The sequence below is a fragment of the Streptomyces sp. NPDC041968 genome, assembly GCF_055589025.1.
Genome location: NZ_JBVJCB010000001.1, coordinates 1 through 55028 on the forward strand (window position 1 = coordinate 1; position 55028 = coordinate 55028).

The 55028-nt window shown below is 72.4% G+C and carries 56 protein-coding genes and 1 rRNA gene (1 of these 57 running past the window's edge); 26 read left to right on the top strand and 31 right to left on the bottom strand.

Features of this window, described 5'->3' with window-relative positions; genetic code table 11:
- Both ACZ6EG_RS00005 and ACZ6EG_RS00010 read right to left on the bottom strand, forming a co-directional pair.
- Window positions 1–273, bottom strand: a 16S ribosomal RNA gene (locus ACZ6EG_RS00005); the annotation flags it as partial.
- Window positions 274–792: 519 nt separating this feature from the next.
- Window positions 793–1434, bottom strand: a complete 642-nt coding sequence (locus tag ACZ6EG_RS00010; protein WP_356607595.1) for a DNA-3-methyladenine glycosylase — start codon at window positions 1432–1434, stop codon at window positions 793–795.
- A gap of 102 nt (window positions 1435–1536) precedes the next feature.
- Between ACZ6EG_RS00010 and ACZ6EG_RS00015 the strand changes: the two genes are divergently transcribed.
- The 3 genes from ACZ6EG_RS00015 to ACZ6EG_RS00025 all read left to right on the top strand — a co-directional run bounded on the left by ACZ6EG_RS00015 (window position 1537) and on the right by ACZ6EG_RS00025 (window position 3615).
- Complete coding sequence (locus ACZ6EG_RS00015; RefSeq protein WP_391972482.1) at window positions 1537–2319, top strand: sporulation protein; 783 nt, start codon at window positions 1537–1539, stop codon at window positions 2317–2319.
- A 49-nt stretch (window positions 2320–2368) separates the two neighbouring features.
- Window positions 2369–2908: a YbhB/YbcL family Raf kinase inhibitor-like protein gene (locus tag ACZ6EG_RS00020; protein WP_356607599.1), complete on the top strand. Its 540-nt coding sequence runs from the start codon at window positions 2369–2371 to the stop codon at window positions 2906–2908.
- 200 nt (window positions 2909–3108) lie between these two features.
- Window positions 3109–3615: an HNH endonuclease gene (locus tag ACZ6EG_RS00025; protein WP_356607601.1), complete on the top strand. Its 507-nt coding sequence runs from the start codon at window positions 3109–3111 to the stop codon at window positions 3613–3615.
- A 117-nt stretch (window positions 3616–3732) separates the two neighbouring features.
- Here ACZ6EG_RS00025 and ACZ6EG_RS00030 read toward each other — a convergent pair whose 3' ends face one another.
- From ACZ6EG_RS00030 to ACZ6EG_RS00040, 3 genes are all read right to left on the bottom strand, one after another.
- Window positions 3733–4689, bottom strand: coding sequence for an SPFH domain-containing protein (locus ACZ6EG_RS00030; protein ID WP_383647364.1), 957 nt, complete (start codon window positions 4687–4689; stop codon window positions 3733–3735).
- 168 nt (window positions 4690–4857) lie between these two features.
- Window positions 4858–5289: an NfeD family protein gene (locus ACZ6EG_RS00035; protein WP_391972483.1), complete on the bottom strand. Its 432-nt coding sequence runs from the start codon at window positions 5287–5289 to the stop codon at window positions 4858–4860.
- 54 nt (window positions 5290–5343) lie between these two features.
- Complete coding sequence (locus tag ACZ6EG_RS00040) at window positions 5344–6141, bottom strand: ABC transporter ATP-binding protein (RefSeq protein ID WP_391972484.1); 798 nt, start codon at window positions 6139–6141, stop codon at window positions 5344–5346.
- Window positions 6142–6295: 154 nt separating this feature from the next.
- Here ACZ6EG_RS00040 and ACZ6EG_RS00045 point away from each other — a divergent pair, with 154 nt between their 5' ends.
- Complete coding sequence (locus ACZ6EG_RS00045) at window positions 6296–7084, top strand: hypothetical protein (protein WP_469600306.1); 789 nt, start codon at window positions 6296–6298, stop codon at window positions 7082–7084.
- A 269-nt stretch (window positions 7085–7353) separates the two neighbouring features.
- On the opposite strand, the gene chpE is transcribed toward ACZ6EG_RS00045, so the two are convergent.
- From chpE to ACZ6EG_RS00060, 3 genes are all read right to left on the bottom strand, one after another.
- Window positions 7354–7599, bottom strand: coding sequence for a chaplin ChpE (gene chpE / locus ACZ6EG_RS00050; RefSeq protein ID WP_356607611.1), 246 nt, complete (start codon window positions 7597–7599; stop codon window positions 7354–7356).
- A gap of 161 nt (window positions 7600–7760) precedes the next feature.
- A complete protein-coding gene (locus tag ACZ6EG_RS00055; RefSeq protein ID WP_356607613.1) occupies window positions 7761–8402 on the bottom strand; it encodes a response regulator transcription factor in 642 nt (213 codons plus the stop codon).
- Window positions 8395–9540, bottom strand: a complete 1146-nt coding sequence (locus ACZ6EG_RS00060) for a GAF domain-containing sensor histidine kinase (RefSeq protein ID WP_356607615.1) — start codon at window positions 9538–9540, stop codon at window positions 8395–8397. Before ACZ6EG_RS00060 ends, ACZ6EG_RS00055 begins: the two co-directional genes overlap by 8 nt.
- Window positions 9541–9758: 218 nt before the next feature.
- On the opposite strand from ACZ6EG_RS00060, the gene ACZ6EG_RS00065 reads away from it, so the two are divergent.
- The 3 genes from ACZ6EG_RS00065 (at window position 9759) to ACZ6EG_RS00075 (ending at window position 12625) form a co-directional block, all read left to right on the top strand.
- Window positions 9759–10457: an SDR family NAD(P)-dependent oxidoreductase gene (locus ACZ6EG_RS00065; RefSeq protein WP_469601619.1), complete on the top strand. Its 699-nt coding sequence runs from the start codon at window positions 9759–9761 to the stop codon at window positions 10455–10457.
- Complete coding sequence (locus ACZ6EG_RS00070) at window positions 10454–11560, top strand: S-adenosylmethionine:tRNA ribosyltransferase-isomerase (RefSeq protein WP_469600311.1); 1107 nt, start codon at window positions 10454–10456, stop codon at window positions 11558–11560. The genes ACZ6EG_RS00065 and ACZ6EG_RS00070 overlap by 4 nt, the downstream gene beginning before the upstream one ends.
- A 354-nt stretch (window positions 11561–11914) precedes the next feature.
- Window positions 11915–12625, top strand: coding sequence for a transglycosylase SLT domain-containing protein (locus tag ACZ6EG_RS00075; RefSeq protein ID WP_391972487.1), 711 nt, complete (start codon window positions 11915–11917; stop codon window positions 12623–12625).
- A 118-nt stretch (window positions 12626–12743) separates the two neighbouring features.
- Here the strand turns inward: ACZ6EG_RS00075 and ACZ6EG_RS00080 are convergent, their stop codons facing one another.
- Complete coding sequence (locus tag ACZ6EG_RS00080; RefSeq protein ID WP_469600314.1) at window positions 12744–15335, bottom strand: ABC transporter ATP-binding protein/permease; 2592 nt, start codon at window positions 15333–15335, stop codon at window positions 12744–12746.
- Between the two features lie 253 nt (window positions 15336–15588).
- On the opposite strand from ACZ6EG_RS00080, the gene ACZ6EG_RS00085 reads away from it, so the two are divergent.
- Window positions 15589–17439, top strand: coding sequence for a streptophobe family protein (locus ACZ6EG_RS00085; protein ID WP_469600317.1), 1851 nt, complete (start codon window positions 15589–15591; stop codon window positions 17437–17439).
- 314 nt (window positions 17440–17753) lie between these two features.
- Window positions 17754–18998, top strand: a complete 1245-nt coding sequence (serB, locus tag ACZ6EG_RS00090; RefSeq protein ID WP_391972490.1) for a phosphoserine phosphatase SerB — start codon at window positions 17754–17756, stop codon at window positions 18996–18998.
- 172 nt (window positions 18999–19170) lie between these two features.
- Here serB and ACZ6EG_RS00095 read toward each other — a convergent pair whose 3' ends face one another.
- From ACZ6EG_RS00095 to ACZ6EG_RS00110, 4 genes are all read right to left on the bottom strand, one after another.
- Entirely contained in the window at window positions 19171–19689 is a 519-nt protein-coding gene (locus ACZ6EG_RS00095; protein ID WP_391972491.1) for a SixA phosphatase family protein, read from the bottom strand.
- Between the two features lie 100 nt (window positions 19690–19789).
- Window positions 19790–19999 carry a hypothetical protein gene (locus tag ACZ6EG_RS00100; RefSeq protein ID WP_356607629.1) on the bottom strand — a complete coding sequence of 70 codons (210 nt, stop codon included), beginning with the start codon at window positions 19997–19999 and terminating at the stop codon, window positions 19790–19792.
- A 188-nt stretch (window positions 20000–20187) separates the two neighbouring features.
- Window positions 20188–20304, bottom strand: a complete 117-nt coding sequence (locus tag ACZ6EG_RS00105) for an SGM_5486 family transporter-associated protein (RefSeq protein ID WP_037922852.1) — start codon at window positions 20302–20304, stop codon at window positions 20188–20190.
- 178 nt (window positions 20305–20482) lie between these two features.
- Window positions 20483–21862 carry a CynX/NimT family MFS transporter gene (locus tag ACZ6EG_RS00110; RefSeq protein ID WP_469600322.1) on the bottom strand — a complete coding sequence of 460 codons (1380 nt, stop codon included), beginning with the start codon at window positions 21860–21862 and terminating at the stop codon, window positions 20483–20485.
- A 58-nt stretch (window positions 21863–21920) separates the two neighbouring features.
- Between ACZ6EG_RS00110 and ACZ6EG_RS00115 the strand changes: the two genes are divergently transcribed.
- Complete coding sequence (locus tag ACZ6EG_RS00115) at window positions 21921–22613, top strand: FadR/GntR family transcriptional regulator (protein ID WP_391972493.1); 693 nt, start codon at window positions 21921–21923, stop codon at window positions 22611–22613.
- Here ACZ6EG_RS00115 and ACZ6EG_RS00120 read toward each other — a convergent pair.
- The 3 genes from ACZ6EG_RS00120 to fabG form a co-directional block, all read right to left on the bottom strand.
- Window positions 22591–22956 (bottom strand): hypothetical protein, encoded by a 366-nt coding sequence (locus ACZ6EG_RS00120; protein ID WP_391972494.1) that lies wholly within the window; start codon window positions 22954–22956, stop codon window positions 22591–22593. The genes ACZ6EG_RS00115 and ACZ6EG_RS00120 overlap by 23 nt on opposite strands.
- A gap of 175 nt (window positions 22957–23131) precedes the next feature.
- A complete protein-coding gene (fabI, locus tag ACZ6EG_RS00125) occupies window positions 23132–23899 on the bottom strand; it encodes an enoyl-ACP reductase FabI (protein WP_356607637.1) in 768 nt (255 codons plus the stop codon).
- A 5-nt stretch (window positions 23900–23904) separates the two neighbouring features.
- On the bottom strand, window positions 23905–24624 hold the full coding sequence (fabG, locus tag ACZ6EG_RS00130) for a 3-oxoacyl-[acyl-carrier-protein] reductase (RefSeq protein WP_384693396.1): 720 nt from the start codon (window positions 24622–24624) through the stop codon (window positions 23905–23907).
- A 290-nt stretch (window positions 24625–24914) separates the two neighbouring features.
- Here fabG and ACZ6EG_RS00135 point away from each other — a divergent pair, with 290 nt between their 5' ends.
- Genes ACZ6EG_RS00135 through tyrS form a run of 3 tightly spaced genes read left to right on the top strand, consistent with a single transcriptional unit; the run spans window position 24915 to window position 29141 of the window.
- A complete protein-coding gene (locus ACZ6EG_RS00135) occupies window positions 24915–26438 on the top strand; it encodes a TldD/PmbA family protein (protein ID WP_391972495.1) in 1524 nt (507 codons plus the stop codon).
- Window positions 26435–27829 (top strand): metallopeptidase TldD-related protein, encoded by a 1395-nt coding sequence (locus ACZ6EG_RS00140; protein WP_469600328.1) that lies wholly within the window; start codon window positions 26435–26437, stop codon window positions 27827–27829. The genes ACZ6EG_RS00135 and ACZ6EG_RS00140 overlap by 4 nt, the downstream gene beginning before the upstream one ends.
- Window positions 27830–27872: 43 nt before the next feature.
- On the top strand, window positions 27873–29141 hold the full coding sequence (gene tyrS, locus ACZ6EG_RS00145) for a tyrosine--tRNA ligase (protein WP_391972497.1): 1269 nt from the start codon (window positions 27873–27875) through the stop codon (window positions 29139–29141).
- Window positions 29142–29233: 92 nt separating this feature from the next.
- Here the strand turns inward: tyrS and ACZ6EG_RS00150 are convergent, their stop codons facing one another.
- Entirely contained in the window at window positions 29234–29515 is a 282-nt protein-coding gene (locus ACZ6EG_RS00150) for a GlsB/YeaQ/YmgE family stress response membrane protein (RefSeq protein WP_356607647.1), read from the bottom strand.
- Window positions 29516–29776: 261 nt separating this feature from the next.
- On the opposite strand from ACZ6EG_RS00150, the gene ACZ6EG_RS00155 reads away from it, so the two are divergent.
- Both ACZ6EG_RS00155 and ACZ6EG_RS00160 read left to right on the top strand, forming a co-directional pair.
- Complete coding sequence (locus ACZ6EG_RS00155; RefSeq protein ID WP_391972498.1) at window positions 29777–30175, top strand: DUF3099 domain-containing protein; 399 nt, start codon at window positions 29777–29779, stop codon at window positions 30173–30175.
- Between the two features lie 212 nt (window positions 30176–30387).
- The gene (locus tag ACZ6EG_RS00160; RefSeq protein WP_391972499.1) at window positions 30388–30615 is read left to right on the top strand and encodes a hypothetical protein; all 228 of its coding nucleotides are present in this window, start codon (window positions 30388–30390) and stop codon (window positions 30613–30615) included.
- Window positions 30616–30660: 45 nt separating this feature from the next.
- Here the strand turns inward: ACZ6EG_RS00160 and moaA are convergent, their stop codons facing one another.
- From moaA to ACZ6EG_RS00175, 3 genes are all read right to left on the bottom strand, one after another.
- Window positions 30661–31650 (bottom strand): GTP 3',8-cyclase MoaA, encoded by a 990-nt coding sequence (moaA, locus tag ACZ6EG_RS00165; protein WP_469600333.1) that lies wholly within the window; start codon window positions 31648–31650, stop codon window positions 30661–30663.
- Window positions 31651–31828: 178 nt separating this feature from the next.
- Entirely contained in the window at window positions 31829–33463 is a 1635-nt protein-coding gene (locus ACZ6EG_RS00170; protein ID WP_391972501.1) for a solute symporter family protein, read from the bottom strand.
- The gene (locus ACZ6EG_RS00175) at window positions 33460–33816 is read right to left on the bottom strand and encodes a DUF485 domain-containing protein (RefSeq protein ID WP_391972502.1); all 357 of its coding nucleotides are present in this window, start codon (window positions 33814–33816) and stop codon (window positions 33460–33462) included. Before ACZ6EG_RS00175 ends, ACZ6EG_RS00170 begins: the two co-directional genes overlap by 4 nt.
- A gap of 263 nt (window positions 33817–34079) precedes the next feature.
- Between ACZ6EG_RS00175 and ACZ6EG_RS00180 the strand changes: the two genes are divergently transcribed.
- From ACZ6EG_RS00180 to ACZ6EG_RS00220, 9 genes are all read left to right on the top strand, one after another.
- Window positions 34080–35654: a S8 family peptidase gene (locus ACZ6EG_RS00180; protein ID WP_469600337.1), complete on the top strand. Its 1575-nt coding sequence runs from the start codon at window positions 34080–34082 to the stop codon at window positions 35652–35654.
- Window positions 35655–35706: 52 nt separating this feature from the next.
- A complete protein-coding gene (locus ACZ6EG_RS00185) occupies window positions 35707–37227 on the top strand; it encodes a S8 family peptidase (protein ID WP_469600340.1) in 1521 nt (506 codons plus the stop codon).
- Window positions 37228–37364: 137 nt separating this feature from the next.
- On the top strand, window positions 37365–38855 hold the full coding sequence (locus ACZ6EG_RS00190) for a CoA transferase (RefSeq protein WP_469600343.1): 1491 nt from the start codon (window positions 37365–37367) through the stop codon (window positions 38853–38855).
- Window positions 38856–38985: 130 nt separating this feature from the next.
- Window positions 38986–39993, top strand: coding sequence for a CopD family protein (locus ACZ6EG_RS00195; RefSeq protein WP_391972506.1), 1008 nt, complete (start codon window positions 38986–38988; stop codon window positions 39991–39993).
- Between the two features lie 181 nt (window positions 39994–40174).
- A complete protein-coding gene (locus ACZ6EG_RS00200; RefSeq protein WP_469600346.1) occupies window positions 40175–41161 on the top strand; it encodes a DEDDh family exonuclease in 987 nt (328 codons plus the stop codon).
- 95 nt (window positions 41162–41256) lie between these two features.
- Complete coding sequence (locus ACZ6EG_RS00205; RefSeq protein WP_071528763.1) at window positions 41257–41490, top strand: hypothetical protein; 234 nt, start codon at window positions 41257–41259, stop codon at window positions 41488–41490.
- A gap of 68 nt (window positions 41491–41558) precedes the next feature.
- Window positions 41559–42350, top strand: coding sequence for an SURF1 family cytochrome oxidase biogenesis protein (locus ACZ6EG_RS00210; RefSeq protein WP_391972508.1), 792 nt, complete (start codon window positions 41559–41561; stop codon window positions 42348–42350).
- Window positions 42351–42413: 63 nt separating this feature from the next.
- Window positions 42414–44201, top strand: coding sequence for a glycoside hydrolase family 15 protein (locus ACZ6EG_RS00215; RefSeq protein ID WP_391972509.1), 1788 nt, complete (start codon window positions 42414–42416; stop codon window positions 44199–44201).
- 4 nt (window positions 44202–44205) lie between these two features.
- Window positions 44206–44961, top strand: a complete 756-nt coding sequence (locus ACZ6EG_RS00220; RefSeq protein ID WP_391972510.1) for an SDR family oxidoreductase — start codon at window positions 44206–44208, stop codon at window positions 44959–44961.
- Between the two features lie 37 nt (window positions 44962–44998).
- On the opposite strand, the gene amaP is transcribed toward ACZ6EG_RS00220, so the two are convergent.
- From amaP to ACZ6EG_RS00245, 5 genes are read right to left on the bottom strand one after another with little or no spacing between them, the layout of a single operon-like run.
- Complete coding sequence (amaP, locus tag ACZ6EG_RS00225) at window positions 44999–45586, bottom strand: alkaline shock response membrane anchor protein AmaP (protein ID WP_391972511.1); 588 nt, start codon at window positions 45584–45586, stop codon at window positions 44999–45001.
- A complete protein-coding gene (locus ACZ6EG_RS00230) occupies window positions 45583–46248 on the bottom strand; it encodes a DUF6286 domain-containing protein (RefSeq protein ID WP_391972512.1) in 666 nt (221 codons plus the stop codon). Before ACZ6EG_RS00230 ends, amaP begins: the two co-directional genes overlap by 4 nt.
- Window positions 46248–46628, bottom strand: coding sequence for a hypothetical protein (locus ACZ6EG_RS00235; RefSeq protein ID WP_391972513.1), 381 nt, complete (start codon window positions 46626–46628; stop codon window positions 46248–46250). The genes ACZ6EG_RS00230 and ACZ6EG_RS00235 overlap by 1 nt, the downstream gene beginning before the upstream one ends.
- Entirely contained in the window at window positions 46625–46810 is a 186-nt protein-coding gene (locus tag ACZ6EG_RS00240; protein WP_383647457.1) for a hypothetical protein, read from the bottom strand. Before ACZ6EG_RS00240 ends, ACZ6EG_RS00235 begins: the two co-directional genes overlap by 4 nt.
- Window positions 46811–46841: 31 nt before the next feature.
- Window positions 46842–47324, bottom strand: coding sequence for an Asp23/Gls24 family envelope stress response protein (locus ACZ6EG_RS00245; RefSeq protein WP_383647459.1), 483 nt, complete (start codon window positions 47322–47324; stop codon window positions 46842–46844).
- Window positions 47325–47411: 87 nt separating this feature from the next.
- On the opposite strand from ACZ6EG_RS00245, the gene ACZ6EG_RS00250 reads away from it, so the two are divergent.
- Window positions 47412–48140 (top strand): nucleopolyhedrovirus P10 family protein, encoded by a 729-nt coding sequence (locus tag ACZ6EG_RS00250; RefSeq protein WP_469600355.1) that lies wholly within the window; start codon window positions 47412–47414, stop codon window positions 48138–48140.
- A gap of 17 nt (window positions 48141–48157) precedes the next feature.
- Here ACZ6EG_RS00250 and ACZ6EG_RS00255 read toward each other — a convergent pair whose 3' ends face one another.
- The 3 genes from ACZ6EG_RS00255 to ACZ6EG_RS00265 all read right to left on the bottom strand — a co-directional run bounded on the left by ACZ6EG_RS00255 (window position 48158) and on the right by ACZ6EG_RS00265 (window position 51275).
- Window positions 48158–48961 (bottom strand): enoyl-CoA hydratase/isomerase family protein, encoded by an 804-nt coding sequence (locus ACZ6EG_RS00255; protein ID WP_391972515.1) that lies wholly within the window; start codon window positions 48959–48961, stop codon window positions 48158–48160.
- A 159-nt stretch (window positions 48962–49120) separates the two neighbouring features.
- The gene (locus tag ACZ6EG_RS00260; RefSeq protein ID WP_053128672.1) at window positions 49121–49342 is read right to left on the bottom strand and encodes a helix-turn-helix domain-containing protein; all 222 of its coding nucleotides are present in this window, start codon (window positions 49340–49342) and stop codon (window positions 49121–49123) included.
- A gap of 334 nt (window positions 49343–49676) precedes the next feature.
- Window positions 49677–51275: an ABC-F family ATP-binding cassette domain-containing protein gene (locus ACZ6EG_RS00265; RefSeq protein ID WP_469600358.1), complete on the bottom strand. Its 1599-nt coding sequence runs from the start codon at window positions 51273–51275 to the stop codon at window positions 49677–49679.
- Between the two features lie 246 nt (window positions 51276–51521).
- Here ACZ6EG_RS00265 and ACZ6EG_RS00270 point away from each other — a divergent pair, with 246 nt between their 5' ends.
- Window positions 51522–51935 (top strand): VOC family protein, encoded by a 414-nt coding sequence (locus ACZ6EG_RS00270; protein ID WP_391972516.1) that lies wholly within the window; start codon window positions 51522–51524, stop codon window positions 51933–51935.
- Window positions 51936–51953: 18 nt separating this feature from the next.
- On the opposite strand, the gene ACZ6EG_RS00275 is transcribed toward ACZ6EG_RS00270, so the two are convergent.
- The 3 genes from ACZ6EG_RS00275 to ACZ6EG_RS00285 form a co-directional block, all read right to left on the bottom strand.
- The gene (locus tag ACZ6EG_RS00275; RefSeq protein ID WP_391972517.1) at window positions 51954–53381 is read right to left on the bottom strand and encodes a hypothetical protein; all 1428 of its coding nucleotides are present in this window, start codon (window positions 53379–53381) and stop codon (window positions 51954–51956) included.
- A 166-nt stretch (window positions 53382–53547) separates the two neighbouring features.
- A complete protein-coding gene (locus ACZ6EG_RS00280; RefSeq protein ID WP_469600362.1) occupies window positions 53548–54675 on the bottom strand; it encodes an alpha/beta hydrolase family protein in 1128 nt (375 codons plus the stop codon).
- Window positions 54676–54915: 240 nt separating this feature from the next.
- Window positions 54916–55028, bottom strand: the 3' portion of a protein-coding gene (locus ACZ6EG_RS00285) for a class II aldolase/adducin family protein (RefSeq protein ID WP_469600365.1). Its footprint extends 565 nt past the window's final position; 113 of the gene's 678 nt are visible here — the last part of the coding sequence; the start codon falls outside the window, past its right edge; the stop codon is at window positions 54916–54918.

Here is a 55028-nt window from a genome sequence, read left to right on the forward strand (position 1 = left end):
GTCGCCTTGGTGAGCCACTACCTCACCAACAAGCTGATAGGCCGCGGGCTCATCCTGCACCGCCGGAGCTTTCGAACCGCCTGGATGCCCAGGCGGATCAGTATCCGGTATTAGACCCCGTTTCCAGGGCTTGTCCCAGAGTGCAGGGCAGATTGCCCACGTGTTACTCACCCGTTCGCCACTAATCCCCACCGAAGTGGTTCATCGTTCGACTTGCATGTGTTAAGCACGCCGCCAGCGTTCGTCCTGAGCCAGGATCAAACTCTCCGTGAATGCTTTACCATCACGGGAGCGGAACAGTCGGAGGAATAATCCGACCGTTCACAGCGTCCTCGCTGTATTTTTTCAAAGGAACCTCAACCTCATCGGAGATCCGATCAGGTCGGGGTATCAACATATCTGGCGTTGACTTTTGGCACGCTGTTGAGTTCTCAAGGAACGGACGCTTCCTTTGTACTCACCCGAGAGACTCTCTCAGGCTTTCCTCCGGGCGCTTCCCTTCGGTCTTGCGTTTCCGACTCTATCAGATCCTTTTCGGTCCGATTCCCTGTCGGCGGGATTTGCCGTGGCTTCTCGGCTTTCGCCTGTCGGCCTTTCGACATTCACTACGCTAGCTGATTTCTCCGCGGTCTCATAATCGAGTCCTGCAAGTCGAATTCAGGCATGCAGGCACGCCGAAATCGCCCCCGCTGAGGGGAAATCGTAGGTAGTGGGTGGCCGCTTCCGGCTGCAGGCGATTGCCGTACCCGGGTCAAGCGGCTCGGGCTACATTACGTGGGGGTCCAAGGAGAGTCAACTTCGGCGTCGCCGGGGTACGTGCGCCCGGTACGGGCTCACCGTCGGGTCGTCCGCGACCCAGAACCGCCAGGGATGGACGCCGCCCTCGCCGGACACTCCGGTGCGCGGGCCGTTGCGTACCTGGTCGCGGGGTACGGGGCTGCCGGTCAGGACGCGCAGGGGGGTGTCCTCGGGCGTGCAGGCGTCCGTGCCGTTCAGCTCGCGGCCGACGTCCAGCGCGGTGGCCAGTCTGGCGGGGCCTTTGGCCAGTTCCTTGTCATTGCGGGCCGAGAGTCGGCGGGTACGGGCCAGCTCGGCGCCCTCGATGATCTCGCCGGCGCGGAGCAGGACCGCACTCGACCGGCCCTCGGGACCGCACACGAGGTTCATGCAGAACCACATGCCGTAGGTGAAGTAGACGTACACGTGTCCGGGGGGGCCGAACATCACGTCGTTGCGGGGTGTGCGACCGCGGTAGGCGTGGGAGCCGGGGTCGTTCTGACCGTCGTAGGCCTCGACCTCCGTGAGGCGGAGGGCGATCGGGCCGTCCGGGGTGTCGCGGACGAGGATGCGGCCCAGGAGGTCGGGGGCCACGTCGAGGACGGGCCGGTCGAAGAAGTCCCTGGGCAGGGGCGTACGGTCGGGGCTCGCGATCATGCCCTCCGAGCGTAACGCAGGTGAGTGGCGCGGAACCGGCCACGGGCGAATCGCGTTGGTAGGGGTCAAGGGTTCACACGCACAGCCTGGAGAGGGAGAGACATGGCGTTCAAGAAGCTGCTCGCGAGCCTGGGGGCCGGCGGGGCTTCGGTCGAGACCGTGCTCAGCGAGGTCAACGTCGTTCCGGGCGGTGTCGTCCAGGGCGAGGTGCGGATCCAGGGCGGTTCGGTCGACCAGCAGATCGAGGCCCTGTCGGTCGGTCTCCAGGCCAAGGTCGAGGTGGAGAGCGGCGACCAGGAGTACAAGCAGGACATCGAGTTCACGAAGAGCCGGCTCGGCGGCGCCTTCGAGCTGAAGGCTAACGCGGTGCACGCGGTGCAGTTCGGGCTCGAGATCCCGTGGGAGACGCCGATCACGATGATCGACGGGCAGGCCCTGCGCGGGATGAACATCGGGGTCACCACGGAGCTGGAGATCGCCCGCGCGGTGGACTCCGGCGACCTGGACGCGATCAACGTGCACCCGCTGCCCGCGCAGAAGGCGATCCTGGACGCGTTCATCGGGCTGGGCTTCCGCTTCAAGAACGCGGACATGGAGCGCGGCCACATCCGGGGTACCCGGCAGCAGCTGCCGTTCTACCAGGAGATCGAGTTCTTCCCGCCGCAGCAGTACCGGGGGCTCAACCAGGTCGAGCTGAGCTTCGTCGCCGACGCGCAGGCGATGGACGTCGTGCTGGAGATGGACAAGAAGCCGGGGCTGTTCAGCGAGGGCAGCGACACGTTCCGCTCCTTCAAGGTGGGGCTGAACGACTGGCAGGGCACCGACTGGACGGCGTACATCAACCAGTGGCTGTCCGAGGTCGGCAGCAAGCGGAACTGGTTCTGAGGGTTCTAGGCTCGGACACCACTGCACCGAACGATCAGGAGGTACCGAGGTGACCGAGCTCGAGCGGCGTCCGCTCCCCCATGACTTCCACCCGCCCGTGCCGTCCTTCACCGTCACGAGTGAGGACGTCCAGGAGGGAGCGACGCTCAAGGACGCTCAGGTCCACGCGGCCGGCAACACCTCGCCGCAGCTGCGGTGGGAGGGCTTCCCGGCCGAGACCAAGAGCTTCGCCGTGACCTGCTACGACCCGGACGCCCCGACGGGGAGCGGGTTCTGGCACTGGGTGGTGTTCGACATCCCGGCCTCGGTGACCGAGTTGCCGGTGGGCGCGGGCAGCGGCACGTTCGAGGGGCTGCCGGCAGGCGCCGTACAGGCGCGCAACGACTACGGCAGCAAGGACTTCGGCGGCGCCGCGCCGCCGGCCGGTGACGGGCCGCACCGTTACGTGTTCACGGTGTACGCCGTGGACCAGGAGAAGCTCGGTCCGGACGCGGAGGCCACTCCCGCGTTCGTCGGCTTCAACCTGCGGTTCCACACGATCGCGCGCGCCCAGCTCGTCGGTGAGTACGAGGTGCCCGCCGAGGACTGAGTGTCCCGAGCGTTCATGGAACGTTTGCCCGCTCCTGGTCTTGGAATGGATCAGGGGCGGGCATTTTTGTTGCCGGGGGTGGTGGGGAAAGCGTCCCCCACCGGAGCGGCAGATATTGCGTTGTCCCATGCGGCGTGCCCGGCCAGAGTTGATCCCAGCCCGCCAGGGGGTGGGCCGGTGCACACGGGAGGTGGACTGGTATGCGGGACACGCTGGTGCTGAACGCGAGCTTCGAGCCGTTGTCGACGGTGACGTTGAACCGAGCCGTCGTTCTGGTGCTCCAGGACAAGGCCGTCGTCGAGCAGGCCCACCCCTCGCTGCGGATGCGCGGAGCCGCGCTCGACATACCGGCGCCGCGGGTGATCAGGCTCTGCCAGTACGTACGGGTGCCCTTCCGAAGACGTGCGCCGTGGTCCCGGCGGGGTGTCCTGGTCCGGGACCGGCACCGGTGTGCGTACTGCGGCCGGCGAGCGACGACCGTCGACCACGTGGTGCCGCGGTCGCACGGCGGGCAGGACTCGTGGCTGAACACGGTCGCCTCGTGCGCGGAGGACAATCACCGCAAGGCGAACCGGACGCCCGAGCAGGCGGGGATGCCGTTGCTGAGGGAACCGTTCGAGCCGACGCCGGCCGACGCGATGCTGCTGGCGTTGGCCCGGGACGACTTCGAGGCGCTGCCGGACTGGTTGGTGCTGGACGCGGCGTGACGGACGGCCGCCGTAGGGGCACGGGTTCGGTGCCGGGTGCGGGCCGTCCTCGGCTGGTCGCACAGTCCCCGCGCCCCTGAGGGCGCGGGGAACCGCCCGAACGTCGACGGGCCAGCGTCAGTCGATCGTCGGCTTCTCGCGGCGTTCCTGCGCGGGGACGCTCGCGCCGCCGTTGCCACCGGAGCCGGAACCGCCGCCCATGCCGCCGAAGTTGCCCATGGCGCCCGAGAGGCCCTTGAGAGCGTCGCCGATCTCGCTGGGGACGATCCAGAGCTTGTTGGCGTCGCCCTCGGCGATCTTCGGGAGCATCTGGAGGTACTGGTAGGAGAGCAGCTTCTGGTCCGGGTCGCCGGCGTGGATGGCCTCGAAGACCGTACGCACGGCCTGTGCCTCGCCCTCGGCGCGCAGGGCGGCGGCCTTGGCCTCGCCTTCGGCGCGCAGGATCTGGGACTGCTTCTCACCCTCGGCGCGCAGGATCTCGGACTGCCGGACACCCTCGGCCTGGAGGATCGCGGCGCGCTTGTCGCGGTCGGCGCGCATCTGCTTCTCCATCGAGTCCTGGATGGAGGTGGGCGGTTCGATGGCCTTGAGTTCCACGCGGTTGACGCGGATGCCCCACTTGCCGGTCGCCTCGTCGAGTACGCCGCGCAGGGCCGCGTTGATCTCCTCGCGGGAGGTCAGGGTCCGCTCCAGGTCCATACCGCCGATGATGTTGCGCAGCGTGGTGACGGTGAGCTGCTCGATGGCCTGGATGTAGCTGGCCACCTCGTAGGTCGCGGCGCGGGCGTCGGTCACCTGGTAGTAGATGACGGTGTCGATGTTGACGACCAGGTTGTCCTGGGTGATGACCGGCTGCGGCGGGAAGGGGACGACCTGTTCGCGCAGGTCGATGCGGTTGCGGATGGTGTCGATGAACGGGACCACGATGTTGAGGCCCGCGTTCAGCGTCCGCGTGTACCGGCCGAAGCGCTCGACGATGGCGGCGCTGGCCTGCGGGATGACCTGGATGGTCTTGATCAGGGCGATGAAGACCAACACCACCAGGATGATCAAGACGATGATGACCGGTTCCATCGTGGTTGCCCGTCCCCTTCTCCGCCGCGGCGCTGTGGCAGATCCTGTTGACCCTGACTACGGGCCCTGACTACGGCTGATCTTACGGCTGTTGAGGATCTTGCTGGTCGAGTCTGACAGACCGTCGCGTGCCTCGGGGGGTGTTCGGTCCAGTTGTGTCCGGTGAGGTCACATGATGATCGCCGTTGCCCCTTCGATGTCCACGACGTCCACTTCCTCACCCGTCTCGTAGGCGCGGCCGGTGTCGAGTGCGCGGGCCGACCAGACCTCTCCGGCGAGCTTGATCCGTCCGCCGGAGCCGTCGACCCGTTCCAGGACGACGGCCTGTCTGCCCTTCAGGGCGTCGACCCCGGAGACGAGTTGGGGCCGTTGGGAGCGGTGCCGGGCGGCGATGGGCCGCACGACGGCGATGAGGGCGACCGAGACGACGACGAAGACCAGTACCTGGACGACGAGGCCGGCGCCGAACCCGGAGGCGATGGCGGCGGCGACCGCGCCCACGGCGAGCATCCCGAACTCCGGCATCGCGGTCACGACGAGCGGGATTCCGAGCGCTGCCGCGGCGACGAGCCACCACACCCATGCGTCGATGTCGTTCACACGGTCATGTTAGGTCCGCGGAAGGTGCCGGGGACAGGGCGCACGGGGGGCGGCTCAGGACAGGGGGAGCCCCTGCGCGGTCCAGCGGTCGCCGAACTGCTCGACGACGAGCGGGAGCCCGAAGCAGAGGGAGAGGTTGCGCGAGGTGAGTTCGAGCTCCAGCGGACCGGCGGCCAGGACCTTGCCCTGACGGATCATCAGGACGTGGGTGAAACCGGGGGCGATCTCCTCGACGTGGTGGGTGACCATGATCATCGAGGGGGCGATCGGGTCGCGGGCGAGGCGGCCGAGGCGGCGGACGAGGTCCTCGCGACCGCCGAGGTCGAGACCGGCGGCCGGCTCGTCCAGGAGCAGCAGCTCGGGGTCGGTCATCAGGGCGCGGGCGATCAGGGTGCGCTTGCGCTCGCCCTCGGAGAGGGTGCCGAACCTGCGGTCCAGGTACTCGGTCATGCCGAGGCGGTCGAGGAAGGCGCGGGCGCGCTGCTCGTCGATGTCCTCGTACTCCTCCTGCCAGCCGGCGGTCATGCCGTAGGCGGCGGTCAGCACGGTCTGCAGGACGGTCTGGCGCTTGGGCAGCTTGTCGGCCATGGCGATGCCGGCCATGCCGATGCGGGGGCGCAGTTCGAAGACGTCGGTGCCGGGCTTGCCGAGGGTCTCGCCGAGGATGGAGGCGGTGCCGCTGCTGGGGTACAGGTAGCTGGACGCGACGTTGAGGAGGGTGGTCTTGCCGGCGCCGTTCGGGCCCAGGATGACCCAGCGCTCGCCCTCCTTGACCGACCAGGAGACCTGGTCCACCAGAGCCCGGCCCTCGCGGACCACGGATACGTCCTGAAGCTCCAGAACATCGCTCATGAGCGCGTTGTCTCCCCTTGCAGTGTGGCCGGTTCCGGCTGTCGCGTACGCCTGTGGGCTCGGGCCGCCGCGCCGGTGGGCGCAGGCCCCTCCAGGAAATCTACGCCACCGGTCGGCCGCACCGTTCCATCGGTCCGGTCCTTAGGGTGGGGGGATGCTCTCGGAACCACGCGCAGGGCGCCTTGCCGCCTGGGGAAATGCCCTTATTGCCGGAATGGTCTCGCCGGACGACGCCGCGGTCGCGATCGTCGGCGACGACGCGGTGCATCGGGTGGAGGATCTGCCGGGTGAATCGGCGCCGGTGGGTCTCACGCTGGCGCTGGGGCGGTTGCGGTCGCTCGGGGCGACCGGGCTGCGGGTCGCGCTGCCCGCGCCGGGGCATCCGCTGGGACTGAGCGGGCCGCCGGACTTCAACGCGCGGGCGCTGGAGGCGGAGGAGGCGGTCATCTGCCACGGCGCCGCGCTCGGGCTGGTGCCGGAGGTGTACGAGGCCGGGCCCGAGGGCGATGTGCATGTCGAGGTCGTCTGGCACTGCTTGCCGGTGCGGGAGGCGCCGCCTGCCGACGTGCCGTCGCTCGGGGAGGCGGAGCGGGAACTGGCGGAGGCGCTGCGGGACGCGACGGAGATGCTGACGCAGTTGGACGTGGCCGGGTCGGGGCCGGTGGCCGAGGCGACCGTGGCGGCGTACCGAGCGCGGGCCGAGCGGGGGCGGGAGGTGCTGGCGCCGGGGTATCCGCCGCGGGCGGTGCGGGTGCTGGAGTTGGCGCAGCGGGTGGGGGCGTTGGTGTCGCTGGCGTGTGAGAACGGCCACGGGGGCGCGGTGAGTGCCTCCGAGATGGCGGCGCGGTGGGAGGCGTTGCGGCCGGTGGAGCGGACGGCTCGGCGGGCGCAGGTCGCGGCGTACAACTCCGTTGTGGAGGAACGGGAGCGGGGGGTGCGGTGACGTCCCTTGGAAGGTGGGACGGAGGCGAGGGGGTCGCTCGGTGGGGGTGAGCCGGGAGGCGCTGGGCGGGGGCGGGTGTCGCGGCCGGGCGTTCGCCGGGTGCCGCTGCGCCCATCCGTGCCGCCCCAGCGGCATGACTGTCCGCGGCTGCGGCGGGGCTGCCGTCTGCGGCTGTGGGAGTGAAGGGGGCGGCCGGTGTGGTGGGAAGGCGACCGGCCTCCCGGGTGGGGCCGGGAGGCCGGGGGTCTGGGGCGGCGTGCCGCGTGGGGTCAGTGGTTGAGACCCAGGTTGCCGAAGGCCGGGTTCAGGACACCGATGACGTTGACGCTGTTGCCGACGGCGTTGACCGGGATGTGGATCGGCGCCTGGACGACGTTGCCGGAGGCGACGCCCGGGGAGCCGATGGCCTCGCCGTGGGCGGCGGCGCCCTCGGTGGCGGAGGCCATGCCCGCACCGGCGGCGATCAGCCCGCCGGCCATCATCGTCACGGCCGCTGCCTTCTTCAGGTTCTTCACTACAAGCCCTCCTTGCGATCGCCGCGGCAGTCGCCGCGGCACGCACTGGAGAACGGCCGGGGCGCACGGAGGATGCGCCATGTGGGGGACATTCCCACGACGGTATGAATCTCGGACCGGAGGGGAACCCTCCGGGTTGCCGTCGCGTACGCGCGTACGGATCAGCCGGTCACACCGTGGCGTACGGCCCACAGCGCGGCCTGGGTGCGGTCCGCGAGGTCGAGCTTCATCAGGATGTTCGACACGTGGGTCTTGACGGTCTTCTCGGAGAGCACGAGCGCGCGGGCGATCTCCCGGTTGGAGCGGCCGTCCGCTATCAGGCTCAGCACCTCCCGCTCCCGCTCGGTGAGGGAGCCCGCCCTGCCCTGGCCCGAGCCGCCCTCCTCCTGGGACAGCAGGGCGCCCGCGACCTCGGGCTGGAGCAGGATGTGACCGGCGTGCACGGAGCGGATGGCGCCCGCCAGGGCGTCGGGGTCGACGTCCTTGTAGACGTAGCCCGCCGCTCCGGCCCGCAGGGCGGGGACCACGGTGCGCTGTTCGGTGAAGCTGGTGACGATCAGCACGCGCGCGTGGTTGTCCAGCTCGCGGAGCCTGCGCAGCGCCTCGACGCCGTCCATGCCCGGCATCTTGACGTCCATGAGGATCACGTCGGGCTTCAGCTCCTCGGCGCGGTCGACTCCTTCGGCGCCGTCGGCGGCCTCGCCGACCACCTCGATGTCGTCCTGCACCTCCAGGAAGGTGCGCAGGCCCCGGCGGACCACCTGGTGGTCGTCGACGAGCAGCACCTTGATTGCGTCAGCCACCTGGGACCTCCATCTCGATCGTGGTGCCCTTGCCGGGCGCCGATTCCACGGTCAGCGTGCCCCCGGCGCCGCTCGCCCGGTCCCGCATCGAGACCAGGCCCAGGTGGCGTCCGGCGCGGCGGACCGTGCGCGGGTCGAAGCCGCTGCCGTCGTCGGTGACGCGCAGCACGGTCGCGGCGCCCCGGCGGTGCAGGGTCACGGCGACGTGTTCCGGCGAGGAGTGCCGCAGGGCGTTGTGCAGCGCCTCCTGGGCGACGCGCAGCAGTGCCTCCTCCTGGGCGGCGGGCAGGGCCTTGACCCCGTGGCCGGCGAAGGTGACGCGTGCGGTGTGGGCGCGGTCGAGGACCTGTATCTGGGTGCGGAGGGTGGCGACGAGGCCGTCCTCGTCCAGGGCGGCGGGTCGCAGCTCGACGACGGCGGCGCGCAGCTCCTCGGCGGCTTCCGCGGCGAGCGCGGCGACCTGCTGCAGTTCGCCCTTGGCGCGCGCGGGGTCGCGGTCGACGAGGGTGGCGGCCGCCTGGGCGGTCAGGCGCAGGGAGAACAGTTTCTGGCTGACGGCGTCGTGCAGTTCGTGGGCGAGGCGGGAGCGTTCCTCGGCGATGGTCAGCTCGCGGCTGCGTTCGTACAGGCGGGCGTTGGTGAGGGCGATGGCGGCGTGCTGGGCGAGGATGCCCAGGAGTTCCTCGTCGTCCGCGGTGAAGCCGCAGCCGCCCTCGGGCTTGGGGCAGTTCTTGTTGGCGAGGAAGAGGGCTCCCATGACCTCCTCGCCGTCGCGGATCGGCAGGCCCAGGAAGTCGACCAGGTCGGGGTGGGCGGCGGGCCAGCCCTCGAAGCGGGGGTCCTTGCGGACGTCGCCGAGGCGCTCGGGCCGGGCCTCGCGCAGCATCGAGGCGAGGATGCCGTGCTGGCGGGGCAGGGGGCCGATGGCCTTCCACTGCTCGTCGCTGACGCCGTCGACGACGAACTGGGCGAAGCCTCCGTGGTCGTCGGGGACACCGAGGGCCGCGTACTGCGCGTCGAGCAGCTCGCGGGCCGAGGCGACGATCGTCTTGAGGACGTCGCGCACCTCGAGGTGCCTGCTCATGGCCAGCAGCGCGGAACTCACCGCGGCGAGGCCGGACCGGGGGCCGTGACTCATGTCCTCACGGTACCGGCGGGGGGTGACACCGGGATCGGCCCTGTGGCCGCCGTCGCCTAGGGCGGTGGGCCTAGGCCGGAGGTCCCGCCCGCCGGTCCTAGGGCGAAGGGCCCCGCACGGTTGCGGCCGGTGCCCGAGGCGGCCGGTGCGGCCCGGTTCCTACGTTGAGGATCACGCCGGACCAACCGGGAGGCGTGGACGACGAGGGGACGTGGATCATGCCGGTCGCGATCATCACGGGGGCTTCGAAGGGGCTGGGCCGGGCGCTCGCCGAGGCCCTGGCGGCCCGGGGCTGGGACCTGGTGCTGGACGCCAGGACGCCGGAGGTGCTCAGGGGGACCGCGGTCGCGCTGGAGGCGTACGGCACGCGCGTGTCGGCGCTGCCGGGGGATGTCACCGACGCCGGGCACCGGGCCGCTCTGGTGGCGGCGGCCCGGCGGCTCGGCGGGGTGGACCTGCTGGTCAGCAACGCGAGCGCGCTGGGCGCGGAGCCGCTGGTACGGCTGGAGGCGCTGCCGCTGGAGGGGCTGCGGCGGGCCCTGGAGGTGAACGTGGTGGCCGCGCTGGGCCTGGTCCAGGAGGCGCTGCCGTCGCTGCGGGAGGCTCCGGCGGGCGCGGTGCTGACGGTCAGCTCGGACGCGGCGGCGGAGGCGTACGAGACGTGGGGCGGCTACGGGGCGTCCAAGGCGGCCCTGGACCAGTTGGCGGCCGTGCTGGGCGCCGAGGAGCCGGGGCTGCGGGTCTGGGCGGTCGACCCCGGGGACATGGCCACCGACCTGTACGCGTCGGCCGTACCGGACGACGACGATCCGCGGCCCGAGCCGGCGCGGGTCGTGCCGGCGCTCCTGCGGCTGCTGGACGAGCGGCCGGCCGGCGGACGGTACGCGGCTCCGGCGCTGCTGGAGGGACGGCGATGACCCTCGCGCTGCGGGTGCCGGAGGAACTGTCGGCCCGGGTGCCCGTGGAACAGCGGGGGCCGGGGCTGGACCGGGACGCCGTACGGCTGCTGGTGTCGCGCGGCACCGAGGTGTCGCATCACGGCTTCCGGGAGCTGCCCGGGCTGCTGCGGGCCGGGGACCTGCTCGTCGTCAACACGTCCGTGACGCTCGCCGCCGCCGTGGACGGGCACCTCGGGCGCGCGCCCGTGGTGGTGCACTTCTCGACGCGGGGGGACGACGGCCGGTGGGCGGTGGAGCTGCGGGACCCCGACGGAAGGGGAACCACGCGCGCGCGTGCGGGAGCGCGTGCGGGGAAGGGACGTCGAGCGTCTCCTGCGGCGGGCGGTGCGGGGGGCCGTGCCGGCTCCCCGCGCGGGGCGGAGGTGCGGCTGGCGGGGGGTGCGCGTCTGGTGCTGGAGGAGCCGTTGAGCGCGCGCGGGGAGCGGCTGTGGTGGGCGCGGGTCTCCGGGGCCGAGGTGCCCGAGGTGCTGCGGGAGCACGGGCGGCCCATCCGCTACTCCTACACGGAGCGGGACCAGCCGCTGTCCGTGTACCGGACGGTCTTCGCGCTGCCGTCCGAGGACGGGGCGGGCAGCGCGGAGATGCCGAGCGCGGCGCGGCCCTTCACGGCGCGGCTGGTGGCGGAGCTGGTGAGCCGCGGGGTGCAGTTCGCGCCGGTGACGCTGCACACGGGGGTCGCCTCCGCCGAGGCGCACGAGCCGCCGTACCCGGAGCGGTTCGTGGTGCCGGAGGCGTCGGCGCGGCTGGTCAACGCGGCGAGGGCGGGCGGCGGGCGGGTCGTCGCCGTGGGGACGACGGCCGTACGGGCGGTGGAGTCGGCGGCCGACGCCGACGGGGTCGTACGGGCTCGGGCCGGGTGGACCGATCTGGTCGTGACCCCGGAGCGCGGGGTGCGGGCGGTGGACGGCCTGCTGACGGGGCTGCACGACCCCGAGGCCTCGCATCTCCTGATGCTGGAGGCGGTGGCGGGGCGGGCGGCGATCGACCGGGGGTACGAGGCCGCGATGGAGGGGCGCTACCTGTGGCACGAGTTCGGCGACGTCCATCTCCTCCTGCCGTAGGAGGGGGCCGCCGAGGCCCTCACGCAACGGATTGCTTCAGCAACAAATCGTGAGAACGGCGGGGGGTGGATGTGAGCCCTCGCATAGGGCGCACGTCACGTACGAAGGGGAGTAGGAGAACGACTCGTCCGTTTTGAGCGGGGCAGACAGTCCAATCTGCCCCGTTTCGCCCTTCCCTGATCCACTACCCGGGATCGTACGTCACACCTTTGCCTCCGGATTTTGCGGCCGCTAAGAATTGCTCTCGTCGCTCAGCGCCGCGGGTTGTCGCCCCGCGGTGCTTGTGCCGGAAGCATCCCTGTCCCCCGCCGGACGAGAGCGACCTCCGCGCTATTCGAAGAGGTCTATCCCGCCATGCCCAAGAACATCTTCACCCGTGGTCATAGTCGTCCCCTGAACCGCACCCACAAGCTCGCGATCGCCGGTGTCGGCACGCTCGGCGCCGCCGCCGTCGCGCTCACCGCGGTCCCGGCCAGCGGCCAGACGACCACGAGCGAGGCCGCTCCGACGGCCAAGGTGGCGTACAGCACCAAGCAGATCCAGGACGTGCACGCCGGCGTCACCGGCCAGCTCGCCGGTGCCAGCCAGAAGGTCGCCTCCATCGAGGCGAAGAAGGAGGCCGCCGCGGCCGCCGCGAAGGCCACCGCGGCGAAGAAGGCGGCCGCCGAGAAGGCCGCGGCCAAGCGTGCGGCGAAGGAGACCGCCAGCCGGTCCACCCAGCGCACCGAGGTCAAGAAGTCCTACCCGGACAACCTGGACGGCTGGATCCGCGAGGCCCGGGACATCATGAAGAAGCACGGCATCCCCGGCTCCTACGAGGGCATCCACCGGAACATCATCCGGGAGTCCTCCGGCAACCCGAGGGCCATCAACGACTGGGACATCAACGCCATCAACGGCATCCCGTCGAAGGGCCTGCTCCAGGTCATCCCGCCGACCTTCGAGGCCTACCACGTGGCCGGCACCCCGAAGAACATCTGGGACCCGGTCGCCAACATCGTCGCCGCGTGCAACTACGCCGCGGACAAGTACGGCACCATGGACAACGTCGACAGCGCGTACTGAGGTCAGCGCGGACCTCTTCACGACGTCGCCGACGCCGCACCGTACGCCGAAGGGCGGCACCCTCCTGACGGGGTGCCGCCCTTCGGGGCGTTCACGGGGCCGGCGGCCGGCCCCGCGGTCACTTCCGCATGACCTCGGGCTCGTGACGGCGCAGGAAGCGCGCCACGAAGAAGCCGCAGATCACGCCGAGGGCGATCAGCGCGGTCATGTCCATGACCCAGGCGCCGACGGTGTGCTCCCACAGGGGGTCGGTCTCGGCGCCCTGCTCGGGCGGGCTGATCCTGTTGAAGTCCAGCGTGGCGCCGGCCGCGGCCACCGCCCAGCGCGAGGGCATCAGGTACGAGAACTGGTTGACGCCGACCGCGCCGTTCAGGGCGAAGAGGCAGCCGGTGAAGACGACCTGGATGATCGCGAACATGACCAGCAGCGGCATGGTCTTCTCCGCGGTCTTCACCAGCGCCGAGATGATCAGGCCGAACATCATCGAGGTGAAGCCCAGCGCCATGATCGGCAGTGACAGCTCGACCAGGGTCAGGCCGCCGAGGACGAGTCCTTCCTCGGGGATCTCCCGGGTGGCGAAGCCGATGACGCCGACCAGCAGGCCCTGGAGCACGGTGATCATGCCGAGCACGAACACCTTGGACATCAGGTACGCCGAGCGGGACAGGCCGGTCGCGCGCTCCCGCTCGTAGATCACCCGTTCCTTGATCAGCTCGCGGACCGAGTTCGCGGCGCCGGCGAAACAGGCGCCGACGGCGAGGATCAGGAGCACCGTGGTCGCGGTGCCGTTCGGGATGATCCGGCCCGTCTGCGGGTTGGCCGGGTTGGGCAGCAGGCCCTTGTCGGCGTCGATGAGCAGGCTCACCGCGCCCAGCACCGCCGGCAGGATCACCATCAGGGCGAGGAAGCCCTTGTCGGAGACGATCACCGACACGTAGCGGCGCACCAGCGTGACGAACTGCGACATCCAGCCCTGCGGTTTCGGCGGCTTCATCGCCTGCATGGCCGGCATCTGTACGGCCTGCGGCGCGACGGCGTCGATGTCGGCGGCGTACATCTGGTAGTGCTGCGAGCCCTTCCAGCGGCCCGCCCAGTCGTAGTCGCGGTAGTTCTCGAAGGCGGAGAAGACGTCGGCCCAGGTGTCGTAACCGAAGAAGTTCAGCGCCTCCTCGGGCGGGCCGAAGTAGGCCACCGAGCCGCCCGGCGCCATGACCAGCAGCTTGTCGCAGATCGCCAGCTCGGCCACGGAATGGGTGACGACGAGGACGGTGCGGCCGTCGTCGGCCAGGCCGCGCAGCAGCTGCATGACATCGCGGTCCATGCCCGGGTCGAGGCCGGAGGTCGGCTCGTCCAGGAAGATCAGGGACGGCTTGGTGAGCAGCTCCAGGGCGACGGAGACGCGCTTGCGCTGGCCGCCGGACAGGGAGGTGACCTTCTTGTCCCGGTGGATGTCCAGCTTCAGCTCGCGCAGCACCTCGTCTATGCGGGCGTCGCGCTCGGCGGCCGTGGTGTCGGCCGGGAAGCGGAGCTTCGCCGCGTACTTGAGGGCCTTCTTGACGGTCAGCTCCTTGTGCAGGATGTCGTCCTGCGGGACCAGACCGATGCGCTGGCGCAGCTCGGCGAACTGCTTGTAGAGGTTCCTGTTGTCGTACAGGACCTCGCCCTGGTTTGCGGGCCGGTAGCCGGTGAGCGCCTTGAGCAGGGTCGACTTGCCGGAGCCCGAGGGGCCGATGACCGCGATCAGCGACTTCTCGGGCACCCCGAAGGAGACGTCCTTGAGGATCTGCTTGCCGCCGTCGACCGTGACGGTCAGGTGACGGGCGGAGAAGGAGACCTCACCGGTGTCGACGAACTCCTCGAGCCGGTCCCCGACGATCCGGAACGTCGAGTGACCGACGCCCACGATGTCGGTCGGGCCGAGCAGCTGGGAGCCGCCCTTGGCGATGGGCTGACCGTTGACGTACGTGCCGTTGTGCGAGCCCAGGTCGCGGATCTCCATGCGCCCGTCGGGCGTCGAGTGGAACTCCGCGTGGTTGCGGGAAACCTGCAGGTCGGAGACGACCAGCTCGTTCTCCAGGGCACGGCCGATGCGCATCACGCGGCCGAGCGAGAACTGGTGGAACGTGGTCGGGCTGCGGTCGCCGTGGATCGGCGGCGCCCCCGCCGCGCCACCGGGTCCCTGCTGCTGGGGGAAGTGCGGCGCACCCTGCTGCGGCTGCTGCTGCCAGCCGGCCTGCTGCTGCGCCTGCGGCGCGGGCTGGTGGTGCTGCGCCTGATGCTGCGGGGCCTGATGCTGCGGCGTCTGGTGCTGCGGCTGCTGCGCGGGGGCCTGCTGGGCCCAGCCGGCGCCCGCGCCCTGCGCGGCGTACGGCTGCTGCTGCGGCGGCTGCTGGGCGTGCGGCGTGCCGGCCGCGGCCTGGGCGCCGGACAGGCTGACGCGCGGTCCGTCGGTCGCGTTGCCGAGGTTCAGCACCGAGCCGGCGCCGAGCTCCGTCCGCTGGATCCGCTGACCGTGCACGAAGGTGCCGTTGGTGCTGCCGTGATCCTCGACGACCCAGCCGCGGCCGTCGAAGCTGATGGTGGCGTGCCGCCAGGAGACCCTGGCGTCGTCGAAGACAAGTTCCCCCTGCGGATCGCGCCCGAGCGCGTATGACCGGGACGGATCGAGCGTCCAGGTCCGTCCATTTGATTCCAGTACGAGTTCCGGCACTCCATGCCCCACTGAGTTGTCCCCCGATGTACCCCCGTCGCGGGGAGTCTAGGGATGTCGAACATCGGGGGGAACTATTTCAGGCTCGGCCCCCTGACCGAAAGTCGGGCCTCGTGAAGACTCCGTAGGTGCCCGGCGCCCGTTTCCGCCGAGGGGGTTGAAACCTGCCCGGAGAGTGGTAATCCACGCGAGAGGGACATGCGCGGCGGCTCCGCCGCGTCGCGGATCGGGGGGTCTGCCCATGAGCGCGTCCATGAACGTCGCAGCCGGTGGGTACGGGGCGAGGGTGCCCTGGGGTGACGTCCTGATGTCGGCGATCGCCTCTGTGAGCTGGGCGTTGATCGGGATGGCGGGAACGGCGGCCCTCGGGCTGCGGCTGCTGGGGGCGGACACCGCGGGCTCGCCGGGGCCGATGACCGCGGCGGTCGTGGCCCTGGGGGCGGGGGGTTCGGTGACACCGTCCGGGGATGTGTCCGCCTTCGGGCCGAAAGGGGTGGAGGCGCACACGGCCATCGAGATCACGCCACTGGGCGTCGGCCTGGTCGGTGCGCTGTTCCTGTCCCTCTTCTTCCTACGGTCCCTGCGCGCGGCCGGAGTTGTGGTCGCGCCGGGCGAACTCCTCGCGCGTGCGGGTGCGGTGGTCGCCCTGTTCGTGGCGATGACGGGCGGACTGGCCTGGGTGGGGCACGGCGTCGTGACGATCGACGGCGGCTCGCTGGGGTTCGACGACCTGTCCGACGGGGGCGGTGGCGGTGGCGGTGGCGTCGAGATCCCCGGGCTCGGGGACGTCGGTGACATCGGGGACGTCGAGGGGTGGCTGCCCGATCGGATCGGTGACCTCGTGGACGCCGAGGCCACGGTCGGCTTCACCGTCGACACGGTGCCGACGCTGCTGGGCGGGTTGCTCTGGTCCACCGGGGTCCTGCTGATCGCGCTGCTGGCCTCGCGCCGCACCCCTCTGCCGCGTGGGTTCGAGGCGGTGCACCGTGTGGTGCGGCCGGCCGTGTCGGCCCTGGTCACGGTCGCGCTGACGGCGGTGGCGGCCGGCTTCGCGGCGGCCGCCTACGCGGCGATCGGCGACGACCATCCGCGGCGGATCGCCGGGGCCGCGCTGCTGGGCGCGCCGAACGGAGTCTGGCTGGGCGTTCCGATCGGCCTGTCCGTGCCGTGGGAGGGGCGGGCCACGGGTGAGCTGGTCCACGTCCTGCCCGACCCGCTGGACGAACTGCTGTCCAGCGACTCCGGCGAGCCGGTCACGCTCGGGCGGCTGGCGGAGCTGGACGGACGAGTGTGGCTGCTGGGTGTGGCGGCGGTACTGATGATGCTGCTGGCCGGGGTGCTGACGGCGGTACGGACTCCGGTGGCGCCGGACGACGCACGCTCCCCCCGTTTCGTCGCGCGGTGCGCGCTGCGGCTGGGTGTCGCGACCGCGTCGGCCCTGCCGCTGCTGGCCTGGCTGACGGAGGTGACCGTGGACGCCTCGCTGTCGGTGCTCGGCGTCGACGCGTTCGGCGCGGGCGTCGACCTGCGCGGTCACCTCGGCACGGCACTGCTGCTGGGTGCCCTGTGGGGTGCGGCGGCGGGGGCCTCGGGGGCGCTGCTGGCCGTGGCGACCGGGGTGAGCGGGGCGCACGCGACAGCGTTGGCACGGGGTGCCGGGGTGTTCGGCGTGGCAGGTCTGTCAGGTGTGTCCAGTGTGGCGGGCGCGGTGGGCGGGGCGGGTGGATGTGCGGGCGCCGTGCCTCACGCGGGACCGGCCCCGGAGCCGTACCGGCCGGGTGCTCCGTACCGTCCGCCCGCTCCCGCCGCAGGACAGGGCCCCGGTGCCACAGCGCAAGGCTACGGTGGCAGTGCGCAAGGGCACGGTGGCACAACGCGAGTCCCCGGTGGCGAGGAGCCGCGCGACAGTGGTGAGCGGCCGCCGGGCCATGGCCTCTACGACGCCCCCACCGTGGCCGGGGCACCGCCGCCGGAAGCGTCCCGGCGTCCTCCGCGGCCCGGAGCGCGTCCGGGGGACCGTGCACAGGCACGTTGGGGCGAGGGCCCGCCTCCCCCACCTCCCCCGCCTCCGGCTCCACCGCGGCGCCCCGGGGGCGGAGGGTGAGGGCGACGGCCGAGCCGACCGGCGCGGCCGGTCCAGCGGGGCCGGCCCGGCTCAGCGCGGCCCACGTCGGCGGCGCTCGGCTCAGCCAGGCGCATCCCAGCCGCCGGCGCGGTCCGCCCCGGCGACCCAGCCAGCCAAGCCCGGCACACCCCGCCCCGGCGCGGCCCACCACGACGGCGTGCGGCCCAGTCCGCCCCCGCCGAAGCCCGACCCCGCCGGAAGCCGCCCCGGTGCCGCCCCACACCGCTCCGCTCTGTCCGTCAGGCGGACCTCGGCGGCGGGAGGCACCGGGTGCCGGATACGGTGGGAGCACCATGAGCGCTTCGCAGACCTCTGACGTTCCCACGCTTCTCGTCAAGATCTTCGGCAAGGACCGACCGGGCATCACGGCCGGCCTGTTCGACACCCTGGCCGCCTACTCCGTCGACGTGGTCGACATCGAGCAGGTCGTCACCCGTGGCCGGATCGTGCTGTGCGCGCTCGTGACCGAGCCGCCCAAGGGCCTGGAGGGTGATCTCCGGGCGACCGTCCACAGCTGGGCGGAGTCGCTGAAGATGCAGGCGGAGATCATCTCCGGCATCGGCGACAACCGGCCGCGCGGCCTCGGCCGGTCCCTGGTCACCGTGCTCGGCCACCCGCTGACCGCGGAGGCGACGGCCGCCATAGCGGCCCGGATCACCGGGACCGGCAGCAACATCGACCGTATCTTCCGGCTGGCGAAGTATCCGGTGACCGCCGTCGAGTTCGCGGTGTCCGGCGTGGAGACCGAACCGCTGCGCACCGCGCTGGCCACCGAGGCCGCGGCGCTGGGGGTGGATGTCGCCGTCGTCTCGGCGGGGCTGCACCGGCGGGCGCAGCGTCTGGTCGTGATGGACGTGGACTCGACCCTGATCCAGGACGAGGTCATCGAGCTGTTCGCCGCGCACGCCGGCTGTGAGGACGAGGTCGCCGAGGTGACGGCGGCCGCGATGCGCGGTGAGCTGGACTTCGAGCAGTCCCTGCACGCGAGGGTGGCTCTGCTGGCGGGGCTGGACGCCTCGGTGGTGGAGAAGGTGCGCGGCGAGGTGCGCCTGACGCCGGGTGCCCGCACCCTGATCCGTACGCTGAAGCGGCTCGGTTATCAGGTGGGGGTCGTCTCCGGCGGGTTCACCCAGGTCACCGACGCGCTGCAGGACCGGTTGGGACTGGACTTCGCCCAGGCCAACACCCTGGAGATCGTCGACGGCAGGCTGACCGGCCGGGTCACCGGCGAGATCGTGGACCGGGCGGGCAAGGCCCGGCTGCTGCGCAGGTTCGCCGCCGAGGCGGGCGTGCCGCTGTCGCAGACCGTGGCGATCGGTGACGGTGCCAACGATCTGGACATGCTCAACGCGGCCGGACTCGGGGTCGCCTTCAACGCCAAGCCGGTGGTGCGCGAGGCGGCGCACACCGCGGTGAACGTGCCCTTCCTGGACACGGTCCTGTATCTGCTGGGCATCACCCGTGAGGAGGTCGAGGCGGCGGACACGCTGGACGAGGACCTCGACGAGAGCGTCGGACTGCCGCTCGACCGGATCTGACCCGGCGGAGCACGCTCGCCCGGGCCGGCCGAGCCACCCGAATCCGCACCCGTACCCGTACCCGTGCCCGGGCGCGTACTGGGCGACCGACGGCCCCGGCACGCCGTACGCGAGGGACCGCGGGCCCCGGTCTGCCCCAGTGGCCGACCGGGTTCCGTCGGGCGGGGGCGGATCAGTCGGTGGGTGCCCAGTAGTCGGCCAGGGAGGCGATCCCCGGCTCCACGTCCTTCCAGGAGCCCGTGAAGGTGAGGACGGCGAAGGCCGCGGTCGGGAAGCCCCGGTGGCCCATCCGCTCACGGACGTCGCCCTCGGCCGAGCCGGCCAGGATCTCGGCCAGTCCCTCCATGCCCGGGTTGTGCCCGATCACCAGTACGTTCCTCAGGTCGTCGGGGGTCTCGTTGAGCACGGCGATCAGTTCGCCGGGTGAGGCCTCGTAGACCCGCTCCTCGTAGACGGTTTTCGGCCGGTGCGGGAACTCCTGGACGGCGAGCTTCCAGGTCTCGCGGGTCCGCGTGGAGGTCGAGCACAGGGCCTGGTCGAAGGCGATGCCGGTGTCCGCCAGCCGGCGTCCGGCCTCTGCGGCGTCCTTGCGGCCCCGATCGGCGAGCGGCCGCTCGTGGTCGGTCACCTGTGGCCAGTCGGCTTTCGCATGCCGGAAAAGGACGATCCTGCGGGGTTCTGCGACGCTCATGCCATCCAGCTTCGCATGAAACAGGCCACGGGGCGCTGGGAGTTGACATGCGGATTCACCACCGGCCTGACCCGCGGCGCGCGACCGGCCCCGATCCGCGTCAGCGCGCGGTCAGCTCCCGCAACCGCTCCAGGAGCTGCGCGGTGGCGGGCTCACCGGTGGCCGCCGCGTGGGCGTCCACGGGATTGAGTATGAGCAGGAGCAGCACGACGAAGGCCAGTACGGGCAGGGCCAGGGCCCACCAGGGCAGCCGGATCTCGACGCCGCCCCGGGTCGCCTGGGGAGGCCGGGTCTGGGTAGGGGCCGACATGAGTGCCTCCGCTGGTTCGAGCGTCCCTGGTCCGGGGTCCGCGCCCGCCTGTCCGGGCACATCTCGAAACTACGGAATCCGCGGTCACCAACCCATCCGGAAGTCCACCCACTTGACCCTGACCCTCACCCCCTAAGGGATACGGGGGTTAACCCCACCCTTGGGGGCGACGGGGCCGCTGGCCGGGGTCACGGCGAGGCGATCGTCGCGATGACGCCGATGATCACGAAGATCGCGAGGAAGGCTCCGAAGACGATCAGCATCTTCTTCTGGCCGTGCTGGGGGTTCGGGTCGAGGACTGGCATACGGCAAGTCTCCCATCCGCCGCGGCGGCGGGGGCGGGCGGCCCGGTGGAGCGGCGTGCACGGCCGGCGCACGGAGCCTGCGGGCCGGTGCACCGTGTCACCGGCCGGTACGCCGTGTCACCGGGCGGTACGCCGTGTCACCGGCCGGTGGGTGGGGGCGGCGGTGCGGCGGGCGGGGTCAGCGCGCCGCCTCCTCCTCGACCGTACGGTTCCGGCCCGCCAGGACGCCCACCACGATCTGCGGCACCATCAGGGCGCTCATCAGCGCGATCGGCAGCCCCCAACCGCCGCTGTGCTGGTAGAGCACGCCCACCAGCAGCGGACCCGGGATGGAGATCAGGTAGCCGGTGCTCTGCGCGAAGGCGGACAGCTGGGCGACGCCCGCGCCGGTCCTGGCCCGCATCCCGACCATGGTCAGCGCGAGCGGGAAGGCGCAGTTGGAGATGCCGAGGAGCAGGGCCCAGATCCAGGCGCCGCCGGCCGGGGCGAAGTAGAGCCCCGCGTACCCGGCGAGTCCGCACACGCCCAGCACGACCACGATGGGTCCCTGCTGGGGCAGGCGCGTGGCCACGCGGGGGATGACGAAGGCGAGCGGCACGCCCATCATCATGATGACGGCGAGCAGCAGCCCGGCGGTGCCCGCGGAGACGCCCGCGTCCCGGAAGATCTGCGCCATCCAGCCCATGGTGATGTAGGCGGCCGTGGCCTGGAGGCCGAAGAAGACGGCGAGCGCCCAGGCCGTCCGGCTGCGGGTGATGCGCAGCGGGGGCTGCTCGGCGGACTGCCGCGCCGGCCCGTCCGCGCGCGCGGCCCCGGGCTCCCCCGCGCCCTGTCCGGCCGCGCCGGGGGCGCCGGGCGCGGTCGGCGCCGTCCGCTGCCGCACGAACGGGAGCCACGGCAGGACGGCCGCCGCCCCCAGTACGGCCCACACCGCGAGGCCGGGCTGCCAGTCGCCGCCCAGCGCGCTCGTCACGGGCACGGTCGCCGCGGCCGCGATCGAGGTGCCGAAGGCGAGGGCCATCGAGTACAGGCCGGTCATGGAGCCGACCCGGTCCGGGAAGAAGCGCTTGACGATGACCGGCATCAGGACGTTGCTGACCGCGATGCCCATCAGTGCGAGGGCGGTGCCCGCCAGGAAGCCCGCGGTGCCGCCGGCGTACGGACGTATCAGCAGGCCGGCGGTGATGGCGACCATGCCCGCGCAGACCACCGCGCCGGGGCCGAAGCGGCGGGCCAGCCGCGGGGCGGTGACGCCGAAGACGGCGAAGCACAGCGGGGGCACGGAGGTGAGCAGTCCCGCCACGCTGCCGCTCATGCCGAGCCCGTCGCGGACCTCCTCCAGGAGTGCGCCCAGGCTCGTGATGGCGGGGCGCAGGTTGAGCGCGGCCAGCACGATGCCCAGGAGGAGCAGACGGGTCGTCCACGTCGTCCACGGGCGCGTACCGGGCGCTTCGGGCGTCTCGCCGGGCGCCTGGGGGCCCCGTGTCGGCGACTCGCCGAAGGGCGTGGAGCTGCGGGGTTCCGTCCGTGTCTCCGTCCGGGTTTCGTCACTAGCCATGAGGCCCATCATAGAATCATGGGATGATTGGTTGTCCACTCGTGTGCGAAGGTGAGCCATGCCCCTGAGCCATCCCCGCCGTTCGGCGCTGTCCGAGCAGGTCATCGCGGCGCTGCGCCAGCAGATCGCCTCGGGCGAGTGGCCGGTGGGTTCCCGCATCCCGACCGAGCCCGAGCTGGTCGAGCAGCTCGGCGTGGCCCGCAACACGGTCCGTGAGGCGGTCCGAGCGCTGGCCCACAACGGCCTGCTGGACATCCGTCAGGGCTCCGGAACGTACGTCGTGGCGACCAGCGAGCTGGCGGGCGTGATGCAGCGCCGCTTCGCCGACGCCGATCCGCGGCACATCGCCGAGCTGCGTTCCACCCTGGAGTCCGCCGCCGCCCGGCTCGCCGCCGAACGGCGCACGGAGAAGGACCTCAAGCAGCTCGACGCGCTGCTGGTACGGCGCGAGGAGGCGTGGGAGTCGGGCGACACGGAGGCCTTCGTGACGGCGGACGCGACCTTCCACCTGGCCGTCGTGGCCGCCTCGCACAACGACGTGATGACCGCGATGTACGCGGACCTGGGCGAGGTGATGCGGGACTGGCTGCGGGTGGACGTCGGCAGCGAGCTGACGCCGGAGACGCACATGGACCACACGCGGCTGGTCGACGCGATCCGCGCGGGGGACGCCGGGACCGCCGGGACGGAGGCGGCCGGTTACCCGTTCGTGTGCCGCCCGGGCCGGGTCAGCTCCCGCGCGCGTGGCTGACCCAGGCCGTCCGGACTTCCTTCCAGCACCGTCCGTCCAGGCGTACGGTCTGCGCGGGCCCGGCGCGGACCGCCGAACCGTCGCTGTCCAGGTCCCACCAGTCGGCGCACTCTACGTGCAGGCGCACGTGGTCGGCCTGCGGGTAGGGGTTGTGGCAGTGGGCGGTGACGTCGGAGTCGTCGACGCGGACCCGGCACTCGGCACCGAACGGCTCCGCCGCCGCGTCCGAGGGGCCATCCGCGTCCCCGGTGGGCACGCGCGCGTAGGAGACCGCTTCGTACGGCAGGAACAACACCCAGGCGAGGGCGACGGTCGCTGAGGCCAGGCGGTGGAGTGGACGCACGGGGGACCTCCTCGGCCGTACGGGGGAGGGACAGCGCGTGGTGAACCCGTACCCCAGCGTGCGCCGCCGCCCGCCCCACCGCCCCACCGGCTGAGCCGAACGGGTGACAATCCACGCCCCGGTGACGTGCCGAGGGCCCGCACCCCGGTGAGGTGCGGGCCCGGCGGGCGAGCGGTCAGGCGCCGATGGCGTGCAGGCCGCCGTCGACGTGGACGATCTCGCCCGTGGTCTTCGGGAACCAGTCGCTCAGCAGCGCGACGACACCGCGGCCGGCCGGCTCCGGGTCCTTGAGGTCCCACTCCAGCGGGGAGCGGTTGTCCCACACCGAGGCCAGCTCGCTGAAGCCCGGGATGGACTTCGCGGCCATGGAGCCGAGCGGGCCGGCCGAGACCAGGTTGCAGCGGATGTTCTGCTTGCCGAGGTCACGGGCCATGTAGCGGCTGGTGGCCTCCAGGGCGGCCTTGGCCGGGCCCATCCAGTCGTACTGCGGCCAGGCGAACTGCGCGTCGAAGGTGAGGCCGACGACCGAGCCGCCGTTCTGCATCAGCGGCAGGCAGGCCATGGTCAGCGACTTCAGGGAGTACGCCGAGACGTGCATGGCGGTGGCGACCGACTCGAACGGCGTGTTGAGGAAGTTGCCGCCGAGGGCGTCCTGCGGGGCGAAGCCGATGGAGTGGACCACGCCGTCCAGGCCGCCGAGCTCCTCGCCGACGATGTCGGCCAGGCGGCCGAGGTGCTCGTCGTTGGTGACGTCGAGCTCGATGACCTTGGTGGGCTTGGGCAGCTTCTTGGCGATGCGCTCGGTCAGCGTCGGCCGCGGGAACGCGGTGAGGATGACCTCGGCCCCCTGCTCCTGGGCCAGCTTGGCGGTGTGGAAGGCGATGGAGGCCTCCGTCAGCACACCGGTGATCAGGACGCGCTTGCCCTCGAGAATTCCGCTCATGGTGATCAGTGACCCATTCCCAGTCCGCCGTCAACGGGAATGACGGCTCCAGTGATGTACGAGGCGTCGTCCGAGGTGAGGAACCGCACCGTCGCGGCGATCTCCTCCGGCTGCGCGTACCGGCCGAGCGGCACCTGCGACACGATGCCGGCCCGCTGCTCGTCGGTGAGCACCTTGGTCATGTCGGTGTCGACGAAGCCCGGCGCGACGACGTTGAAGGTGATGTTGCGGGACCCCAGCTCGCGGGCGAGGGAGCGGGCGAAGCCGACGAGGGCCGCCTTGGACGCGGCGTAGTTCGCCTGGCCCGCGGAACCGAGGAGGGCGACCACCGAGGAGACCAGGACGACGCGGCCCTTCTTGGCGCGCAGCATGCCGCGGTTGGCGCGCTTGACGACCCGGAAGGTGCCGGTGAGGTTGGTGTCGACGACGGAGGTGAAGTCCTCCTCGGACATGCGCATGAGGAGCTGGTCCTTGGTGACGCCGGCGTTGGCGACCAGCACCTCGACGGGACCGTGCGCGTCCTCGATCTCCTTGTAGGCCCGCTCCACCTGCTCGCTGTCGGTGATGTCGCACTTGACGGCGAGGCAGCCCAATTCGGTCAGGGCCTCCGGCGGCTCACCCGAGCGGTACGTGATCGCGACCTTGTCACCGGCGTCGGCGAATGCGCGGGCGATGGCGAGGCCGATGCCCCGGTTGCCTCCGGTGACGAGAACCGAGCGGCTCAACGGATCACCCTTTCCATAGCGTTCTGGTACCCGCCCGAGAACACCCGGTCGACGGGCGGCGATGACAGGCGGCTTCCTCGAAAACCTATCGGTCCGCCCCTGTCCGCAGAGAATCGGGCACCCACAGTGGCTCGGGGGGCTGACTGTCGGGTCCCTACAGAAAGGGCGCCGCGGTCGGCGTCCCGCCCGCCGCGAAAGGTGTGGTCCCCGTCCGCCCTCACGCGACATGATGCGGCGCAGCCCCCGGTGTCGCGGCAGACGACCGGTCACGTCGACAGAAAGAGACGCAGGTGCCTCATAGCATCGACGAAGCCTTCACGGCACTCCCCCTACGCGCCCTCGCCGACGCCGCCCTGGCACGCGCGCGTGCCCTCGGCGCCGAGCACGCGGACTTCCGCCTGGAGCGGGTGCGCAGCGCCTCCCGGCGCCTGAGGGACGCCAGGCCCGCCGGGTCCTCGGACACCACCGACCTCGGGTACGCGGTGCGCGTGGTGCACGGCGGTACGTGGGGCTTCGCGTCCGGCGTGGACCTGACGATGGACGCCGCCGCCAAGGTCGCCTCGCAGGCGGTGGCGATGGCGAAGCTGTCCGCGCGGGTGATCCGGGCGGCCGGGTCGGACGAGCGCGTGGAGCTGGCCGACGAGCCCGTGCACGCCGACCGGACGTGGATCTCGTCGTACGGGATCGATCCGTTCACCGTGCCCGACACGGAGAAGTCGGCCCTGCTGGCCGACTGGAGCGCGCGGCTGCTGGCGGCCGACGGGGTGGACCACGTGGACGCCTCGCTGCTCACCGTGCACGAGAACAAGTTCTACGCCGACACCGCCGGGACCGTGACCACCCAGCAGCGGGTGCGGCTGCACCCGGTGCTCACGGCCGTGTCGGTGGACGACTCCAGCGGCGAGTTCGACTCCATGCGCACGCTGGCACCGCCCGCGGGGCGCGGCTGGGAGTACCTGACCGGCACCGGCTGGGACTGGGACGCCGAGCTGGCCGAGATCCCCGAGCTGCTGGCCCAGAAGATGCGCGCGCCGAGCGTCGAGGCGGGGCTGTACGACCTGGTCGTGGACCCGTCGAACCTGTGGCTGACCATCCACGAGTCGATCGGCCACGCCACCGAGCTGGACCGCGCCCTCGGCTACGAGGCCGCCTACGCCGGTACCTCCTTCGCCACCTTCGACCAGCTCGGGAAGTTGCGCTACGGCTCGGAGCTGATGAACGTCACGGGCGACCGCACCGCCGAGCACGGGCTCGCGACCATCGGGTACGACGACGAGGGCGTCGAGGGCCAGTCCTGGGACCTGGTGAAGGACGGCACGCTGGTGGGGTACCAGCTCGACCGGCGGATCGCGCGGTTGACCGGGTTCGAGCGGTCCAACGGGTGCGCCTACGCCGACTCCCCCGCCCATGTGCCGGTGCAGCGCATGGCCAACGTGTCGCTGCGGCCGGATCCCGGAGGGTTGTCGACGGAGGACCTGATCGGCGGCGTGGACCGCGGGATCTACGTCGTCGGGGACCGGTCCTGGTCCATCGACATGCAGCGCTACAACTTCCAGTTCACCGGTCAGCGCTTCTTCCGGATCGAGAACGGGCGGCTCGCCGGTCAGCTGCGGGACGTGGCCTACCAGGCGACGACGACCGACTTCTGGGGGTCCATGGCGGCCGTCGGCGGCCCGCAGACCTACGTCCTGGGCGGTGCCTTCAACTGCGGCAAGGCCCAGCCGGGCCAGGTCGCGGCGGTCTCCCACGGCTGCCCGTCCGCGCTCTTCAAGGGAGTCAACATCCTCAACACCACGCAGGAGGCGGGTCGATGAGCGCGCGCACGAACAGGCCGCACGAGATCGTCGAGCGGGCGCTGGAGCTGTCCCGGGCGGACGGCTGCGTCGTCATCGCCGACGAGGAGTCCACGGCCAACCTGCGCTGGGCGGGCAACGCGCTCACCACCAACGGCGTCACGCGCGGGCGCACGCTCACCGTGGTCGCCACCGTCGACGGCCGGGAGGGTTCGGCCACCGGGGTCGTGTCGCGGTCGGCCGTGACGGTGGACGAGCTGGAGCCCCTGGTGCGCGCCGCCGAGGCCGCCGCGCGCGGCGCGGGACCGGCCGAGGACGCGCAGCCGCTGGTCACGGACGTGCCCGCCTCGCCCGACTTCACCGACGCGCCCGCCGAGACCTCGTCGGCCGTGTTCGCCGACTTCGCGCCGGCCCTCGGGGAGGCGTTCGCCCGCGCGCGTGCGGGCGGGCGGGAGCTGTACGGCTTCGCCAACCACGAGCTGACGTCGACCTACCTGGGCACGTCGACCGGGCTGCGGCTGCGGCACGACCAGCCGAACGGGACGCTGGAGGTCAACGCCAAGTCGCTGGACCGCACCCGGTCGGCGTGGGCGGGGCGTGCCACGCGGGACTTCAAGGACGTCGACCCGGCGGCGCTCGACGCCGACCTGGCCGTACGGCTCGGGTGGGCCGAGCGGCGCGTGGAGCTGCCCGCGGGACGGTACGAGACGCTGCTGCCGCCGACCGCGGTCGCGGACCTGCTGATCTACCAGTACTGGTCGGCCTCGGGGCGGGACGCGGCCGAGGGGCGCACGGTGTTCTCGAAGCCGGGGGGCGGCACGCGCGTCGGCGAACGGCTGGGCGAGCTGCCGCTGACCCTGCGCAGCGACCCGCACGAGCCCGGACTGGAGTGCGCCCCCTTCGTGGTCGCCCACTCCTCGGGCGGCGACCAGTCGGTGTTCGACAACGGACTGCCGGCCGGGGCCACCGACTGGATCCGCGCGGGCGAGCTGAACCGGCTGACGACCACCCGGCACAGCGCCGGGCTGACCGGGCTGCCGGTGGCGCCGGGGCTCGGCAACCTCATCCTGGACGGCGGCTCCGACCGCTCCCTGGAGGAGATGGTCGCCGCCACCGGGCGCGGCCTGCTGCTCACCTGCCTCTGGTACATCCGCGAGGTCGACCCGGCGACGCTGCTGCTGACCGGGCTGACCCGGGACGGCGTCTACCTCGTGGAGGACGGCGAGGTCGCCGGCGAGGTGAACAACTTCCGGTTCAACGAGTCGCCGGTGTCCCTGCTGGGCCGGGCCACGGAGGCCGGGCGCACGGAGAAGACGCTGCCCAGGGAGTGGGGAGACTGGTTCACCAGGGCGGCAATGCCCGCGTTGCGGGTGCCGGACTTCAATATGAGCTCTGTCAGCCAGGGCGTATAACCTCGTACCCGCACACGAGACCATTCGAGGAGACACGAGAACCGTGACGGACATCGTCGACGAGCTGAAGTGGCGTGGGCTGTTCGCCCAGTCCACCGATGAGGATGCTTTGCGCAAGGCGCTCGCGGACGGTCCCGTCACGTTCTATTGCGGTTTCGACCCGACCGCGCCCTCCCTGCACGTGGGGCACCTGGTGCAGGTGCTCACCGTGCGCCGGCTCCAGCAGGCCGGTCACCGGCCGCTGGCGCTGGTCGGCGGGGCCACCGGCCAGATCGGCGACCCGCGGCCGACCGCGGAGCGCACGCTGAACTCGCCGGAGACCGTCGCGGGCTGGGTGGAGCGGCTGCGCGGCCAGATCGAGCCGTTCCTGTCCTTCGAGGGTGAGAACGCGGCCGTGATGGTCAACAACCTCGACTGGACCGAGGGGCTCTCCGCCATCGAGTTCCTGCGGGACATCGGCAAGCACTTCCGGGTCAACAAGATGCTGACCAAGGACTCCGTCGCCCGGCGTCTGGAGTCCTCCGAGGGCATCAGCTACACGGAGTTCAGTTACCAGCTGCTCCAGGCGATGGACTTCCTCCAGCTCTACCGCAGGTACGGCTGCACGATGCAGCAGGGCGGCAGCGACCAGTGGGGCAACCTCACGGCCGGCCTGGACCTGCTGCACCGGCTGGAGCCGGACTCCTCCGTCCACGCCTACGCGACGCCGCTGATGACGAAGGCGGACGGCACCAAGTTCGGCAAGACCGAGGGCGGCGCGGTCTGGCTGGACCCGGAGATGACGACGCCGTACGCGTTCTACCAGTTCTGGCTGAACGTGGACGACCGGGACATCTCGACGTACCTGCGCATCCTGTCCTTCCGTTCCCGCGAGGAGCTGGAGGAGCTGGAGCGGCAGACCGAGGAGCGTCCGCAGGCCCGGGCCGCGCAGCGAGCGCTGGCCGAGGAGCTGACGACGCTGGTGCACGGCGCCGACCAGACGGCCGCCGTGATCGCCGCCTCCAAGGCCCTCTTCGGCCAGGGCGACCTCGCGGAGCTGGACGACCGGACGCTGGCCGCGGCCCTCTCCGAGGTGCCGCACGTCAAGGTCACCGAGCTGGGCCCGGTCGTCGACCTGTTCGCGGAGGTCGGCCTGGTCGCCAGCAAGTCCGCCGCGCGCCGCACGGTGAAGGAGGGCGGCGCCTACGTGAACAACGCCAAGGTCGTCGGCGAGGATGCCGTCCCCGCCCCGGAGGACCTGCTGCACGGACGCTGGCTGGTGCTGCGCCGCGGCAAGAAGAACCTGGCCGCGGTGGAGCTCACGGGCGCCTGAGCCCATGGGGAGGGGCGGCTCCCGGCGTCACGCGGCTGCCGGGTGCCGTCCCTTCGTCGTACGCCCCGGGGGCGTACGCCTCGCGCGGACCGTCAGGCCCGTTCGCGCCGCTTGTTGCCCCGGATCGCCATGTAGGCCGCGTCACCGACGGCGACGATGATGATCGCGGCCACCAGCTGGAAGATGTGCCGCCACCAGTCGATGCCCGAGGTCGCGTCCACACCGGCCGCCCGGGCGATCGCGTTGCCGGCGATGGCGCCGAGCATGCCGAAGATGGTGGTCAGCCACAGAGGGCTGTGCTGCTTTCCGGGAATGATCGCCTTGGCGATCAGACCCAGCACGAATCCGACGATGATCGCCCACAACCAGCCCATGACTGCCTCCTCATACGGCTCAACGCGAGCATTAGCGCCAGTCTTCGGTCGTACCGCGATCAGCGCATGCCGGGTACGGCCGAACGGGGGACGCGGCCGCGCGTGCCGTGCGGGCCGTGGGAGCCGGACGGGGGGTGCCCCGGTCTCGTGGTCGGCGCAGGTGCGGCGTAACGTGGAGAGTTGTCCGGGACCGGTGTCCCCGAGCGGCCGCGGACGTCAGCGGGGCGGGGTCAGTCCGATGCGGGCGGATGGTGGAACGAGATGCGGAAGCAGAGTGCCGGCGGCAGTGCCGAGGTGTTCCGGATCACCGGGGCCCGGACGGGCCTCCAGGAGGACGTGCGCGGAAGACAGCGCCGCTACATCATCTCGATGTCCGTCCGTACGGTGTCGGTGGTCCTCGCGGCCTGCCTCTGGAACGTGGAGCGGCACGTCGCGATCGTGGCCCTGGTCCTCGGCCTGGTCCTGCCGTACATCGCGGTCGTGATCGCGAACGCGGGGCGCGAGAACGCGCCATCGTTGCCCTCGACGTTCGTGACGGTGCCGACCCCGCCGATGATCATGCCGCCCCGGGACGAGGACGGCCCGGCGGCACCCGGACCGGAGGACGCCCTGTCCGATCCGGCGTCGGGCGCCGCCGGTGAGTCGCGCCACCGAGCGTGATCGCCGAGCGGGCCTCGGGCGGGGGCGTCGGTTCCGCGCCAGGCTCAAGAAGAGCTCAGATGAATCGTGTTGTTCCGGTGCCGGGCGATGGGTGACCCGTGACATACTTCGTGTGCGCTCCGCATCCCCCGTCGGAGCGACGGACCGACGCCGGGCAGCTCCCCCCGTGGCTGCTCGGCGTCGCCTTTTGTGCGCAACTGTGAGACGAAGCTGTGAGTGACGAGACCACCCCGATCTGCTCCGCCAAGGGCTGCCGCACCGCCGCCGTGTGGGTACTCGCGTGGAACAACCCGAAGATCCACACGCCCGAGCGGCGCAAGACGTGGATCGCCTGCGACGAGCACCGGGAGCACCTCTCCCAGTTCCTCGGGGTGCGGGGCTTCCTGAAGGACGTGGTCCCGCTGGCCGAGTGGGAGGCTCCGGCGGATTCCCAGGGGTGACCTGGCAGGCTCCGGCGGACTCCCGGGGACGACCCGGCGGCGCGCTCAGCCCCCGATGGCCGACATGGGCCGGTCGGGCTGCACGAACGTCGGGTCGTCGAGGCCCGCGCCGGCCTTCTTCCCCCACATGGCCAGTCGCCAGATGCGGGCGATCTCCTCGTCGGGGGCGTCCGAGCGCAGGGCGGCGCGCAGGTCGGTCTCCTCCTGGGCGAAGAGGCAGGTGCGCACCTGGCCGTCGGCGGTCAGGCGGGTGCGGTCGCAGGCCGAGCAGAACGGGCGGGTCACGGACGCGATGACACCGACGCGGTGCGGGCCGCCGTCCACCAGCCAGCGCTCGGCGGGGGCCGAGCCCCGCTCCTCGGAGCCCTCGGCGGTCAGCTCGAAGCGGGTGCGCAGGGAGGCCAGGATGTCACCGGCGGTGACCATGCCGTCGCGCTTCCAGCCGTGCTGGGCGTCCAGCGGCATCTGCTCGATGAACCGCAGCTCGTAGTCGTGCTCGACGGCCCAGGCCAGCAGGTCGGGGGCCTCGTCGGCATTGAGGCCGGGCATCAGGACGCTGTTGACCTTCACCGGGGTGAGCCCGGCCTCCCGGGCGGCCTCCAGCCCTTCCAGGACGTCCTTGTGGCGGTCGCGGCGGGTGAGGGTCTTGAAGACGTCCGGACGCAGGGTGTCCAGCGAGACGTTGACCCGGTCCAGGCCGGCCGCCTTCAGGGCGGTCGCCGTGCGCTTCAGACCGATGCCGTTGGTGGTGAGGGACATCTGGGGGCGCGGCTCCAGGGCGGCGACGCGCTCGACGATGCCGACCAGGCCGGGGCGCAGCAGGGGCTCCCCGCCGGTGAACCGGACCTCCTCGATACCGAGGGAGGTGACGGCGATGCCGATGAGGCGGACGATCTCGTCGTCCGTGAGCAGGTCGGGCTTGGCCAGCCACTGGAGGCCCTCTTCGGGCATGCAGTAGGTGCAGCGCAGGTTGCAGCGGTCGGTGAGCGAGACCCTCAGGTCGGTGGCCACTCGGCCGTAGGTGTCGATGAGCACGTGGGCCCCCTCCCTCGACGCGGATCGGCGGAGCACTTCTCTCCTCCGACACCTGCGAGCCTACGTGACCGGTCCGACATCGACAGCGGCCCGATCCCACGACGTGCGGCGCGGCCGCGTCGTAGGGATCTACGAGCGGCCGCGTCGCCGGGTGTCCGGAGTTTCGTCCGTACGGGGCTCAGTGGGCTCCGGTGCCGGTCAGGGACCGGACCTCCAGCTCCGCGTACTTCGCCTCGTCGGGCTTCTCCTTCGACAGGACCGTGCCGAGGAAGCCCATGAGGAAGCCGAACGGGATGGAGATGATGCCCGGGTTCTTCAGCGGGAACCAGGCGAAGTCGACGTCCGGGAACATCGCCTTCGGGTCTCCGGAGACCACGGGCGAGAACAGCACCAGGCCGACGGCGACGATCAGACCGCCGTAGATCGACCACAGCGCGCCCTGGGTGGTGAAGCGCTTCCAGAAGAGGCTGTAGAGGATGGTCGGCAGGTTGGCGGAGGCGGCGACCGCGAAGGCGAGGGCGACCAGGCCGGCCACGTTCAGGTCGCGGGCGAGGGCGCCGAGCGCGATGGAGGCGATGCCGATGAAGACGGTCGCCCAGCGGGCGGCCCGCATCTCCTCCTTCTCGGTGGCCTGGCCCCGGCGGATGACGTTGGCGTAGATGTCGTGCGCGAAGGACGAGGACGAGGCGAGGGTGAGGCCGGCGACCACGGCGAGGATGGTCGCGAAGGCCACCGCCGAGATCGTGGCGAGCAGGATCGCGCCCCAGGTCGAGTCGACGCCGCCCACGTGCAGGGCGAGCAGCGGCGCGGCCGTGTTGCCGGACGGGTTGGACTCGGTGATCTCCTTGGGCCCGACGAGCGCGGCGGCGCCGAAGCCGAGCGCGATGGTCATCAGGTAGAAGGCGCCGATGATGCCGATCGCCCAGTTCACGGACTTACGGGCGGCCTTGGCGTTGGGCACGGTGTAGAAGCGGATCAGGATGTGCGGCAGGCCGGCGGTGCCGAGCACCAGGGCGATGCCCAGGGAGATGAAGTCCAGCTTGGTCGTGCCGCTCGCGCCGTACTGGAGGCCGGGCTCCAGGAAGGCGGCGCCGTGGCCGCTCTTCTCGGCGGCGGTGCCGAGCAGGTCGGAGATGTTGAAGTCGAACTTCAGCAGCACCAGGAAGGTGATCAGGAGGGTGCCGCCGATCAGCAGGACGGCCTTGACCATCTGGACCCAGGTGGTGCCCTTCATGCCGCCGATGGAGACGTAGACGATCATCAGGATGCCGACGAGGGCGACGATGAGGATCTTGCCCGCGTCGGAGGTGATGCCGAGCAGCAGCGAGACGAGGACGCCAGCGCCCGCCATCTGGGCCAGCAGGTAGAAGATCGAGACGACGATCGTGGAGGTGCCGGCGGCGGTGCGCACGGGGCGCTGGCGCATGCGGTAGGCGAGGACGTCGCCCATGGTGTAGCGGCCGGAGTTCCTGAGCGGCTCGGCCACCAGGAGCAGGGCGACCAGCCAGGCGACCAGGAAGCCGATGGAGTAGAGGAAGCCGTCGTAGCCGAAGAGGGCGATGGCGCCGGCGATGCCGAGGAAGGACGCGGCGGACATGTAGTCGCCGGAGACGGCGAGCCCGTTCTGGAAGGCGCTGAACTGGCGGCCGCCCGCGTAGAAGTCGGCGGCGTCCTTGGTCTGCCGGCCCGCCCACACGGTGATGCCGAGCGTCGCGAGGACGAAGACCGCGAAGAGGGTGATGATGAGCGGCCGGTGCTCGCTGGCCTCGTTGGCGGCGAGTTCGGCGGCGAAGACGGTCTGTGCGGGGCTCATGCGCCGCCCTCCATCCGGGTCTTGATGGCCTCGGCCTTGGGGTCGAGCTTCGCGGCGGCGTGCCGCGAGTACCACCAGGCGATGAGGAACGTGGTGAGGAACTGGGCGAGACCGAAGACGAAGGCGACGTTGATGTTGTCGAAGAGTTCGGTGCCCATGAAGCCGCCGGCGTAGTTCGACAGCAGCACGTAGAGCAGGTACCAGGCCACGAAGGCGATGGTCAGCGGGAAGGCGAAGGAGCGGAAGGAGCGGCGCAGTTCGGCGAACTCAGCGCTCTGCTGCACCTCGGAGAACTCCTCGGCGGAGGGAAGTGGGCGTTCCTCTTTCGAGGGGGGCGGTGCGTCGGTGGCCACGGAGTCTCCTCGTACGACGGACATGACGGCTGGACCTCGGTTTCTCGCGGGGGCCTGGACGTGCTCGGGCTCCCTGTCCAACGACACGGCGCGTCGCCGGGACCGGTTCAACACGCGGGGCACTTTCCGAAGTCACCGGCGGTGGGTCATTGCTGGCCAGCGGGTGCGGGAGATAGCTTCGCCCTGCACCACTCCGTCATGTACCTGCCCGGGCACCACCTGTGACTCGGGCCGGTTTCGTTTCAGGATGATGTGGAGACCCCATGGCTCATCTGCCCACGCCGCCTTCCTCGCGGTCCCCGCGTTCCAGACGGCGGCTCGCTCTCGCCGTACCGGTCGTGCTCTCGCTCACCGCGTCGCTCGGTTTCCTGCCGGCGGCCGCCTCGGCCGCCCCGCGCGCGGAGGCCGCCACCGACACGGCGCGGGCCACCCGGGCCGCGGACGCGCCCCGGCTGGCCTACGTCGTCAACACGAGGACGGACCACCGCACGATCGCGTCGGTGAAGCGGGCGATAGCCGAGGCCGACGGCAGTGTCGTGGCCACTTACCAGAAGATCGGCGTGATCGTCGTCCACTCGGCGAACCCGGACTTCGGCGCGGAGATACGCGAGGCCCGCGGTGTGCAGTCGGCGGGCGCGACCCGCACGGCGCCGCTGACCGCCGCCGGGACCACGGACCAGGGCGCCGCCGAGCCGCTCTCCGCAGAGCAGGCCGCGCGGACCGCGAAGGCCTCGAAGGCGGCGGGCGCGAGCGAGCCGCTGGAAGCGGACCAGTGGGACCTGCGCGCGATAGGCGCCGACAAGGCCGCGAAGATCAATCCGGGCAGCTCCAAGGTCACCGTCGCCGTGATCGACACCGGCGTCGACGACACCCACCCCGACCTCGCCCCGAACTTCTCCGCCGCCCAGTCGGCCAACTGCGTCGGCGGCAAGGCGGACACCAGCGAGGGCGCCTGGCGGCCGTACACCGCCGAGGACTACCACGGCACCCATGTGGCCGGTGAGATAGCCGCCGCCCGCAACGGCATCGGTGTCGCCGGTGTCGCGCCGGGCGTGAAGGTGTCGAGCATCAAGGTCAGCGACCCGGACAACGGCCTGTTCTATCCGGAGAACGTGGTGTGCGCGTTCGTGTTCGCCGCCGACCACGGCGTGGAGATCACGAACAACAGCTACTACGTGGACCCCTGGCTGTACAACTGCATGGACGACCCGGACCAGCGCGCGATCGTCGACGCGGTCAACCGGGCCCAGCTCTACGCCCAGCGCAAGGGCACCCTGCACCTCGCCTCGGCCGGCAACTCCAACCACGACCTGGACTCCGACGCGATCGTCGACGACTCCAGCCCGGACGACTCCACGCCGGTGACGCGGACGATCGACCCGCACGAGTGCTTCGACGTGCCGACCCAGCTGCCGGGCATCGTCACGGTCAGCGCGACGGGCGTCGACGAGGACAAGTCGTACTACTCCTCGTACGGCAAGGGCGTCGTCGACGTCGCGGCGCCGGGCGGTGACGGGCGCTACCAGATCCCGGACACGCCGTCGAAGAACGGCCGCATCCTGTCGACCATGCCGAACAACGAGTACGCCTGGCTCCAGGGCACCTCGATGGCCTCGCCGCACGCCGCGGGCGTCGCCGCGCTGCTGAAGTCGAAGTACCGGCACGCCTCCCCGGCCGCGCTCCAGGCGCTGCTGAAGGCCCAGGCGGACAACCCTGGCTGCCCCGCCTCCTACGACCAGGACGGCGACGGCGACCAGGACGCCACCTGCGAGGGCGGCCAGCGGGTCAACGGCTTCTACGGCTTCGGCATCGTGAACGCGCTGCGCGCGGTGAAGTGACCGGCCCCGACCGCTGCTTCAGCCCTTCCGGAACGAACTGGAGACATCGCACATGACAGCGCACCACCCGCGTCACCGCCGCGCCCTGGTGATCCCGGCCGGTCTGGCCGTGGCGGCGTCCCTCGCCGTCCTGCCGGCCGTCCCGGCCGGCGCGGCAGAGGCCGCTCCCCCGGCCCTGGCCGACGCGTCGTCCTCGCTCAGCTACGTCGTCAACGTCAGCCCCGGGCACGGCCCCTCGGCCCAGGTGAAGAAGGCGATAGCCAAGGCCGGCGGCACGATCGTGACGTCGTACGACCGGATCGGCGTCGTCGTCGTCCACTCCGCGAACCCCGACTTCGCCAAGAGCGTGCGCAAGGTGCGCGGCGTGCAGTCGGCCGGCGCCACCCGCACTGCTCCGCTGCCCTCGGCCGCCACCACCGACGTGGGCACCCCGAAGGTGCTCAGCGGCCGGGAGGTCGCCGCCGCGGAGGCCGCCGAGGGCCAGGACCCGCTGGAGGGCCTCCAGTGGGACCTGCCGGCCATCAAGGCGGACCAGGCGCACAAGAAGTCGCTGGGCAGCAAGAAGGTGACCGTCGCGGTGATCGACACCGGCGTGGACGACACCCACCCGGACATCGCCCCGAACTTCGACCGGGACGCCTCGGTCAACTGCGTCTCGGGCAAGCCGGACACCACCGACGGCGCCTGGCGGCCGAGCGCGGCGGAGAGCCCGCACGGCACGCACGTGGCCGGTGAGATCGCCGCCGCCAAGAACGGCGTCGGCATGACCGGCGTGGCGCCCGGGGTGAAGGTCTCGGGTATCAAGGTGTCCAACCCGGACGGCTTCTTCTACACGGAGGCCGTGGTCTGCGGCTTCATGTGGGCGGCCGAGCACGGCGTGGACGTGACCAACAACAGCTATTACACCGACCCCTGGTACTTCAACTGCAAGGACGACCCGGACCAGAAGGCGCTCGTCGAGGCCGTCACCCGGGCCTCGCGGTACGCGGAGAAGAAGGGCGCGGTCAACGTCGCCGCGGCGGGCAACGAGAACTACGACCTCTCCGCCGACGAGATCACCGACCCGTCCTCGCCGAACGACACGACACCGGGCGACCGGGTGGTGGACCCGTCCGAGTGCCTCGACATCCCGACCCAGCTGCCGGGTGTCGTCACGGTCGCGTCGACCGGGGCGAAGGGCCTGAAGTCGTCCTTCTCCAACCACGGCCTGGGCGTGATCGACATCGCCGCGCCCGGCGGTGACTCGACGGCCTACCAGACTCCGGCGCCGCCCGCCACCAGCGGGCTGATCCTGGGCACGCTGCCCGGCGGCAAGTGGGGCTACATGGCCGGTACGTCGATGGCGTCGCCGCACGTCGCGGGCGTCGCCGCCCTGATCAAGTCGACGCACCCGTACGCCTCCCCGGCGCTCGTCAAGGCCCTGCTGTACGCCCAGGCCGACGCCACGCCGTGCACCAAGCCGTACGACATCGACGGTGACGGCAAGGTCGACGCGGTGTGCGAGGGCTCGAAGAACCGCAACGGCTTCTACGGCTGGGGCATGGCCGACGCGCTGGACGCGGTGAGCCGGTGACCGTCGCCTGAGCGGTGACCACGCGCGCGTGAAGCGGGCCGGGGCAGCATCCCGGCCCGCTTCGTGCGTGGGAGGGAGGGTGAGGGGCGAGGAGATGTGGAAGGCATGGTGGGCATGGTGGCAGGCGGACGGGCCGGATGGACGGGGCGATCGTGACGGGAAGCGTCGACATCAGGCACGTGTGGTCCGCGCTCGGGGGTGATCCCGCCCTGGTGAGCGCGGTGTCCGAGGTCGTACGCCCCGGGGTGCTCGACGCGCGGCTTCCGGTGCGGGACCTCGCGCGGGCGTGCGTCGGCGCGTGCGCGCTCGCCGCGGCCGAACTGGCGGCGCGGCGCGCGGGCCGGGCCGAGGTGCCCGGCGTGCGGGTGGACGACGGCGCCGTCGCCGCGGCCTTCACCAGCGAGCGGCACCTGCGGGTCGACGGGCGGGAGCCGGTGGCGTTCGCGCCGCTGTCCCGGCTGTGGCGGACGGCCGACGGGTGGGTGCGCACCCACGCCAACTATCCGCACCACCGGCGACGGCTCCTGGCCGCGCTGGGCGCGCCGGGGGACGTGGGCGCCCTGGAGGCGATGCTGGCCGGGCGGTCCGCCACCGAGGTGGAGGAGAGCGTGTACGCGGCCGGCGGACTGGCCGTCGCGCTGCGCACGCCGGAGCAGTGGGCGGCGTCCGGACAGGCTGCGGCGGTGGCCCGGCGGCCGTTGGTGGAGCGGGGGCGGCTGGACGCGTCACCCGCGCGGGTGTTCACGTCGACGGCCCCCCGGTCCGCCGGTCCGCCTCATCCCCTCCTGCTGCCCGCCGCGGGGCTGCGTGTCCTCGACCTGACCCGCGTCCTCGCGGGACCGGTCGCCACCCGCACGCTGGCGCTGCTCGGTGCCGACGTGCTGCGCGTGGATCCGCCGGGGATGCCGGAGCTGCCGGACCAGCACGCGGACACGGGCTTCGGGAAGCGGTCCGCGGCCCTGGACCTGACGCAACATCAGGAGGGGTTCGAGGAGCTGCTCCGCACGGCCGACGTGGTCGTCACCGGGTACCGGCCGGGCGCACTGGACCGGTTCGGGCTGTCCCCCGAGGCGTTGGCGGCCCGCCGGCCGGGACTGGTGGTGGCGCGGTTGTCGGCGTGGGGGGCGTACGGGCCGTGGGCCGGCCGGCGCGGCTTCGACAGCCTGGTGCAGGTCGCCACCGGGATCGCCGTGATCGAGGGCGCGGCCGGGCGGCCGGGCGCGCTGCCCGCGCAGGCCCTCGACCACGGCACCGGGTACCTGCTGGCGGCCGGGGTGCTGCGGGCGCTGACCGAGCAGTCGCACGAGGGCGGCGGCCGGTTCGTGCAGGTGGCGTTGGCCCGGACCGCGGCCTGGCTGACGGGCGGTCTCCGGCCGGACGACGGGGACGGCACGGGAGGGCCTGACGACGCCGACGGGTACGGCGACGCCGGCGGGGCTCGGAAGACGGGCGGGACCGGCGTGGGGCCGGCGGCGGCGTACCCGGGGCCCGATCCCTGGCTCGCCGAGCGGGACAGCGGGCTGGGGCGGCTGCGCTACGCCCTGCCGCCGGTCTCGTTCACGGGCGGGCCGACCGACTGGGCGCGGCCACCGGGACCATGGGGCGCGGACACCGCGCGGTGGACGTGACGCGTCACCCACCCGCTCCCGGCCCTCCCGAACCGTACGGCCACCGCGTACGTCTTCCGGTACGAGCACCGGGCCGCCCGGGGACCTCCGGAACTTGCCCGAATGCGGAGGAGCTGGTGAAGATCTCGAGGTGACCTTGATGAGACCCCCGTCCCGGGCCGCCGAGACCGGCCGGCACGCACGGCCCTCCGGCACCGGCCGGACGGCGGCCGTGCTCGTGCTGGTGGTGCTGGGCGCGTCGATACCCGCCCTCGGCCCCTCCCCCGCCCTGCACGGCACCGGGGAGGCGGAGGCTCCCGGAGCCGGCGGCATAGCCCTGCTGCGCACGGTGCTCTTCGCCGCGCTGAGCGTCCCGCTCGGCGAGCTCTTCGTGAACCGGCTGGCCCGTTCACTCCCCGGCGCTCCCCCGCAACGCCCCCGCAGCCTGGCCCCGTACGCCGCCGCCGCCGGTTTCCTCGCCGCGCTGGGCCTGGCGTCGGTCGTGGCCACCGGCAACCTGGTGCCGGGCAGTGCCGCCGACATCGACGTCGGCGGCCTCTACGCGTCCCGCGACGGCAAGCTCGCGCTCCTGGAGGTCAACGCGTTCCTCGCGGCCGGCCTCCTCGCCACCTCGCGCCGACCGGGGCTCCAGGTCTGGCCACTGGCCGCGGTGGTCGTCGCGGAGGCGCTGCGCGCGCACCCCACCACCGAGCACGGTCCGCTGGTCGGATCGGGCCTGACCCTCGTCCATCTGACGTGCGCGTCCCTGTGGGTGGGCGGTCTCCTGTACGCGCTGCGGACCCTGCAAAGGTGGCGGGGCGCCGAGGCGGGACCGGCGCTGCTGGGTCTCTACGCCCGCGTGGCGGCCGTCCTGCTCGCGGCCATCACGGCGACGGGGGTGTGCAGTTCGCTGCGGCGCATGCCGCCGGGCACGATCGCGGAGCAGTTGACGGACACGGCGTACGGGCGGGTCCTGCTCGCCAAGGTGGTCCTCGTGGCCGCCGTCGCCGCCCTCGCCCTGTGGGCCAGGATCCGGCTGAGCCGCGCCCCCGACCCGCTGGAGGCCTGCGCCCCCGCGCGCGCGGAGGTCGTCGCGCTGGGCGTGGTGGTCGCGGTGTCGGGGCTTCTGACGGCCCTTCCGGTACCGATCCGGTGGTGAACCCGGCGCCCTTGACCGAGCGCGCGCACGAGTGACGCACGGCCGCACGGCGCGTGTGCTCCGTCACACCGTCGCGAACCGCGTTCCGTGGGACGGAAGGTGACGGAGGGACTGTTTCGCCGGGTGCCGCGGAGCCCCTGCGGGACCTGGGTGTCGGTCGCGGCCCGTATCCTCATGAACCATGCTCGAAGACCGTACGGCCGCAGCGCCGACCGCCACCGTGTGGCCGGCCGCGTATCCGCAGGGGTACGCGGTCGTCGACGTGGAGACCACCGGCCTGGCCCGCGACGACCGCATCATCTCCGCGGCCGTCTACCGACTGGACGCCCGCGGTGAGGTGGAGGACCACTGGTACACGCTGGTCGATCCCCAGCGCGACCCGGGCCCGGTGTGGATACACGGTCTGACGAGCGAGGCGCTGCGGGGAGCGCCGCTCTTCCCGGACGTCGCCGAGGAGTTCGCGGCCCGGCTCGACGGACGGGTGCTGGTCGCGCACAACGCCGTCTTCGACTGGCAGATGATCGCCCGCGAGTACGCGCGCGCGAAGCGCGAGGCTCCGGTGCGTCAACGGCTGTGCACCATCGCGCTCGCCAAGGCGCTGGACCTGCCGCTGCCCAACCACAAGCTGGAGTCGCTGGCCGCCCACTTCGGCGTCGTGCAGCAGCGGGCGCACCACGCGCTCGACGACGCCCGGGTACTGGCGGAGGCGTTCCGGCCGAGCCTGCTCGCGGCGGCGGCGGGCGGCGTACGGCTGCCGCTGCTGGAGTGCCGGCCGCTGACCGAGTGGTCGGACCGGCCCGCGCCCAGGATCGGACAGCAGGCCGGTTACGGCGGCTACCGGCAGAGCAGTTGGCGCCCCTCCCGCAAACGGCCCGCATGCCCCTATCCCAACCCGGGCCGGTACGAAGAGGGCAAAAGGCTCAAGCAGGGCATGCGGGTCGCCTTCTCGGGTGACACCTCCGTGGAGCGGGACCTGCTAGAGGACCGCGCGACGGAGGCCGGACTGCACGTCGCCGGCAGCCTGTCCCGGCTGACCAGCCTGCTGGTCACCAACGACCCGGACTCGGGCACCTCCAAGGTGGTCAAGGCCCGCCAGTACGGCACGCCGGTGGTGGACGAGGCGGCGTTCGGGCAGTTGCTCGCGGACGTGGAGCCCGCGGACGCCTGAGGCCTCGCGCGCACGCGACGTACGGACGGGTGATTCCGGGCGACTCGCCCGGCGCCCGCTCGCCCGCGTCGCGGCGACGGCTCACCCTGTGGCCCATGGCGACATGTGAAGTCTGCGGCAACAACTACGGAATGACCTTCGAGGTCCACGCCCAGGGAGCGGTGCACGTCTTCGACTGCTTCTCCTGCGCCATCCACCGGATGGCCCCCATCTGCGAGCACTGCCGGGTGCAGATCATCGGCCAGGGCGTCGAGGTCGAGGGGCACTGGTACTGCGGCGCCCACTGCGCCCGCGCCGAGGGAAGGGCGGGGATCGTCGACAAGGTCTAGCCGGCCGGCGGCGGCCCGAGACCGTACCCGCCGCATCGCACCCCACGACCGAGTTGTACCGTCGTGGGGTGTACCGCTTCCTGTTGTCCCGCCAGTGGGTGATCCTCACGCTGGTCGCCGTGCTGCTCATCCCCACGATGATCTGGCTGGGCTTCTGGCAGATGGACCGCTACGAGGAGCGCACCGCCCGGAACGACCTGGTCGCGCGGGCGCTCGACGCGGCCCCCGTGCCCGCCCAGTCGCTGACCGCTCCCGGTAGGAAGATCACCACCGACGAGCGGTACCGCACCGTCACCGCGAAGGGCCGCTTCGACACCGACCACGAGGTCGTCGTCCGACGCCGCACCGACTCCGACGACAACATCGGCTACCACGTGCTGACCCCGTTCACGCTGAACGACGGCGAGGTCCTCCTGGTCAACCGGGGCTGGATCCCCGCGGACAGCGCGAGCCAGACCGAGTTCCCCGAGGTCCCGGCCCCGCCCCGGGGAGAGATCACCGTCACCGGGCGGCTGATGCCCGACGAGACGACCGAGGCCAGCGGCATCAAGGACCTCGCGGGCCTGCCGGACCGGCAGATCATGCTCATCAACAGCGAGCAGCAGGCGGAGCGCCTGGGCGCCCCGGTGCTCGGCGGGTACGTCGTCCTCCTCGAACCGGCGCCGGAGGGCGACACCCCGGAGCGGATCGGCAGGCCCGGCAACGAGGACGCCGCGCTGAACTTCGCGTACGCGATCCAGTGGTGGCTGTTCGCCGCGGCCGTGCCGGTCGGCTGGTGGTTCCTGGTCCGGCGCGAGCAGCGCGACCGGGAGAGCGCCGCGGACGAGGAACCGGCGCGGGCCGAGCCGGCGGCGGTGTAGCGGCCCGCCGAGAGCGCACCGGCGGACCCGATTGCTCCGCCCCTGGTCGGGAAGACGGCAACCGTGCACCCCACCATCGAGGACTACGCGCTCATCGGCGACCAGCAGACCGCTGCCCTCATCGGCACGGACGGCTCCGTGGACTGGCTGTGCCTGCCCCGTTTCGACTCCGCGGCATGCTTCGCCAAACTCCTCGGCGACGAGGACAACGGCCACTGGCGCATCGCCCCCAAGGGCGCCGAACGCTGCACGCGGCGCGCCTACCGGCCGGACACGCTGGTCCTGGACACCGAGTGGGAGACCGAGGGCGGCTCGGTACGGGTCACCGACTTCATGCCCCAGCGCGACCGCGCCCCGGACCTGGTGCGCGTCGTGGAGGGGCTGAGCGGCGAGGTCACCCTGCACAGCGTGCTGCGACTGCGCTTCGACTACGGCTCGGTCGTCCCGTGGGTGCGCAGGTCCGACGGGCACCGGGTGGCCGTCGCCGGACCGGACTCGGCGTGGCTGCGCAGCGAGCCGGAAGTGCGCAGTTGGGGCGAGGACTTCGGGACGCACGCGGAGTTCACCGTCGCCGCGGGCGAGAAGGTCGCCTTCGTCCTCACCTGGCACCCCTCGCACGAGCCCCGTCCCCCGCTGATCGACCCGTTCGTCGCCCTGGAGCACAGCGTCGAGGACTGGCGGGCCTGGGCCGCCCACTGCCGCTACGACGGGCCGTACCGGGACGCCGTCGTACGCTCCCTGATCACCCTGAAGGCGCTGACGTACAAGCCCACCGGCGGGATCGTCGCGGCCCCCACCACCTCGCTGCCCGAGGAACCGGGCGGGGTGCGCAACTGGGACTACCGGTACTGCTGGCTGCGCGACTCCACCCTCACCCTGGGCGCCCTGCTGTCGGCCGGCTATCTGGAGGAAGCCGAGGCCTGGCGCGACTGGCTGCTGCGCGCCGTCGCGGGCAACGCCGCCGACCTGCAGATCATGTACGGCCTGGCGGGCGAGCGGCGGCTGCCCGAGTTCGAGTTGCCGTGGCTCTCGGGCTTCGCCGGGTCGACGCCGGTACGGATCGGCAACGACGCGGTCAACCAGCTCCAGCTCGACGTGTACGGCGAGGTCATGGACTCGCTGTCGCTGGCCCGGCTGGCGGGCATGCACCCCCAGCCGCAGATGTGGGAGCTGCAGTGCGCCCTGATGGACTTCCTCGCCACGGCCTGGCGGGAACCCGACGAGGGGCTGTGGGAGGTGCGCGGCGGGCGCCGCCAGTTCGTGCACTCGAAGGTGATGACGTGGGTGGCCCTGGACCGGGCGGTGCGCACCCTGGAGGATCATCCCGAGCTGGGCGGGGGCGACCTGGAGGGCTGGCGGGCGCTGCGCGACGAGGTGCACCGGGAGGTGTGCGAGAAGGGCTACGACCCCGAGCGCAACACCTTCACCCAGTTCTACGGCTCCACGGAACTGGACGCGGCGCTGCTGCTCATCCCCCGGGTGGGCTTCCTCCCCCCGGACGACCCGCGGGTCGTCGGCACGGTCGACGCGATCGGCGCCGAGCTGACCCGGGACGGCCTGGTGCGCCGCTACAGCACCGAGGGGGACCCCGTCGACGGGCTGCCGGGCGGTGAGGGGACCTTCCTGGTGTGCTCGTTCTGGTACGCGGACGCCCTGCACGCGACCGGCCGGACGAAGGAGGCCCGGAAGCTGTTCGAGCGGCTGGTGGGGCTCGTCAACGACGTCGGGCTGCTGGCCGAGGAGTACGACCCGGTGGCCGGCCACCAGCTCGGCAACTTCCCGCAGGCGTTCAGTCACATCGGCCTGGTGAACACGGCCCTCGCCCTGTTCGGGGACGAGGAGGCAGGATAGGGCCATGGATCTTGGACTGAAGGACCGGGTGTACGTCGTCACGGGAGCGACCCGGGGGCTGGGCAACGCCTCCGCGCGCGAGCTGGTCGCGGACGGGGCGAAGGTGGTCGTCACGGGGCGGGACCAGGAGAGCGTCGCGCTGGCCGCCGAGGCGCTGGGCGCGGGCGCCGTCGGGGTGGCCGCCGACAACGCCGACCCCGGGGCCGCGGAACGGCTGATCGCGACGGCCCGTGAGCGCTTCGGCCGGTTCGACGGCGTACTGATCAGTGTGGGCGGCCCGCCCCCCGGCTTCGTCGCCGACAACACGGACGACCAGTGGCAGACGGCGTTCGAATCGGTGTTCCTCGGCGCGGTCAGGCTGGCCCGCACGGCGGCGGCCGAGCTGGAGCCGGGCGGCGTCATCGGGTTCGTGCTCTCGGGCTCGGTGCACGAGCCGATCCCGGGCCTGACGATCTCCAACGGGCTGCGGCCGGGTCTGGCCGGCTTCGCCAAGTCCCTCGCCGACGAGCTGGGGCCGCGCGGCATCCGGGTCGTCGGGCTGCTGCCGGGCCGGATCGACACCGACCGGGTGCGCGAGCTGGACGGCCTGTCCGCCGACCCGGAGGCGACCAGGACGGCGTCCGAGTCCCGTGTGCCGCTGCGCCGCTACGGCGCCCCCGAGGAGTTCGGCCGCGCGGCGGCGTTCCTCCTCTCCCCCGCGGCCTCCTACGTGACGGGCGTGATGCTGCCGGTGGACGGCGGCGTACGGCACGGCTTCTGAAGCCCCTTCCGGGCGTGCGCCGGGCGGAGCGCGTGGTTCAGTTCACCCGTTCCGCCCGGTGCCTGACGCCCTGGAGGTGGACCTCCGACGGGAGGGCCCGGAGGCTCGCCGAGGTACGGGCGTGGCTCAGGGCGCGCGTGGTGAGGTCGTCCAGCGCGGTGCCGGGATCCACATGGGGTGCCAGCAGCAGCCGGACCCGGGTCGCCGGGGCGTCGCGGCGGCCGACGAGCCTGACCTTGGCCCGTTCGATCCCGTCCACCCGGCCCGCCTCCTCGGCGAGGGCGGCCTCCAGGGCCCGGCCCCGCAGTACGGCGCCCTCGCCGTCGCCGGTGTCGACGAGGACCTCGCCGAGCCGGCGGCGGCGCAGCACCGCCACCAGCCACCACAGGGCGAGCAGCAGCAGGACGGCGAGCGCGGCGATGACGACCGGCCACCACCAGCCGGCGTCCCGCCACCGGGTCCGCTCGGCGGTGCTGAGCAGCACGTCGTGCGGCCCGTCGTGCAGCCACCAGGAGGGCGCGGTGGCGCCCAGGCCGATGGCGAGGACCGAGCCGCCGAGAGCGACCAGGACCAGGCCCACCAGGCCCAGCAGGACACGGTCGACGGTCCTCAGCACCGCCCTCACCCCTTTCGTCCGGGTCGCGCCACCCGTACCGACACGGCGGGCCGCCGGGCCAGTCCCAGCCCGTCCACCGCGTCGTCGAGCACGCCGTCCAGTTCGGTCCGTACGTCGTCCAGTTCCCGGAAGTGCGACAGCGCCCGCACGCGGGCCTTGCGGCGGCGCACCCGCACCCGCGCCGACTGCACACCCGCGACCTCCATGGCCCGGTCCCGCAGCACCGTGGCGGCGGCGTCCCGGTGGAGCCCCGCTCGTACGTCCGGGTGGGTGCGCCGCATCGGCAGCACCTCGCGCAGACCGGGGGTGAGGGCCAGCAGGAGCAGCCACAGCCCCAGCGCCGCGGCGACGCCCGCGCCGACCAGCACCCAGATGTCGTCCAGGGGGCGGTCGGCGAGCTGCCGGGCCAGGTCGCGGCGCCATCCGAGGGCGGACCGGCCGGTGCGCACGGCGACGACGTCGTAGAGGAAGGCGCCCGCGGCGAGCAGGAGCAGCAGCGCGACGATGCCCGCGGGGATCCTGCGGGCGGACCAGAAGCGGCCGTGCCGTCCGCTCCCGGCATCCGACGCGGGCCGGGGCGGGGCTTTGTCGGGGGGTGTCCCCGACTCCGTGCCGGCTTCCGCGACCGGCATGCGCCGGGTGCTGCCGTCCGTGCCCTGGGGCTCGCTCATCACGTCCTCCCCTGTCTCTCGCCGTACTCCGCCGCCAGGTGCAGCCGCTCCACCTGGACGGCTACCTCCGGCACCGACATGCCCACCAGCGCGCGCACCCGCTGGACGACCTGGTGCCGCACCCGCCGGCAGCGGGCGCCGACGTCGCAGGGGTAGTCGAGTTCGAGGTGGACCCGGACATGGGCGGTGTCGTGGTGGACGACGACGGTGGCGTGCGGGCGCTCCGCGTCGGGGTGGAGCGGGCCGACGGCCTCGCGCGCCGCCTGCGCGGCGACCTTGGCGACGACCCGGTCGGCGATCCGTGTGGCGCCGCGCAGGCCCGGCTCCACGACCGCCGGGGGATCGAGGAGCTCACCGGCCCCCTCGCTCATGCCGGTCACCGCCGGCGGTCGTCGCGGGTGCGGAAGAAGTCGCCGAGTTCCATGTCCCCCTCCAGAAGGCGGCCGACGACGAAACCGACGGCCCCCAAGGCCGCCACCAGCACGAAGGCACCGAATCCGCCGAAGTAGCCGGCGAAGCCCAGTGCCATGCCGGCGATCATGCCGACCACAGCCATGTTCATGGTGCGCTCCCCTCAGTCCGCTCGGTCCGCGTCACTTGATCCGGGGCTCCGGCTCCTCGTCCTCCTCGTCGGGCAGCTTCACGTCGCTCACCGCGATGTTGACCTCGACGACCTCGAGGCCGGTCATCCGCTCCACCGCCGCCACCACGTTCTCTCGCACATCCCGGGCCACGTCCGAGATCGACACGCCGTACTCGACGACGATCTCGAGATCGAGGGCGGTCTGCTTCTCGCCGACCTCGGCCTTGACGCCACGCGTCACGCCCGACTTCGTCCCGCCGGGCACCCGGTCGCGCACGGCGCCGAAGGTGCGGGACATCCCGCTGCCCATCGCGTGCACTCCGGCAACGTCACGTGCCGCCATCCCGGTGATCTTCTCCACGACGCCGTCGGCGATGGTGGTCCGTCCCCGCGCTCCGGGGTCTCCGCCGCCGCGCCGCATCGTCTGGCCCTTGACCGTCCCGGTGGGGTCCGTGGTTCCCTGCGCGGTGCGCCCGCTGTCCATGTCACTCATCGCCGTACGTCCTTTTCGGTCGTAGTCCTGACACCACCGTAGGCGGGGTTGCGGCCTCGCGCGCCGTGGATGCGGCAGGCTGGAGGAATGACGACGGCGGACCGATGGACGCGCACGGTGCGGGAGCAGTTGGGGCTCGGCAGGCTGCTGCCCCTGGGCGGCCGGGAGGACGGCGCCTGGATCGCCGAGCGGGCGGCACGCGAGGTTTTGCTGGCCGCGGCCCGTCGGGTGGCGGGCGTACGTCCGGGCACGCTGCGGGTCGCGGCCGTCGACCCCGGGGAGGCCGCGGAAGCGGCGGTTCCGGCACCGCCGAGCGCGCTGCCGCCCGGACCGCTGCGGGTGACGGCCGACTTCGCGGCGACCGTCGACTCCGCGGCGGCGGAACCGCTGCCGGCGACGGCCGCGCGGCTGCGCGCCGCGCTGGCGGAGGCGGCGCGGGAGCTGGGTCTCGCGGTGACGGACGTGGACCTGCGGGCGACGGCCCTGCTGGACGCGGCCACGGAGCCGGAGCCGACGCAGGGGCCCGAGCCGCGGCCCCGTGCCGCCGTGGACCGGGGGGAGGGTGACGAGGGCCGTGCGGCCGACGCCGCGCTGGGGGTCCCGGGCGTGACCCGGCTGACCGCCACCCTGGGCCGTCCGGTCGACGTCACGGAGCTGCCGTCGGCGGGGGCACTGCCGCGCCGGCACGTCCGGGTGGAACTGACGGTGGGCGCGGGCCACCGGGCCGTGGAGGTCGCCCGGCAGGTCCGCACCGCGGTGTCGGACGCCCTGTCCGACCGTCCGTCGGTGGCGGTACTGGTGACGGCGGTGGACTGAGGGCGTCCGCGCCCGGGTTACTCCCCGAGGCCGGCCAGGTCGCGCAGCCGACGGGCCTGGGCGGCGCGTTCGGCGGCGCGCTGGGACTCGTAGTCCCGGTGCTGGGCGCCCTGGAGCAGCGCCTTCGTCTCGATCACCGCGTCGCGCGGCGCGGCGAGCACGGCCGACACCAGGTCGCGTACGGCGCCGTCGAGTTGGTCGGCGGGCACGGCGAGGTTGGCCAGCCCGGCGTCGACCGCCTCCTCGGCCGCGACGAAGCGGCCGGTCACGCAGATCTCCAGCGCCCGGGCATAGCCGGCCAGGGACACCAGGGGGTGCGTGCCGGTCAGGTCCGGGACGAGACCGAGGCTGGTCTCGCGCATGGCGAACTGCACGTCCTGAGCGACGACCCGCAGGTCGCAGGCGAGGGCCAGCTGGAAGCCCGCCCCGATGGCGTGCCCCTGCACGGCGGCGACCGACAGGATGTCGCTGCGCCGCCACCAGGTGAACGCCTCCTGGTACTCGGTGATGGTCGCGTCCAGCTCGGCGTCGCCGCCCCGGGCGAGGTCGATGAACGACGGTTCACCGTCGAAGCCCTCGGGCGTGAACGCCTGCCGGTCGAGCCCGGCCGAGAAGGACTTGCCCTCGGCCCGCAGCACCACGACACGGACGGAGCCCGGCAGCAGCCGGCCCGCCTCGGCCAGCGCCCGCCACAGGGCGGGACTCTGCGCGTTGCGCTTGGCCGGGTTGGTGAGCGTCACCGTGGCGATCGCGTCGTCGACGGTGAGCCGCACGCCGTCCCGGTCGAGTACGGGACCGAGGTCGTGGGCGGGCGAAGCCATGGGGCGCCTCCGAAAGATGCGGTCGTCGTCCCCACCGTGCGGCGGCCCTGGGGCCGTGCGGACGGCAGAGCTAAGTGACTGCACAGTAACCACCCGGACGGTCTGTCGACCGGCCGGGTGGCCACCTTCACTTTCGGAGTCGAGGGGCCGCCCGGGGAATCAGGCCGTTGTGGCCTTTTTGCCCCGGGTAGCCCCGCCACGCCCTCGCAGCGTGACACCCGACTCACTGAGCATGCGGTGCACAAAGCCATACGAGCGGCCGGTTTCCTCGGCCAACGCCCGGATGCTCGCACCGGCGTCGTACTTCTTCTTCAGGTCTGCCGCGAGCTTGTCGCGCGCGGCGCCGGTCACCCGGCTGCCCTTCTTCAGAGTCTCGGCCACCCGTGCCTCCTCATGGGAAGTGCGCTCTGGTCTCCTCATGATCACCCCTAGCGGCCCGCATGGCCACCCATTCGGCAAGGTCGATGAGACAGGGATGTGACGACAGGAGCGGGCCCGCACATACGGAACGCGAGATTCCGGAGCCTCGCGTCCGCATGACCGAACACGCTTCTCCGCGAACTTCCAGGTCAGAACGGTGAAACGGCCGGACCCCCGGGGATGGGGGTCCGGCCGCGAAATCCGTGTATGACACACCTCGTGATGAGGAGATCTCACACAGATGGTGGATCACGGATCGGCCGAATGATCCATACGCAGTGGATCACTCATTCGATCAAGCCAGGGCGACGAGATCCGCGTAGTCGGCGCCCCAGAGGTCCTCGACGCCGTCCGGGAGCAGGATGATCCGCTCCGGCTGGAGGGCCGCGACGGCGCCCTCGTCGTGGGTGACCAGGACGACGGCGCCCTTGTAGGTGCGCAGCGCGCCGAGGATCTCCTCGCGGCTCGCCGGGTCGAGGTTGTTGGTCGGCTCGTCGAGCAGCAGCACGTTGGCCGAGGAGACCACGAGGGTGGCCAGCGCGAGGCGGGTCTTCTCACCGCCGGAGAGCACCCCGGCCGGCTTGTCGACGTCGTCGCCCGAGAACAGGAAGGAACCCAGCGTCTTGCGGACCTCGACCAGGTCGAGGTCCGGGTTGGCCGAGCGCATGTTCTCCAGGACGGTGCGCTCCGGGTCGAGGGTCTCGTGCTCCTGCGCGTAGTAGCCGAGCTTGAGGCCGTGGCCCTCGACGACCTCGCCGGTGTCGGGCTTCTCGACGCCGCCGAGGAGCCGGAGCAGGGTCGTCTTGCCCGCGCCGTTGAGGCCGAGGATGACGACGCGGGAGCCCTTGTCGATGGCCAGGTCGACGTCGGTGAAGATCTCCAGCGAGCCGTACGACTTGGAGAGGCCCTCGGCGGTCAGCGGGGTCTTGCCGCAGGGCGCGGGCTCGGGGAAGCGGAGTTTGGCGACCTTGTCGGACTTCCGCTCGGCCTCCAGACCGGCCAGCAGCTTGTCGGCCCGGCGGGCCATGTTCTGCGCGGCGACGGTCTTGGTGGCCTTGGCGCGCATCTTGTCGGCCTGGGAGTGCAGCGCGGACGCCTTCTTCTCCGCGTTCTGACGCTCGCGCTTGCGGCGCTTCTCGTCGGCCTCGCGCTGCTGCTGGTAGAGCTTCCAGCCCATGTTGTAGACGTCGATCTGGGAGCGGTTGGCGTCCAGGTAGAACACCTTGTTGACGACCGTCTCGACCAGGTCGACGTCGTGGGAGATCACGATGAAGCCGCCGCGGTAGGTCTTCAGGTAGTCGCGCAGCCAGACGATCGAGTCGGCGTCGAGGTGGTTGGTCGGCTCGTCGAGGAGCAGGGTGTCCGCGTCCGAGAACAGGATCCGGGCCAGCTCGATGCGGCGGCGCTGACCGCCGGAGAGCGTGTGCAGGGGCTGACCGAGCACGCGGTCGGGCAGGTTGAGCGCGGCGGCGATGGTGGCGGCCTCGGCCTCGGCGGAGTAACCGCCCTTGGTGAGGAACTCCGTCTCCTGGCGCTCGTACTGCTTGAGCGCCTTCTCGCGGGTGGCGCCCTGGCCGTTGGCGATGCGCTGCTCGTTGTCGCGCATCTTGCGGATCAGGGTGTCGAGGCCGCGCGCGGACAGGATGCGGTCGCGGGCCAGCACGTCGAGGTCGCCGGTGCGCGGGTCCTGGGGCAGGTAGCCGACCTCGCCGGAGCGGGTGACGGCACCGGCGGCGGGCTGGCCCTCGCCGGCGAGGACCTTGGTGAGGGTGGTCTTGCCGGCGCCGTTGCGCCCGACCAGGCCGATGCGGTCGCCCTTGGCGATGCGGAAGGTGGCGCTCTCGATGAGGACGCGGGCACCGGCGCGCAGCTCGATGCCGGAGGCGGAGATCACGGTCAGACTCCTGGGCGGGTGGGTGGCGGGGTGGGCGGCTGGAGGACGTTCCCGCCGTCTAATGCGCGAGGAGAATGGCCATGGGGCCATTCTAACGGGGCCGTGCAACCACTTTTCCCGGGTTCCGGTGTCGGTGGGCGGTGCGAGACTGGGCGACAGGGCCGGATCGCGGGTTCCACCGGGTGGCTGGTGCGGGTCTTCGCGGCGTCCGGCCGGCAGGCACCGACGCACAAGGGAGTGATCGGCATGGCAGGCATCGACGGCGGCAGCCCGAGCGTCTGTCCGACGCTGCTGTACGCGGACGCCAGGGCGGCTCTGCGGCAGCTCACCGGCGCCTTCGGGTTCATCGAGCTGGCCGTGTACGAGGGCGAGGACGGCACGGTGGCGCACGCCGAGCTGGCCCAGGGCAACGGCGCGATCATGCTCGGCTCCAAGGGCACGGGCAGCCGCTTCGACGAGGCGATGCAGAACGCCGGCACGACGGGGGTCTACGTCGTGGTGGAGGACGTCGACGCCCATCACCGGCGGGCCGTGGAGCACGGCGCGGAGATCCTGATGCCCCCCACGGACCAGGACTACGGGTCGCGGGACTACATGGCCCGGGACCTGGAGGGCAACATCTGGAGCTTCGGGACGTACGCGCCCCAGGTGCCCGGGTAGGCACCGCCGCCGCTCGGGTCAGCTGCCACCGGTGTGCACCTGGAAGGCCGCTCTGCGCACGGCCTTGGCCAGGGCGGGGTCGGGGTGCGCGGCGGCGAGGGCGACCAGGACCTGCACGGTGCGGGGGTGGCCGACGGCCCGGACCTCGTCGAGGAGGGCGGGGACGGTGGGCTGCACGGCGGACTCCAGGTGCCTGACGAGCAGCGGGGCCTCACCGTGGTCGGCGACGGCGGCCGCGGTGTCCACCCAGAGCCACGTCGCCTCGTGGCGGGTGAGGACCTCGTGGGCGTCCTCGGGGTCGATCCCGTCGTGCTCGGCCAGCCACAGCAGGGCGTACGGGCGCAGCGTCGGCTCGTCGACGACGGCGCGGACGTCGGGCTCGGCGGGGGCGCCGACGACGCGCAGCGCCTCGAAGGCGAGGCCGCGCAGCAGGGCGTCGTCGCCGCGGGCGGCGCCGAGCAGCTCGGTGACGGCGCTGCCGACGGGGCGGGCGGCGAGCCAGGCGCGGTACTCGGCGCGGGCGGCGTTCGGACGGAGCTGGGCGCAGCCGCGGAGCATGTCCTCGGCCGCCTGCTCGATGTGGCCGGCGGGGCTCTGCGCGGCGACGCAGATCTGCTCCAGCTTGACCCAGACCGCCCAGTTGCCGAGCGGCGTGAGGGTGGCGTGTCCGTCGCCGCAGGTGAGGGCGCCGACGGAGGCGAGGGCGCGCAGCGCCCAGTCGAGGAGGGGGGCGAGCGGGGTGCCGGGGTCGGTCTCCGGGGCCGGCTCGGCGGCGGGGGTCTGCGGGATGCCCGGCTCCAGGCGGGGGCCGTAGGGCACCTCGCAGCGTTCGGTGCGCAGTTCGGTGACGCGCTGCTCCAGCAGGTCCAGGAGCTGCGCCACCGGGACGGGACCCGCGGACAGCTGGAGGAAGGAGAGCACCTGGGGCATCGCGGAGACGACCTCGGCCACGGCGGCGGGCTCCTGCCCGGCGGGCTCGGGGTGGGCCAGCGACCAGGCGTCGAAGAGGGCGACCCAGCCGCGCAGCACGGCGCTGTCGTCACGGTTCCAGGCGCGCAGCCGCCAGCCGGGGCGGGCACTGCCGCCGTGCACCTCGACCAGTCCGGCGAGCCGGGCGGTGTCCCAGTCGGCGCGGACCTGGGCCACGGTCAGGCCCAGCTCCCGGGCCGCCTGGTCGGCGGTCGCGTCGGAGAGGGTGGCCTTGCCGTCGGCGGTCGCGCTGCCGCGGCCGGGGCCGAGGGCGCTGTCGGCCCAGCGGGCGACTCGGGCCGCGTCCGCCAGGCCGGAGCGTGCCATTCTGGCCAGTTCCGACCGGACCGGTGTGCCCTCCGGGGGGCGCGGCGCGGCGCGGCGCGGACGCCGCTGGTTCATCGCTGGTGGGGCGGCGGCCAGGGGTCGCGGGCGGACGAGTCGGAGCCTGGAGTCGCGCGGGATACGGGACGTCACGGGTGCAGTCTTCCGGTTGACGGTCCGAAAACCCAAACGGAATGCCCCGTCGGGCTCCGGGGACGGCGCAGGTGTGAGGCCTGAAGCGGGTCACCGCATGGAACAGGCCAGTGGTACGACGCTAAACGGAACCTGAGCGGCGAGCGGTGGGACACCGGCGCCGGGGTCACACCAGCGGGGTCATGAAACGGCGCAGGGTCTCCTCGTAGCGGTCGGGGTCGGCGTTCCACATGGCACCGTGCGGGGCGTCCTCGACGGTGTGGAGGGCGACCAGTCGCGGGTGGGTGTCGGCGAGGCGGCGGGAGAGCCGCCAGGGGGCCACGGCGTCGCCGGGGCCGTGGAAGATCAGGGTCGGGACCGCCGGGCGGTACAGGCCGGCGGTACCGGCGTCGTGGTCGGCGCGGAGTCCGGCGCGGCCCTGGGCGGCGCGGACGGCGAGCGGCAGGAGCGCGCCCGGGGTCCGGCGGGCGGCGGCCAGGGCGCGCAGCGTGGTCTCCCAGCTGAGGACCGGCGAGTCCAGGACGAGGCCCGCGATGCGGTCGCGCACGCCGGAGAGCGCGGCGGTGCGCAGGGCCATGGTGGCGCCGGTGGACCAGCCGAGCAGCACGACCTGGCGGGCGCCGTGGTCGAGGGCGTAGCGGACGGCCGCGTCCACGTCCCGCCACTCGGTCTCCCCGAAGTGGTGCAGGCCGTCCGGCGAGGAGGGGGCGCCGACGTCGCCGCGGTAGGCGAGGGCGAGCACCGGGACCTGCCGCCGGCTCAGGGGGGCCATCAGGTTCATGGCGTGTTCGCGGGTGGCGGCCAGTCCGTGCACGGCGATGATCCACGTCGGGCGGGAGCCGGGCAGGAACCAGGCCGGCAGGGGGCCGAGTTCGCCGGGGACCTCGACGTCGGCGTGTTCGAGGTCGAGGGCGGTGCCCGGGTTGCCGACGTGGAGGTTCGGCGTGAACCAGGCGCGGTCGCCGGCCGCGAGGGTGCCGTGCGTGACCCGTTCGAGGCGGCGGACGACGGTGTCGGCGCCGTGTTCGACGGCGCCGAGGACCGGTCCGACCACCGCGTGGGAGCCGTCGCCTGCCAGGCCGTACCGGCCGGGGCGGAGCGCGGCGAGGTCCCGGGTGAGGGTGATCTGCCCGGCGGCGGTGCCGTGCACGGTGAGCCGGGGTTCGGTGGGCAGGGGCCTGCCCGGCGGCGCCTTGAGCGCGGCGTCGCTGGCGAGCCGGCCGACGGCGACGCTCGCCGCCCCTGCGGCCAGGGCTGCGGTGACGGCAGCGGCCGTCGCGGGGAGGATGCGCACGTTTCCCAGTTTCCCGAGGGACCGCGGAGTAAGCCACCGGGACGGCGGCGGGCGGTGCCGTCCGGGGCGGCCGGGCGCCGGTGCCGTGGTGCTGGTGGGTGCGCGGTGCGGACGGGACGCCCGCGTCCTTCGGCTCCAGCGACGACCTTGGGGCCGTTCGTGTCTCGTCCCCCTTCTGGCGTCCTCTCCCGCCTTCTCCCGTCGTGGCCCGCCGTCACGGTGACCGCCGAGCCAGGGCCGTCAGGTCCGCTGGCCGTACCCCCGGAGCCGCTCCGTCACCTCGGCGAGCTGCTCCTCGGTCAGCAGGGACGGGGAGCGGCCCGGCACCGCGGAGGCCGTCAGCCACAGGCGGC

Bases quoted from the DNA above. Each gene is read 5' to 3' on its own strand.
- ACZ6EG_RS00010 (WP_356607595.1), bottom strand. From the start codon at position 1,434: ATGATCGCGAGCCCCGACCGTACGCCCCTGCCCAGGGACTTCTTCGAC.
- ACZ6EG_RS00015 (WP_391972482.1), top strand. From the start codon at position 1,537: ATGGCGTTCAAGAAGCTGCTCGCGAGCCTGGGGGCCGGCGGGGCTTCG.
- ACZ6EG_RS00025 (WP_356607601.1), top strand. From the start codon at position 3,109: ATGCGGGACACGCTGGTGCTGAACGCGAGCTTCGAGCCGTTGTCGACG.
- ACZ6EG_RS00030 (WP_383647364.1), bottom strand. From the start codon at position 4,689: ATGGAACCGGTCATCATCGTCTTGATCATCCTGGTGGTGTTGGTCTTC.
- ACZ6EG_RS00040 (WP_391972484.1), bottom strand. From the start codon at position 6,141: ATGAGCGATGTTCTGGAGCTTCAGGACGTATCCGTGGTCCGCGAGGGC.
- ACZ6EG_RS00045 (WP_469600306.1), top strand. From the start codon at position 6,296: ATGCTCTCGGAACCACGCGCAGGGCGCCTTGCCGCCTGGGGAAATGCC.
- ACZ6EG_RS00060 (WP_356607615.1), bottom strand. From the start codon at position 9,540: ATGAGTCACGGCCCCCGGTCCGGCCTCGCCGCGGTGAGTTCCGCGCTG.
- ACZ6EG_RS00065 (WP_469601619.1), top strand. From the start codon at position 9,759: ATGCCGGTCGCGATCATCACGGGGGCTTCGAAGGGGCTGGGCCGGGCG.
- ACZ6EG_RS00070 (WP_469600311.1), top strand. From the start codon at position 10,454: ATGACCCTCGCGCTGCGGGTGCCGGAGGAACTGTCGGCCCGGGTGCCC.
- ACZ6EG_RS00075 (WP_391972487.1), top strand. From the start codon at position 11,915: ATGCCCAAGAACATCTTCACCCGTGGTCATAGTCGTCCCCTGAACCGC.
- ACZ6EG_RS00085 (WP_469600317.1), top strand. From the start codon at position 15,589: ATGAACGTCGCAGCCGGTGGGTACGGGGCGAGGGTGCCCTGGGGTGAC.
- serB (WP_391972490.1), top strand. From the start codon at position 17,754: ATGAGCGCTTCGCAGACCTCTGACGTTCCCACGCTTCTCGTCAAGATC.
- ACZ6EG_RS00095 (WP_391972491.1), bottom strand. From the start codon at position 19,689: ATGAGCGTCGCAGAACCCCGCAGGATCGTCCTTTTCCGGCATGCGAAA.
- ACZ6EG_RS00100 (WP_356607629.1), bottom strand. From the start codon at position 19,999: ATGTCGGCCCCTACCCAGACCCGGCCTCCCCAGGCGACCCGGGGCGGC.
- ACZ6EG_RS00105 (WP_037922852.1), bottom strand. From the start codon at position 20,304: ATGCCAGTCCTCGACCCGAACCCCCAGCACGGCCAGAAGAAGATGCTG.
- ACZ6EG_RS00110 (WP_469600322.1), bottom strand. From the start codon at position 21,862: ATGGCTAGTGACGAAACCCGGACGGAGACACGGACGGAACCCCGCAGC.
- ACZ6EG_RS00115 (WP_391972493.1), top strand. From the start codon at position 21,921: ATGCCCCTGAGCCATCCCCGCCGTTCGGCGCTGTCCGAGCAGGTCATC.
- fabI (WP_356607637.1), bottom strand. From the start codon at position 23,899: ATGAGCGGAATTCTCGAGGGCAAGCGCGTCCTGATCACCGGTGTGCTG.
- ACZ6EG_RS00140 (WP_469600328.1), top strand. From the start codon at position 26,435: ATGAGCGCGCGCACGAACAGGCCGCACGAGATCGTCGAGCGGGCGCTG.
- ACZ6EG_RS00150 (WP_356607647.1), bottom strand. From the start codon at position 29,515: ATGGGCTGGTTGTGGGCGATCATCGTCGGATTCGTGCTGGGTCTGATC.
- ACZ6EG_RS00155 (WP_391972498.1), top strand. From the start codon at position 29,777: ATGCGGAAGCAGAGTGCCGGCGGCAGTGCCGAGGTGTTCCGGATCACC.
- ACZ6EG_RS00170 (WP_391972501.1), bottom strand. From the start codon at position 33,463: ATGAGCCCCGCACAGACCGTCTTCGCCGCCGAACTCGCCGCCAACGAG.
- ACZ6EG_RS00180 (WP_469600337.1), top strand. From the start codon at position 34,080: ATGGCTCATCTGCCCACGCCGCCTTCCTCGCGGTCCCCGCGTTCCAGA.
- ACZ6EG_RS00185 (WP_469600340.1), top strand. From the start codon at position 35,707: ATGACAGCGCACCACCCGCGTCACCGCCGCGCCCTGGTGATCCCGGCC.
- ACZ6EG_RS00190 (WP_469600343.1), top strand. From the start codon at position 37,365: ATGGACGGGGCGATCGTGACGGGAAGCGTCGACATCAGGCACGTGTGG.
- ACZ6EG_RS00200 (WP_469600346.1), top strand. From the start codon at position 40,175: ATGCTCGAAGACCGTACGGCCGCAGCGCCGACCGCCACCGTGTGGCCG.
- ACZ6EG_RS00205 (WP_071528763.1), top strand. From the start codon at position 41,257: ATGGCGACATGTGAAGTCTGCGGCAACAACTACGGAATGACCTTCGAG.
- ACZ6EG_RS00220 (WP_391972510.1), top strand. From the start codon at position 44,206: ATGGATCTTGGACTGAAGGACCGGGTGTACGTCGTCACGGGAGCGACC.
- ACZ6EG_RS00230 (WP_391972512.1), bottom strand. From the start codon at position 46,248: ATGAGCGAGCCCCAGGGCACGGACGGCAGCACCCGGCGCATGCCGGTC.
- ACZ6EG_RS00240 (WP_383647457.1), bottom strand. From the start codon at position 46,810: ATGAACATGGCTGTGGTCGGCATGATCGCCGGCATGGCACTGGGCTTC.
- ACZ6EG_RS00245 (WP_383647459.1), bottom strand. From the start codon at position 47,324: ATGAGTGACATGGACAGCGGGCGCACCGCGCAGGGAACCACGGACCCC.
- ACZ6EG_RS00250 (WP_469600355.1), top strand. From the start codon at position 47,412: ATGACGACGGCGGACCGATGGACGCGCACGGTGCGGGAGCAGTTGGGG.
- ACZ6EG_RS00255 (WP_391972515.1), bottom strand. From the start codon at position 48,961: ATGGCTTCGCCCGCCCACGACCTCGGTCCCGTACTCGACCGGGACGGC.
- ACZ6EG_RS00270 (WP_391972516.1), top strand. From the start codon at position 51,522: ATGGCAGGCATCGACGGCGGCAGCCCGAGCGTCTGTCCGACGCTGCTG.